The sequence below is a fragment of the Paraburkholderia sp. MM5384-R2 genome, from assembly GCF_014201025.1.
GTDB lineage: Bacteria > Pseudomonadota > Gammaproteobacteria > Burkholderiales > Burkholderiaceae > Paraburkholderia > Paraburkholderia tuberum.
In genome coordinates this window covers 1-57,671 of sequence record NZ_JACHDI010000004.1, presented here as the reverse complement: position 1 = coordinate 57,671, position 57,671 = coordinate 1, and the positions used below count along the sequence as shown (strand labels likewise).

Genomic DNA, 57,671 nt, shown 5'->3' with positions numbered 1-57,671 from the left:
TAAGACCCCTGCCAATCTACGCTGCGACCGTACACCCCACGCCATCATTTCCACTCAATGAACATGCAATCAACGACCTCAGTGAAACAGGTCGCAGACCCCGGTTCCATCGAACGCACGTTCGAGCTGCTGAGACTGCTTGCCACCGCCGGCCGCTATGGGCTTGCGCTCACGCAGATCTCCGAATCGGCCAGCTTGCCCCATTCGACCGTGCATCGACTCCTGCGTCGGCTGATCAAGGAGCGCATGGTGGTCCAGCGTGAATCGAACAAACGCTACATGCTCGGCGCACTCGCGTTCGAACTTGGGCTCGCGGCCTCCCAGATTTATGATCTGCGACAACCGTGCCGTCCGATCCTCATGCAGCTCGCGGAAGAAATCGGCGACACCGTCTACCTCACGGTCCGCAGCGGCAATGAGTCCGTCTGCGAAGACCGATACGAAGGTCCGTCGGTGATTCGCGTCATGACACTGGAGGTCGGTAGCCGTCGCCCGCTCGGGCTCGGCGCGGGCGGCCTGGCCATCCTCGCGGCCATCCCCGCGGAAGAGCGCGAGCAAACCATCGACTACCTCGCTCACCGTTACGGCACGTATAAGTCACTGCATGAAAAAACCCTGCGCAAGGCAGTCGATGTGTGCTGGAAGCAGGGGTTTTCGTTGATTCACAGCCAGGTCACTTTAGGGACGACCGCGGTCGGCGTCGCGATCCTCGACACGCTGGACAATCCGGTTGCGGCGGTCAGTGTGGCTGCCGTGGACAGCCGCATGTCGGAGAGCCGAGTCGCCACCCTGTCCCGTCAACTGCAATCCGCTGCCGCACGGATCAGGAAAGCACTCCATAGCTTCCCGATCGGTGCCTGACGCGGCATGCTGCGTCGAATCGATTTCCATTGTGCGGACAATCGGGACGCAGTTCGCTGTTCACCGACGAGAATGGGCGTGCTGCTGTCAGCAAACGGTCTTTCCAACACCAGAACAGCGATGATCATCGAACACCGTACCTACACCCTGCATCCCGGTAAAACACAGACTTACTTTTCCCACTACATCAACGAGGGGCTCGCGATCCAGCTCGAATACCTGCCGAACCCGATCGGCTATTACCTCACAGAACTCGGCGCGCTGAATCAGATCATTCACATGTGGGGCTACAAGAGTCTCGACGAGCGGGCTCAACGCCGTGCCCGCCTCAAACAGGACGAACGCTGGGTAGGCTATGTCACGAAAATCCTGCCGCTGATCCAGCATCAGGAAAGCAAGATCCTGCTACCTGCAGCGTTCCATACCCCTGTCGTGGCTCAATACAAGTTCTCCTGCGGCTAGCGTTTTTTCACTACCGCGCCGTGCTAGACGATCGTCTGCTGGCTTGCCTCGGAGCTGACGTGAGGCTTGACCGGGATTCGTGAATATCTGAATCTTCAGATAATTACGAATCCCGCCCGACCCTCATCATCATGGTCGCGCGCCGCGGCTACCGGTTGGCCCCGTCTGAGGACGTACCCCCGATATTCGGTACCGTCGCCAGTCCGCGGCCGCTCCCGCGCCGCGTCGGGAATTTCGTCGTTAGAGACGTAGTCGTCGCCAAGGCAGCCGAGGCAATGGTGGAGTCCCAGGTGCTTACACTGACGGGCCTAGGCGGTGTCGGAAAATCGAGCCTTGCACTGACACTCGGAAGAGACGATTTCTCCCGGCATTTCGACGCCGCAACCGCACGCGATGGCAATTGGCACCTCGTCAATCGTGGCGAGGGACGCAAGATCGACAAAGGCCACCCCCGCCGGGCATGACGGCACTATCCGATAGGCGACTTCAAAGCGCTAGCGAATGCGCCTTGGTTGTTGATACTCGATGGCGCGGAGCATGTCATCTCAACTGTTGCACAAATCTTAGAAGCACTGTTGGCAGCAAGCCTGAATATCCAGTTCCTGATTACGAGTCGGGAGCCACTGAGGATTCGAAGCGAGACGGTTTTCAGGGTGGATCCGCTTGGTGTTCCCAAACTCACGGACCGTTGCGACGAGATGCTGAACAGCCCGGCTGTCCAGCTGTTCGTCCACCATGCGCAGCAGATGCACCCGAGAATTGTCCCTCTCATCGCTGAGATGGAGAGCATCGCAAAGATTTGTCAGCGCCTGGATGATATTCCACTTGCAATCGAGTTGGCCGCCGGACGGACGGAATCATTGGGCGTAGAAGGCGTGCAACGCCGCCCGCCGGAGTCGATGTGCCCGATCGTGTATTTTGATGCCCTGCGGCTGAAGGTCCGCGACTAAGGCATGGTCAGGAACAAGGCGATGATCCAGGCGCTGCGCATCCGCGCCGACGGCCGCAAGGAAGTGATGGGCTTGTGGATCGAGCAGTCGTTCCTCGGTGACGTGCTTCAGGTTCAGCCACGCGACCTGCTTGCGACTCAGATTCTTGCCCGAGGGGGCGCGCAACGCTGGCTCAAGAGCGACGGCTGCTGAGATCCGCCAGATAGCAAATCCCCCGGCGGCATAGTAGTTGTCGCCTCTGAATTTCTTTATCAAGAAGAGTCAGAGGTGCAAGTTGAAGGCGAAACAAACGTATTCTGTCGAGTTCAACGAGCAGGCGCTGTCGAAGGTGCTACAGCGCGGCAACCGAACGGTCGGAGCCGTAGCCGACGAATTGAACGTGAACGTTTTAACATTGAGGAAATGGATGAGAGATGCAGCCGCCGCGAACCGGAGTTCGAGCTCCGGACATGCAAAGCGTCTGGAAGACTGGTCGCTGGAAGAACGGCTGATGGCCTTGCAGGAGAGCCACGGGTTGGTCGACGAAGCGTTGAACGGCGGGTGTCGTGAGCGCGGCCTGTTTGCGCATCATCTCGCGCAGTGGCGAGCGGATTTCTGCACCGTCGGTGTAACCGGTAGCCGGCGCGAGAACGCCCAGGAAGTGCGGGATCTGAAGCAGGCCAATGTCCAGCTGCAGCGCGAGTTGAACCGCAAGGAGAAGGCGCTGGCTGAAGCTGCGGCGCTACTGGTGCTGCAAAAAAGTACCGCGCGCTGTTCGAGGGCGAGGCCGAATGACGGCCCCTGAAGAGCGCAAGGCATTGATCGGCCTGATCAGCGAGGCGACCCTGGCCGGGGCTCGCCAGGCACACGCGTGCAACATTCTGGGGCTCAGTGCCCGGACAGTTCAGCGCTGGCAATGCGGCGAACCTGACGTGGTGGACGGGCGCACTTTGCGGCATCATGAACCGCGCCACAAGCTTTCTGCCGACGAACGCGCCGAGCTGCTGGCGGTCGCGAACTCGCCCGAATTCGGTCATCTGCCGTCAAGCCAGATCGTGCCACGACTGGCAGACCAGCAACGATATATCGCCTCGGAATCGACTTCTACCGGGTACTCAAGGCCGAGAAGCAATTCGCCCACCGGCGCAGCGAACGGCCGTCGCGCACACGCAGCAAACCCCGTGCGGTTTGCGCCGACGCGCCGAACCAGTTGTATAGCTGGGACATCACGTACCTGCCGACGACGATCCGTGGAAAGTATTTTTATCTGTATCTGTTGCTGGATGTGTTCAGCCGGAAGATTGTCGGCTGGCAGGTCTATGCCGAGGAAAACAGCGTGCTGGCCAGCGAAGTCCTCAGGGACCTATGCGCGCGCGAAGCGATACAGCCCGACCAGTTGATTCTGCATTCGGATAACGGCGGCCCGATGAAAGGTGCGACGATGCTCGCCACCCTTCAGGCACTGGATGTCATGCCGTCGGAACGTGATATCCTGCGCTTCGTCAATGATTAGCATTACGTAATTGTTCTTCGCGTTATTCGCAAGCGCAATATAGCGCTGTTTGCACAGGTAGATGCCTTCCGCTTTTTTCGGCGGTTTCGTCGGATGGGCGAACTCAAAGTGCGAAGCGAGCAGCAGTTGATGCCAGAATCCCGCCTCGCTTGTCTGACTGTCCGGACGGCGGTTCCACACCACCAGTGGCACCGCGGCGCTCAAGCGCTCTTGCAGCACCTTTTCAACATACCACTGTACGCAGCGCGACTTGCCGAGCCGTGAGGCGCCATAGATGTAGCCGCCCGGTCGTTGTTGGTCGATCCATTCGCCTTGATGGTGTCGGCCGTCCCACCGGAAAGATACAGCGAGACCGCTTCCTTTCTCGCAAAATACAGCGCGCGCCGGCCGCCTTCGAGCGCACCCTCGTCGGGACTGGCCCACTGCGATGTGTCGATAGTTCGCCTGCCCAGCGTCCGGGTGGAGCAGTAATGGCTGTCGTCAACGTCGCGTGCTTCCATGGACGCTCCAAAGCGCCCGCGCGCCGATGGCAAGGAGCGGATGCCTATAAGACCATAGAGCGCTTTCGCAGGAAAGCAAGGCGAAGATTCGGCCGCGGTGTCGAAAAGGATACAAAGCTGCTTGCACTGTCGGCCGAAGGAACAATTTTGCTTGAACTTCTTGCAAGCAATTTTGTTCCCGACGGTCGTGGCAGCCGCCAATTTTCGGCCGGTCAGTGGTAACAAAATTAATTGCACCGACGAGATAAGGCCACTAGTTCCCCGCTTCACTCGTGCTGACGAAAGTCCCGCCATGGGTATCATGTCTCTCGATCATCGCGGGTTGCCCGCTCTTTCGCGCCCACGCGCGGAATGCGCGAGCGGTAGCTCAACAGCACGCCGATGGGCGACATAGACGATGCCACTGGCGTAATGATCGTCTGTTTCCATTGAAGGTCTGCCATTTCCGAAGCAGGCTCAAGCGGATGGGTACGGCTGTCGTTGCACTTCGCTGTACCGGCGTCACCGGTGCTACAACGCGACGCCGACCTAGCCCGCACGCCGCAGCCGCAATATCGCTTGACCATGCACGGCCGCCCGCGGTCCGCCCGGACCGGTGCGGGACTCAGACGCCGTTCGCCGCATCCTTGAACGCCTTACCCGCGGTGAACTTGACCGTCCTCGCCGCCGGAATCTGGATCTCGGCGCCGGTCGCCGGGTTGCGGCCAACACGCGCGGCACGGGCGCCTGTCGAAAACGTGCCGAACCCGATCAGCTGCACGGTGTCTCCCTTCGTAACGGTCGCCGTGACGGTTTATCTCGCAGCGTCGCCATCACAGGCCCCCGCCGGAAACCGTTGGTTCGGCAGTCAATGTCGTCAAATAGCGTGGCATCCCTCCGCTTCCCGCCTGTCTCCGCAGCCGCGAATCGACGATGTGTGCCCTCGCCGGCTTCACGCCTCTGCGAGCTTGGCGGTCCCCGCTCACTCGGGCGCTGCAGGACGCCTGGGGAACGCAGTTCGGATCGCACCCCATGGCAACCATGCAATTTGCCCCGCTTCATCTTTTGATTACTGCTATTACCATAAACTGCAGCCAATGCGCAACTGAGCGTCGGAGCCCCTTTGCGACTGGTGACCGGTGCGCACCGGCCATTCGGTGACACGCCCGAGTTGCGGTTGAGAGAACGCGCTCCGTCCCTCTGCCTTTGCCCATAGCAGCCATCAAGTAGCTGCGCGACGCTGAGCGCTGCGTCCCGTCGCTCGACCCGGTGACCGCCGATCACGGGCACGCCCTCTCGCGGGCGCTTAACGGCGATAAGCCGTATTGCACCGCTAGTTCATGCCGCCCGCGTTATCGCCGCCTGTGCTCCGATCCAACAAGCGACCTCCCGAAGACGCTCACCTATCGCCACGGAAAGGCCACGTGCCGAAGCTCCCGCCTAATGGATTTGACGCAATCGTCAACGAAGCCGGTCGATTCGCAGGACCCGAAGGTGGTGGAGGACCTCGCTGGTTGGAAGAAGACGCCGGCTGGTTTGAATCGTCGATACCGGCGATCTGACCGTCCAGCTACTGTAAGTTTGCCCCAGACACTCAATATTTCTGGCTGGCGCCGGGGCCATGCCATTATCAGCGCATCGGTCACGATATCGGCCGTCATGCGAGGCTTGATCGACCAGCCGACCACTTCCCGGTTGCACAGGTCCATCACGATTGCCAGACACAGCCAGCCCTCGTCGGTCCAGATGTACGTCATATCAGAAGTGAACACCTGATTTGGCGCCGTGGGCGTAAAGTTGCGCTCCAGCGGATTTTCTGCGACCGGCAGCTTGTGCTTCGAGTCCGTCGTTACCTTATAGCGCTTCTTGTCCCGGGCCCGGATACCGTCCTCGCGCATGAGCCGCTCCTTTCGCCGGAAAGCCACGCGCGCGAACCGCCTCAGTCATCCTTGGCGATCCATAGACGCCCTTAACCTCGGCTTGAATATTGCGGATCAGCGACAGCAACTGTTCGTTACTCAGGCGTTTGCGCTCGGACGTGCCGCCGCGCTTCCATGCAACCCCGTTCGTACTGACCGGCAGGACGTCACACAGTGCCGACAGCGGTCGCCCAAGTACCATGTCGTCGACATTGCTACTTCCACCACGGTACCAACGCCGTCTCCAAGCAGCGGGAGCTAGCGGATCAGATCCAGCGTGTGAAACTCCCCACCGTCTCTCGCGGCGTCCTATAAGTGTTCACGCCCGCGGACTCGTCCGCATAGCCCAACGACATGCCGCAAACCAGCATTTCATCGGAACCCGCGCCAATGAACGGCAGGACAATCCTGGCGTAGTTGTTCCACGCCGCCTGGGGGCAGGTGTGCAAACCCAGAGCCCGCGCCGCCAGCATCAGAGTCTGCAGGAACATGCCGTAGTCGATCAGAGAGCCGCGGCCCATGACGCGGTCAATGGTGAACATGAAGCCGATCGGGGCGTCAAAAAAACGGTAATTTCGCTGCGACTGCGCATGCATCTTGTCCTTGTCACCCTTTTCGATTCCGAGGTGCCCGTACAAGGTCCAGCCGTTGTGGCGCCTTCGGTCAATGTAAGGCGAGACCCACTTTGAAGGGTAGTACCCAGCAACCTCCGCGTGATCGGCGGCCAGTGAGGGATCGGCCCGGGCGGCATCGTGCGCAGCACACACTTTCGCCACGAGTGCATCACGACGATCGCCCTGCAGCACATACACCTTCCACGGCTGGGTGTTCGTGCTGGACGCCGCGCAACTCGCAATCCTCAAGATCTCGTCGATCTGCTGGCGCGCGACCGGCACGTCGCGCAAGAACGCACGGCACGAGAAGCGGCTCTCGATGGCCGAGACCACGGTTACCGAATCCTGCACAACTGTCTTGACTTGAGAAATGGTCATTGAAATGCCTCCAATGAATTCGGCACCTCAGACCGTGCCCGCTTGGCGCAGCTCGGCAATCTGCGTGGCCGAGAGCCCAGCTAGTTCGCGCAGGATCTCGTCGGTATGCGCGCCCAGTGCGGGTGCTGGCTTGATTTGCGGCGACGGTGTCTCACTGAACCGCGGCTGCACAGCCGGCATCTTCAGTTCGCCTATTTGCGGGTGCACGACTGTGGCGATGCTGCCCCGTGCCTGGTAATGCGGATCTGCGACGATGTCCTTGATCGAGTAGATCAAGGAAAAGGCGAGGCCTTTTTCTTCGAGGATCCGGCAAGCCTCCAGAACCGGCAGCGACTTGATCCATGCGGCCACGATTTCGTTGACCTCCTGGATGTTCTCGATGCGTTTGGCGTGGCTGGAAAAGCGCTCGTCGCCGACAAGGACAGGAATGGCTTCGCACAAGCGGGCGAACATCCGGTCGTTGGACACGGTGAAGACGATGTAGCGTCCATCGCACGTTTCGAAATGATCACCCGGGGCTGCCGCGAAGTGAATGTTGCCCGTTCGCTCGCGGGGCAGTCCCAGTTTCTCGTAAGCCGTGACCATTACGTCGGTGAACCGGAACACTGTTTCGTATAACGAAAGATCGATTTGCTGACCAGCACCGCCGCGCGCATCGCGGTGGTAGAGCGCCACCATTGTTCCGAAAGCGCCAAGGACTGCTGTTGAATAGTCGGCCATCGCCGTGCCGAGCTTCACCGGAGCGCGGTCCGGATAGCCCGTGGCGTTCAGCGTGCCGCCCATTGCGAGGGCAATGCGGTCGTATCCTGCACGGTTTGCGTACGGTCCGGTCTGGCCATAGCCGGAAACACTGAGCATCACAAGCCTTGGATTCACTTGGCTTAGGTGCTTCCACGACAGGTTCCATTTATCCAGGATGCCGGGGCGGAAGTTCTCCACGAATACATCGGCGTGCTTCACCATCTCCCTCAGAATCCGCTGGCCTTCGGGATGGTGCAGATCGAGCGTCACGGACTTCTTGTTTCGCCCTTCGACATTCCACCAAAGGCTCTCGCCTTCCACCGACGGCCCGATATGGCGCAGCGAGTCTCCCCGGCCAGGCTGCTCGATCTTGATCACGTCCGCACCGAGGTCTGCAAGCAGCGTTGCGGCAACCGGGCCTGCAACCATCGTGCCGATGTCGATCACCCGGATGCCGGCCAACGGCCCTTTGTCTTTCGTTTCCATACATCAATCCTTTAAATCGTCGATATCAGCCGGACTGCCTTAGGTCAGGGCGATCGGCGAACACTGCGCTAATTCAGTCGCCCCTTTGCCCGAACAAGAGAGACAACTCGACCCGCTTCGCCTGCTCCTGACGTAAAAACGGGCCGCGTCAGCGGGGATCCGGGAAGCGGCTCAAACCCTTTAGCGCGCAAGTCGGAGGCGCGACTAGTTGCCCTTGAACTGCGGAGCGCGCTTTTCCTTGAAGGCCGCTAGGCCTTCCACCCGGTCCGCAGAGAAGTGGTGCAAGTTGCTCAAGGCTCGTTCATAGCGTAGTCCGATGGACAGCGGCTGATCCAGCGAATCATTGAGCGCCTGCTTCATGCGACCGAGGACCAGCGGGCTCTTGGTCGCAAGCTTCCTGGCAAGAGTCTCCACGGCGCCGATGAAGCCGTCATCAGCGATCACCTGGTTGACAAGCCCAAGCGCTTTCCATTCGCTGGCCGGATGCATGTCGCCCGTGAACATGAGGAGCTTCGCGTTGTTCAATCCCACCTTCCTCGGCAAGCGCACGGTGGCACCTGCACCCGGAAACAAGGCGTAGTTCGAGTGGGCATCGCCAAGCCGGGCGGACTCGGCGGCGATGACGAGGTCACAGGCGAGCACCAGTTCCAGTCCGCCGGCGACGGCAATCCCGTTGATCGCGGCGATGACCGGCATGGGGCAAGCTTCGATCAACTCCGTCAGCGCCCCAATGGCTTTGACAAACTCAGCGCCGCTTTCCGGGCGGCGCCTGGCGGGATCCTTAAGATCGGCACCGGCGCAGAAGGCGCGGCCCTCGCCAGTCAGAACGATGACGCGGACTTCCGGGTCGCACTGCGCATCTGTGATCGCCGTTGTCAACGCGTCGACAAGCGAAAGCGTCAACGAATTCAAGGCCTGCGGTCGATTCAGCTTCAGCCATAAAACGGCGTCGACCTGCTGTCGTTGAAGTTCTTCAGTGTTGTTGGCTGTTTCCATTTGAGACTCCTATTGGCTTCCGCCTTGGGTGTTGCATGAGATGGCTCACTACCGCAGACCGAGCGACTTCGCGACGATGCCGCGCAGCACTTCTTTGGTCCCGCCGCGAATCGTGCAGGAGGGCGCGTGCAGGACGACGTTGGCCAGCGCCGCGCTGTACGCGTCGGAGGCGCCCGGCTCCGGCTCGGTCTGCAGGACGAGCCGGAGAATCTCGGGAATCTCCTGTTCGAAGCAGCTACCAAGGTCCTTAAGGAGAGCCGCATGCAATGAGGCGTCCTGTTCGTCGGTGATCATCGTGGCGATCGAGCGCGACATCCTCCTTAGCGTCGACAAGTGAGCGACCAGGCGCCCGACCGTCCGGGCGCCCTCAGCCGACGGCTGCTTCTTGAGTACGGCGACGAATTCCTCGACCGCACCCATGTGGGACATGAACCGATCCGGCCCGCTTCGCTCGAACGAAAGCTCGCTTGTGACCTGTTGCCAACCTTGGCCTGCGACGCCAATGAGGGCATCGTCAGCGAGGAAGACGTCCTGGAAGTGGACTTCGTTGAAGTCGGAATCTCCGGCGATGTTAGCGATGGGGCGGCATGTGATGCCGGGCGTCTTCATGTCGACCAGGAACTGGCTCAAGCCGGCCTGCCGCACTTCACTCGCAGGCGCTGTGCGGCACAGCAGAATCATGTAGTGTGAGCGGTGCGCGCTCGAGGTCCAGATCTTGGCACCATTCACACGCCAACCGCCGTCCACCTTTGTGGCGCGCGTGCGCACCGATGCGAGATCCGAGCCCGAGTCAGGCTCGCTCAAGCCGATGCAGAAATAGCACGTTCCGGAGGCGATCCGGGGAAGGACCTCTTCGCGCTGCCGTTCGTTGCCGAAGCGCAGCAACAGCGGCCCGCTCTGGCGCTCGGCCACCGCATGCGCAAAGATCGGTGCACGAACAGCGAGCAGTTCCTCCAGAACGACGAGACGTTCCATCAGGCCGTACCCACCGCCGCCATAACGCTTGGGAAAGCCCATGCCGATCCAGCCACGCTTGCCAAGGGCCTCGCTGAACTCGGGATCAAAGCCGCTGAAAGAAGCGGCGCCGTGCCTGTTGCCTTGCCAACCGTCGACGAACTCGCGCACTTCAGCTCGAAGCCGCTCAGCGATCTCGGACTGACGCGGACGGGGAAATGAAAGGTTGTTCATCGTGCTACTCCTGCTGCTGCGCCACTTGCGGTCGTCGCCATCGGCACCACGGCGCGCCAGAGGGACTGTCCGGGCTCACCGGCCAGAATCCGTTCGCCAAGCTCGCGAGACCAGAACGCCTCGTTGCCGCACTCGTCTCGCCAGGACCAGAGCCGCTTGGTGAATCGGTGCAGTTCGTGTTCCTCCGTGAAGCCGATGGCGCCGAACACCTGGTGCGCGATCGCACAGGCCTGCCCCGCTGCTTCGCCGGTTCGGATCTTCGCGCTGGCGGCGGCAATGCTCTGTGTGAGGGGCTCTCCCACCCCATCCAGCCATTCATCGATCGCTTCGCTGCCAGCTTCGACTGCGGCACGCGCAGCGGCCGCCTGCGTCGCGAGAAAGGCGATGTTCTGCTGCACCGCCTGGAACTTGCCGATTGGTCGGCCGAACTGCACGCGAAGGTTGGCGTACTCAACGGCGAGAGCGAGGGACCGTTCGATCGCTCCGGCCATGAGAGCACTGCGCAGAATGGCTGCAAGCGAGAGCAGCTCACGCGCGTCAAAAGGCGCGGGGACCACCGCCTGCGGCACAACGCCTTCGAGCACCAGCGTATCTCGCGGCTCGCCGGCGAGGTTGCTGCCTGATCTGATGGAGGCGCCCGCCGCATCCCGGGCCAGGACGATCAGTTGAGCAGCTGTGCCGGAACCCACGATGAACGCGACATGCGTGCATGCGTCGCCCCATGGGACGCGGGGGAGCGTGCCATCGACGCGCCAGCCGTCGCGGGCGGAACTCAGCCGGATCTGCCCGGAGTGCGCCGACGACGCAATGGTCGGCAAGGTTGCGCCCTCGACGCCTGCGTGGTCTAAAAGCCAGTGTCCGACCATCGCTTCCGCCAGCGGAGCGGCCGCGGCGTGTTCACCGGCCAGGACCAGAAGCCCGCATGCATCCGCCCAGCTCACGCCGGCGCCATCCTTGCTCTCAGGAAGCAAAGCCTTGTCGAATCCGGACTCTTGCAGGACAGCCCACAGGTCCTCGGGCTTGTCCTCGAATATCCGGAGGGCCGCTTCATGCAGCATGTCACGCGTCTCTTCACTCATCGCTTGCTCCTGGTGGTTGCCTCGGTCCCGTCAAACGGGATCCCAGGTGAAGATGTCGCGCGACTTGTCCAGCGGAAAGAACGAGGGCTTCATCATGGGCAGGGCTACTTCAAGGCAGGTATCGACGGTCCAGCCCTCACTGCGGTGCGCGGTACGAATTGGCCGCGGCTGGGAGAACAGGTAGATTTCGTTACTGCGAACGCCAAAGATCTGGCCCGTCACGCTCCGGGCTTCGTCGGTAAGCAGTGCGCAGGTGAACGGAGCGATTTTGGCCACCTCCATGCGCTGGTTGACCAGCGTGCGGGCCAGACCCTCGGGGGTGTCGGTCGGAATCGAGCTCACCATGCGGGTGAATGCAAATGGCGCAATACAATTCGACCGCACTTTGAAGCGCTCCATGTCGAGCGCGATCGATTTCGACAGGCCGACGATGCCCATCTTCGCGGCGGCGTAGTTGGCCTGCGCGCCATTGCCGATCAGCCCTGAGGTCGAAGTCATGTGCACGATGGCGCCGGACTCCTGGTTCCTGAAGTGCGGCGCAACGGCACGGGCCATGTTGAAGCAGCCCTTCAGGTGCACCTTCACCACCGCGTCGAAATCCTCTTCCGACATCTTGTGGAAATAGCCATCGCGCAGGTTGCCCGCGTTGTTTACCAGGCCGTCGACGCGTCCGTACAGATCGATTGCGTGCTTCACGATTCGTTGTGCCGAATTCCACTCGGCCACGCTGTCGGTGTTGGCGCTGGCCTCGCCACCCGCGGCGCGAATCTGGTCGACAGTCTGCTGTGCCGGTCCGGCGCTACTGGCGCCGTCGCCCTCCATGTTCACACCCAGGTCGTTCACGACAACCTTCGCGCCCTGGCGTGCCGCCTCGAGTGCGATCTCCTTGCCCACGCCGGCGCCTGCGCCGGTCACCACGATCACTTTGCCTTGCAGTCGTTGCGTCATTGCTACCTCCTTTATGCCGTGAGAATGGAGACAACCGCTACCGCGGACTCGTGACCGACCTGGCCGCCCGAGTTTTGCGCCAGAGCGACCTTGGCGGACTTGCGCTGCCGCTCCCCTGCTTCACCGCGCAGCTGCTGGACCAGCTCGGCAATCTGAGCCGCACCGGTGGCGCCGATCGGATGGCCCCTGCTGAGTAGGCCGCCGCTCGGGTTGACGGAGATCCGGCCGCCGATGTCCGTAGCGCCGCTTCGCAGCAGCTCAACGCCCTGTCCCTCGGGACAGAACTGCACGACCTCGTAGTTGATGAGCTCACCGGGAGCCGATGCGTCGTGGACCTCAGCGACGTGGACCTCGTCCGGGCCGATCGAGGCTTCCTTGTAGGCGGCCTTCGCGGCGCTGACCGAAGCGCTCGGCTTGGTGGGGTCAGCCATCCCGGACAAAAGGACGGAGCTTGCAACCCACACAGGCCTGCATCCCGTCAATTGGGCCGCGACGCGGCTCGAGACGAGAACGATCGCGGCCGCGCCGTCCCCGATCGATGAGCACATTGGAAGCGTGAGCGGCTCGCTGATCATGCGAGCGGCCAGGACCTCCTCGACCGTCGTCTCCTTGCGGAACTGTGCGTACGGGTTCATGGCGCCAGCACGCCGGCTCTTGACGGTGATCCGGGCGAAGTCCGCTGGCGTCGTTCCGGTCGCTTTCATGTAGCGCCGCGTGCGTTCCGCGTAGATATCCATGAAGATGGAACCGCTACCGGAACCAATGTGCGACGGCATGACATCTTCCTTGTCCACCGCTCCTCCGAACGCCCCGAACGACACCGCTTTGTCGGGGTGGCTCAGTTTCTCCGCACCGACAGCCATTGCCACGTCCGACTGGCCGCTGGCAACGGAATGCCAGGCGAGGTGGAAAGCCGTGCTGCCGGTCGCGCAGGCGTTCTCGACGCTGACCATCGGCTTTCCCAGCAGGCCGGTATGCCTCAGTGCGGCTTGCGCGCGCACCATCTCCTGGCCCGTGATGAGTCCGGCTGCCGCGTTGCCAAAAAAGACGCGGTCGACGCGCTCGGCTCCGATGCCGGCATCCGCCAAGGCGTTTCGTACAGCCTCTTCCGCGGAAGTCCTGACCGAACGATCAAGAAACTTTCCGAACGATGTCATGCCAATGCCGACGATTGCGACGCGGGTGGTCATAGTCTCTCCAATCCAAGTTATGGAATTTCAAAGCAGGGTGCCGACGATTGCGACGGTGTCAAAGCTGGCGCGATCAGATTGCGCTGGGGTTTTCGTTCTTACGGCGGGCGGGGCCGTCGTATTCGACCTGGTCCAGGGTGATCTGGCGCCAGCCTGGCTCGCGCACCGACTCCTCGAATGCGTGGGCGAACAAGCCCGCCGTGCGCGGAACGACGATGAAGGCGCGAGCCAGCCGCCAGTCGAAACCCATGTCTGAGATGATTGCGCCGACCGCAGCATCGATGTTCGCCAGCAACGGTCGGTTCTTCTTCTTGATAAGCGCTTTTTCCAGCTCGCGCGTCATCCGGACGTGGTCACCTGCAATCCCATACTCTTCAGCCAGAGCGAACAGCACTTTCCCGCGAGGATCACCCTCGGCATGCTGCGGATGACCGAAACCATCCAGCCGCTTGTGGTTGCCCACGTACTCTGTCGCCACGTCCTCATAGCTGCGTCCACTGGAGGCTGCCTCGGACACCAGTTCCTGGATGTAGCGGGAGAACTCTTCACCGGCGCCTCCGTGAACGTCGCCAAACATCATGGCACCGGCTGCGACCGCGCATTGGATCGGCACACCAGCGGCTTGCACGAATCGGGTGACTGTCGAGGACGGCGAAATACCGTGGTCGGCCACCGAAATGAACATCGCATTGATCATCTTCGACTCGTTGCCCTTGGGAAGCTCTCCCTTGTAGAGCAGGTACACCATGGCTCCGAAGTCGATCTTGCCGACGAGATCCGTGAGGACGTCATAGCCCCTCACCAAAGTACCTTCGTGTGGAGTCGGGTCACCGATGGCGGTGCGCCAGTATTTGCGATCAGCGGTCTTGGTCATGCAGTGCTCCATTTCAGTGAGGGTGATGAAGGCTCGAGGCGATCTCGAACCTGTCCGGGCGAATCGTAATTTCCGACGGCGCAGAGCATCGATCGCACCGTCGGTATGTTGCAGCAGTGGTTGCCCACGGGTCTCATGGGTTGACCGTGGCCGAACTCGTGATCCTCAGCGGGCTCGACCGACCAACCGTGCGCCGCATAGTGCAGGCTCTGGAAGACAGAGCCTGTTCAATTCGACTACGTATTAAAACTTATGGCGAATAGCGATACGAGCCGCGAACTGATTCTGGTTCGACGAAACCGTCAGATCGGTGATGCTAGCCCTTGCCGCGACCGTAGCGCCCGCTGCGTTGACAGTGTCGCCCAGAGCATGTTGGTACACGCCGACGACATACACGTCCGTGCGCTTGGACAGAAAGTAGTCCACACCAATCGCGCCCTGGTGGTACTGAGCACGCGAGTTGCCGCTGATTTCCGCGCCGCGCGTGTAGTCATACGCTGCGCCGACCAGCAATGCCGGGGTCAACTGGTACTTGAAGTTCAGTTCTGCGTTGTTGAACGTAGCCGACTGACCCTTGAACGGCGATGCGTACGATGCGCCCAGGTTGGCAAACCGGATGTTCGAGTATGTTGCGCCGATGGTCGCTGCGCCGAACGTGTATGCGCCGCCTGCACCAATGACCTGGTACGTGTTAGCCGATGCGAAGCCAGCGTAGACCGGCGACGTCACTGCTGCGGCCGGTGCAGCAATCGTACCGCTGCTGTTGAATAGACCTCCCGAAGCTGCCGGGGTACGTGCATTCAGGTAACCGACGCCGAGAACGAGAGGACCGTTGTTATAGCCAGCGCCCAACGACCAGATCTGGTTGCCGGTGAAGTCCCCTGCCTTGCCGCCGAGGCTATACGTGCCGCCGAACTTCAGGCCGTTGTAGTCCGCGCTCGTGAACTTGACGGTGTTGTTGGTGCGGTACGAGTTGATGAAGTTGTCGATGTCGCCCGGGTGAGCAACCAGGTAGCCGCCCCATTGGGTACCGGCTGCAAACGGGCCAACATAGTTAACCACGGAGTCATACTGACGACCCAGCGTGACGGTGCCGAACTGACTCGACAGGCCGACGTAAGCTTGACGGCCGAACATCAGGCCGCCTTGACCCAGCTTGCCGTTGTTCACGTCAAAGCCGTTTTCCAACACGAAGATTGCCTTCAGACCGCCGCCCAGGTCTTCCGTGCCGCGCAGGCCGAAACGCGAACCTTGCAGAACCCCGCTGGATAGGTTGTACTGGTGCGTGCCACCTGCGTTGGTGTTGATGTTGAAGCCTTCGTCAATGATGCCGTACAGGGTCACGCTGCTCTGAGCATGAGCGGCGCCTGCGAATGCGCCCAGTGCTGCGAGAGCGAGAAGCGACTTTTTCATCGAATTGTCTCCAAGAATTATTAATGTTTTGTACAACAGTTGAATGTGTATGTAGCGTTAAGCCTTCCTCGGCCCGACTGCGACGCACTTACAGCGAGCGCCGCCGTCATCGGCCACCTTGCGTTGCGGACGAGGGAAGTGACTGTCACCGAAAGTTCGCTTCCAGACGCCCATCCTCCTGACCTCAAGTTGAAGTACGCCAGGCGAAACGTCCGCGGTACTCCATGTTCTATTCAAACTGCAATGCCGACTATCAACAACATGTAGTCGCGGCGTTGTTCACAATGTGCACTCAGGGAAACCAGAGCCGCCTGGAATGCATCCGCCATATGCCTCGAATCACAAACGACATGGAAAACGCGTAGTGCATTTGTGCGGCAGCTCGTTGGTCAAATCACTACGTTGCGGGGGCTTCCCTGAACGAACGCGGATATGTTGTCGAAGAGTTGGTCGGTCAAGCCTTGCACTGCCTCGTCACTGGCCCAAGCGACGTGAGGGGTGATGATGAAATTGGGTTCGTCCTTCAACTGGTGGAAGGGATGGTTTTCACCCGGGGGCTCTTGCGTGGCAACGTCGAAGCCCGCCCCAGCTACCTTTCGGGTTTTAATGGCGGTCACAAGCGCGGACTCGTTCACCAGGCCGCCGCGTGCCGTATTGATGAGCAGCGGACGCTTCTCCATCATGTCGAATTCCGCTGCATCGATAAGGTTGCGCGTCTGAGGAGTCAGCGGGCAGTGCAAAGTGATGATGTCACTTCGACGAAGGACTTCTTCGAATGGCGTGTACAGGGGACCCATGTCGTTGCGGCCTCTGTACGTGGAGAAAAGCGGTTGCATCCCAAGCGCTCGGGCCAAGGCAGCAACCGACTGACCCAGAACCCCATCGCCGATAATGCCCAGCGCCGAGCCATGCAGGTCTTTAATGGGATAGTCGAAGAAACAGAACGTCCCGGCTTCCTGCCAGCGCCCATTCCGCACTGCATCGTGGTACGCCATTAAGCTCCGTCGGAGCGCGAAGATCAGGGCAAATGTGTGTTCCGGCACCGTGTGAACGGCATAGTTCCGGATATTGCAGACAACAATGCCTCGTGCCGCGCACGCCTTGAGGTCAACGTTATCAGTGCCGGTCGCCGCAACGGCAATAAGCTTGAGCTTCGTTGTTGTCTCCAGCACCTGACCGCTGAGCTTCACTTTGTTGGTAATCACCACATCAGCATCAGCGATACGGCTTGCAACGTCCTCCTCGGCCGTCTCAGTGTGGAGAACAAGCTCGTGGGGAAACGGCAGTGCTTTGAGTGTCGTCTGCACGGAGATGGTCGAACGATCCAGGAATACAATCTTCATGGGAATAGTGCCGGAGTACGGTGATTGGATTTCGCCTGAGCGTGTCGCGAGTCGCCAGCATGAAAAAACGAATAATGCGGCATCGCCGCCTGTGTCGCTCCAATTGCAAGACGACGGGCTACTCGTAGCGGAGCGCGATGGACCGACTGATCGCGTGAAGCCGTCTTGCCGCGCTCGCCTTTGTTCGCACCTCGTGGGTACACTTTAATTCTACATCTTGTTGGTCAGATAACAAGTTACTTTTGGACTGATTGCTCATTTTTATGGGACACAGGCGTCACCGTGCCGCGAGCAACAATCGGCGCAGAAGATCTAAAACGGGGAATGCCATGGGCCGCGCACGCGTTTACAAGCGAGCAGGTGTGCCGCCCGCCGGCACGGTACGGCAGAGGTGAACGGAATTCGAGGGAGACACCGCTATAGTCGGAAGATCAGTCCGCTAAAGACGTGTTCGATTGACCACCGTGTGGTTATTCATCGCTTCAGGGCAAAAGGAGCCGCGGCCGATTAGGGCAGAGGTTGCAGCGCGGAGGGATTCAGAAGCTGCTTCGGCAGATACCCGAGATTAGCCGAGCGGGCGCATGCGCGCTTGGTCACGGCAGCGAACCATGTCGAAAGCTGACCAGTAAAGAGGCGCTCTGGGGGTTTGTGTTGGTTATGCACGTCGCGCAAGACATCGTTCATCGACGAGGGTCGCGGGCGCTGTCCGCCGCAAATGCGTGTTCGATCAATTGAACCACCTGATCCGATACTCCATGTATGTTTTCGACCGGACCACGCGAGAGACGCTGTTGCGCCAGTCCCCGCACGGCGCCGACGACGAATTCAGCGCCCAGCGTGGGGTCAACATCAGGCCGCACATCGCCTTGCTCGACGCCTATCCGCAAGTTCTCCACTACCCAGATGAAAATCTCCCGCTGGTACTCGGCTACCACCTGGGCAGTATCGGAGTTCTCCAGCAATGCCTCCGCGTGCAAGAGGAGAATTGCGCGTGCATTCGTCCACTTCCGATCGCTGCGCTCGAAGTACACGCGGACATAGCTGAGCACCGCCTGGAGGCCGGCTGGCACCGGCGGCGCGGCTTGCATGTCTTCCCCAAATGATTGATACAGATGCGAAGTAAGAGCCCGCAGCAGCGCACCTTTATTGCCGAAATAATGCGTAGCCTGTCCCCGGCTATAGCCGGCTGCTTCGCCTACCTCCGCCAAGGTCATACCCACCCAGCCTTTACGCGAGAGTAATTCGATTGCTGCCGCTAGAAGCCGAGCCTCTGCTTCTGAACGACGTTCTTGCTGGGACCGGCGACCCGCCGTGCGTCCGGGCGCCATCGGAGGGATTGTCGCTGCGCTTCCCGGGAAACCAAGATCTGTATAGGGCCTACGGGTGTTTGGATCAACGCCTTCTTGCGATTGCACCCGCGCCGCACCCCGCGTCACTCGTTCTTCCGCCACGGTCGGGCTCCTTCTTGGATATGGGAAACTTCCCTAATACATCGGCATGCTATCACTTACCGAACGACAGACAGTACTTTACGTGCTAGTCGCACAGCAAGTTTACTACCGGGGGGAATTTTAGGTAAATGGCGGTTCAAGTAAAGGAATGCGATGCCGTCCTCGATGCCGAAATCGATCGCTTCATAAGTCATACGCTCACCCTGGAAAAATGGGCAACACTGCCATCCAGCACTTTCACTCTGCGCGATTTGAAACTGTCCGAAAAGACACGTCTGCGGCGTCACGCTCGCCTCGGCAAGCTAACCTCACGGCGCTAGACATTAACCCGCTTCTTTATTGCACTTCGGCTTGAAATCGCCCGGCCAATAAAGCCGTATAACCTCTCGGTCTCGCGCAAATGCATAGCAGCTATCAATTTTCACGTTGGTTTGGCTTGCATCAACCGAGACTTGCCCTTCCCTGCGCAGTCCGTTGATCCCCTGAATAGCCGCCGTCCCTATCGGGATAAGCAACTCTCGCAAATGCGTGCAACATGAAGAGCTCTGCAACCTCTGCTTTATCATCGACGACCATCCGGCAGCAATGCGCTCTCCAATTAAAGGAGACAAAGCAGATTCTGCTTCCGTGCATAGATCAAAAGGCGTCGCGTCAGCGGACGCTTCGATACTTTTAACGACGTAATGTTCGTTGACCGTGACCCGCAGCGAAAGATCGTGCAGTGGCGCTCCCGCGGGCAAAGGCTCTGAGCGGGCGAGGAGCGGAAATGCGAATGGTTTGGTATCGACTAAATGTGCTTCAATGTCGTACAACCCGTCATCGCGAGCATACACCGTCATGTTAATCGAACGGCGATGTATCTCTCGTCGTTGAACTGCTGCGGAAAATGCCATTTTTAACCTCAAGTGCTTACGAGCTTTCGACGAATCTTTTTGCTAGCTGCCAATTTTGCTGGTCGTTGCCATTGGATTGCCCATGTTCGTTCCGACGATCGATTGTCACTCAGAGTGGCGGTGCGTCGCCGAGCCGAAACTCCCGGGTGATCGTGTCCAACTGCTGCAATACCTGCTCGTCCAGTTTTGTTTCTCCGGCGCGCAGCACTTCCGACAACTGAGCCGCACGGCTAGCCCCCAGGATCGCGCAGCTGACGCCAGGTTGAGCAAGCACCCATGTCACCGCCAATCGTTCGGGTGCCAAGCCGGCAAGCTGAGCGACGTTCAGAATGCGGTTCACGGCGTCTAACTCCCTCTCGTGCCAGTACCGCTGTCTGTACGAAGCTGCGGTATTGCCGGCGCCGAAGCGCGTCGCCGCATCGGGCTGAGACTTGTCGCGGTACTTGCCGGTCAGTAAGCCGCCGGCAAGGGGGTTGTAGCAGATCGCCGCGAGGTTCTCCTCCGCGCACATCGGCAACAGGTCCCGCTCAAACTGTCGGAACAACAGGTTGTACCGAGGCTGAACGGTCACGGGCTTGACCAGGCGCAGAGTCTCGCTCCGTCCGACCGCCCGGGCGATGCGCCACGCGCTCCAGTTTGAGACACCCACGTAGTGGGCCCGCCCGCTGCGCACGATGATGTCGAGTGCCTCGAGCGTCTCATCGAGCGGCGTGGACGGGTCGTCCCGGTGCAATTGAAAAAGGTCGACGTAATCGGTACCGAGCCGCGCCAGCGAAGCGTCGATGGCACTGAGGATGTGTTTGCGCGACGTGCCGGCATCCCAAGGAAGCGGCCCCATGGGGCCGCCGGCCTTCGTAGTGATGATGAAACGTTCACGGCGCCCCTTCAGCCACCTTCCGATAATTTGCTCGGTGACTCCTTTGCGCTCGTCCGACGCGTCGCTCGGATATCGATTAGCGGTGTCGATGAAATTGATGCCCGCATCGGCAGCCGCGTCCAGGATCGAGTTGGACTCCGTTTCGTCGGCGTTTGAGCCAAAGGTCATGGTCCCAAGGCATAGGCGCGAGACCTTCAGGCCGGTTTGCCCGAGATGGGTCAGGTTCGAGTTGCTCATAAGCATTGCAGGGCCCCAAAGCATCCGTTGCAACAGTCCACGCGGTGAAGATCCATGCATATCTCCTTCGGCCTTGAGGTTCACCAAGCAAGGTTGTATGTACATACGCGTTGCGTCGTAGCATGTCCCAACTGCGACGTACGCACGACCAACGCCGCCGCCATCTGCCTCGCTGCAGATGGCGAAGTGACTGCCACCGAAACCTCGCTTCTCATAGATTTCACGCAGGCGGTTCGACAAGAGCGTTCAAAGACTCCTGGCCTCCCGCCAAGGTGGGCGACAGCGCACCATTGCGCGCTGAACGCAATTCCGCCTTAACCTGCCTTCTGTCGGCCGCGATGGTCTCTTGGCGACGAATTCGACCGAGTCCAGCACCGCGACCATCAATTTGCACGGGGATGAATGTCTCACGTCGTCCGATGGCTATTTGCATTTCAGTTCTTAGCGGCGGCTACAACTTTTTCCATCAGATTTCGCGCTTGCGCAAATTCGCCACATTCCGCGTCGTCCTGGCATATAGCAGGCCGCCTGCGGCGAATAAGGCGCCGAAGATATAGATCCCGACGCTCATGCTGCCCGTATGGGTTTTCAACCATCCGATCGATGCAGGGCTGACGACTCCACCGAGGAGGCCGATGGTCGCGACTGCCGCGATCGCGTTCGCCACGCCTGGGCCAGGCAGACAAGCCGGCACGCTGGCCCAAAACAGCGGAATGAACGTGAACAGTGCTGCGCCAGCTACAGACAGCAACACGAGTGAAAGCACAAGCGAGTTCGGGACGAGCGGCAGCAGACAAAGTGCTGCGCCACCGACCAACGTCAATGTCACGATGTTTTCGCGCAAACGCCGAGTGCGGTCCGCATGCGCGCCAATCGTGATCATCGCGACGAGTGAGACTACGCTGGGGATCGCAGAGTAGAGGCCGATCAAGGCGATGTCGGTCACGCCGAGCGAGCGAATGATGGTCGGCAACCAGAAGTGGAGCACCGCGATGGCGGACGCGAAAAAGAAATAGACGGCCATCAGCGCATACAGGCGAGGATTACGGAGAGTCTGTGCGAACGTCTGCCCCTCCTTAGCTGGCGCCCCCGCTTCGAGCATTGAGGCGATCATGGTTTTTTCGTTGGGAGACAGCCAGTTGGCAGTTTGGGGCGACTCATCGAGTAGCACCGGAACAAGCAGACCGAGCACGACGCAAGGCAGACCTTCGAGCGGGAACATCCACTGCCAGCCGCTAAGCCCGCCCACGTCATGCATGAACTTGAGGATTACCCCGGATAACGGATAAGCCAGGATTCCGGATATTACGATTCCCGAGGAGAACAGTGCGAGCGGCTTGGAGCGACGCTCCAGCGGATACCAGCGCGACAGGTAGTACACGACGATGGGAGTGAATCCCGCCTCGAACACGCCGAGCAGGAAACGCAGCGTGTAAAACGAAATCGGGGTGCGGACAAACATCGTGAGCGACGAGACGCAACCCCAGCCAACTGTCAATAGCATGATCGTCTTAAGCGCGCCGAGCCGCGTCACCATGTAAGTGTTCGGCAACTCGAACAGCGCGTACGACACGAAAAAGAGGCTGGCGCCCAGACCATAAACGGCATCGGTGAAACCGAGGTCGGATTTCATCTGGAGCTGCGCGATGCTGACGTTGACGCGGTCGATGTTAGACATCAGGTAAAGGATGAATAACAACGGGATCAGACGGCGGGTGATCCTTTTGTACGTTTTGTCGGCATCGAGAAACTGCGCGGCGCTCGCGGCGCTTTCCTCGGGATACTTTGCTAGCGAAATCATGTTGTCTCCGGCTGATTGTTTTGGATAGTCTGTATAAGTCGTCATTCAAGACGAAACAGGGGCGCCCATTCTCGTGACCTCAAGTTGAGGTACGCCCGGCGGGACGTCCGCTGTCCTCCATGTCTATTCAAAGGGCAATGCCGACGATCAACAACATATAGTCGCGGCATTGTTCACAATGTGCACTCGGGAAAACCAGAGTTCCCTGTGGGGCACTCCCCCATGCTTCGAATCGCCAACGTCATGGAAAACGTGTCGTGCATTTGTGGTTCGGATCGGAGAAAAAATCTAGCCGTAAGCCGCTACGGCGGAAGACTAGAACTAACAGTCACCGGGACGAGCCTTACTTTGGAACGAGATCGGCCAGATGCTCGCGCATCATTGAGGCGACGGCCGGTGCACGCGAAAGAGGCAACTCCGAGGCAAGGGCCATCACATTTAGTCCAGCAAGGCCGCACGAGCCTGTCTCGAAGGAGATTCCCACGCCCGCCATCTGGCGCGGATGGACGTACGCGAAGTCGGTCGATCGAGTCTGCTCGATCAAGCCGCACAACCTGCTCTCCGTCATCTGGTGCTTGTGGTATTCGACACGGTGCCGCGAATAGTGCTCGCGGATGTACTGATCTGCGTGACGGGCGAGCAAGGCTACGCCGGAGATACCAATACCGAGCAGGCGCATCATGCCAACATACGACCTAAGCTCGGGCATCTGCGGCTCTGCCGACTCCATGTGCAAGCAATGCGCGTAGTCGCCGGACTGGATGCATAGCAGCACATACCCACCCGACTGTCGCGCGAGCCGCTTCATCATCGGCGCGCAGCGGTCGATCAGCGGCGGCCGCTGCATCGCCGCCATGCCCAACACCATTGTTTCGATGCCGAGCCGGTATTCCTTCTCCGGGCCACGTGACGCCATGCCCGATTCAACCAACGATGACGCAATCCGGTAGGCCGTAGTACGGTCGAGCCCCGTTTTGGCGACGATTGAGGCGAGTGAGATGCCCGAAACCTGATGTTTAGCCAGCAGGCTCAGAACCGCGATTGCTCGTTCGAGCGACTGCACGCCGTGCGAGTGAGTGACAGTTTCCGGCGTCTGGACGCTTACGCCTCCTCGCTCGCTATTGAGTCCACAATGGGCGTTCATCGGATCCACCTGTTAGCTCTGCAACATGACTATCGTTCAACTTCTCAAGCGCTACATTTCCATACCGTCCTGGACTAAAGTCAGGCTCATTGATTCCCAGGACTGTCCCATTTTGTCGATCGGGCTATGGGGCGCCTGGCAGTGATCGACATGGCAGCGCGTCGAAGGTGACTGCAAATCGGTGGCGGCTCTCAGTTGCCCCTTGTTTGTTTTCAGCCTGCCGGGCTTTGCCCCCGCTCCTCTGGGCATTACGACATTGCCAGGATGCTCAAAACGGTCGAGAATCAGAGTCCCTCGAAGCGCGGCGCGCGCTTGTCCTTAAACGCAGCAACGCCTTCCGCGTGGTCCGGCGACGCGCCGAGTTCGCGTTGCAAATCTCGTTCGAGGTTGAGTTGTTGATCGAGCGTGTTGCTGCTGCTCGCACGAATCGCCCTCTTGGTGGCGGCCACCGCGCGCGCAGGCCGTTCTGCGAGTTGCGCCGCAAGTGCGTGGGCGGAGGCATGGACTTCGCTGTCGGCCACTACGCGCCAGACAATGCCCCACTCTTCGGCCTTATCGGCGCTCAGCTTATCGCCGGTCAGCGCGAGACCGAGCGCACGCGCATCGCCGACGCGCCGTGGCAGAAACCAGGTTCCCCCCGAGTCCGGCACTAGTCCGACCTTGATAAAAGCCTGAATGAAATTGGCAGAACGTGCGGCAACGATGAGGTCGCAGGCCATCGCCAGGCTCGCGCCCGCCCCCGCCGCGGTACCGTTCACGGCCGCGATCACCGGAAGCGGCAACGCCTGAAGTCGGCGTATCAACGGATTGAAATGCAGTTCGATGATCTCGCCGAGGTCAGGCGAATTGCCGGGCGTGAAGTCGAGATCGGCCAGATCCTGACCAGCGCAAAAAGCAGGCCCTGCGCCGGTAATGACGAGCGCCCTGACATTACTCCGCTCGACCTGAGCGAGCGCGTGATTCAAGTCTTCGTGCATCTGGCGGGTGAAGCTGTTCAGCTTGTTGGGCCGATTCAGCGTAAGCGTCGCGATGCGCGTATCGCCGTCGATGCCCAACAACACAGATTTTTCAGACATGGTCTCTCCTTCCTACCGGTGGCACGTTTCGGCTCGCGCCTCCTGGCTGCTGCCGCAACCGACTCGCTAACGCAGGATCAGTGGATCATCCAGGTCCGGCACGCGTCATTCGAAATTTTCAGACCGCGCGGGCCTGGTGCTGTCGTTCCTTTCGCTAAAAACTCCCGCAGATGGCGCCCGCGGAACAGATAGCGCATCCAACACCGTGCCTCGCGTGATCCAACCGGCAGTCCTTCACTCTCAACCACGACTCCCTGTGTCGAACCCTTTTTTTCCGGCAATAGGAACCCATAAGAGGCCTTCGCAGACATGCTGGATCGTTTGAAACGCTATAGTCAGACGTCCACCGCACCGGTTGATCGTCATGGCTCCCATGCGAGTGTCGTCGTCCACCGCAATGAAAGATGGGTCTCAGGTGCCGCGCCCATAAATGGGCGCCGTGGCGCAGGCGGGAAGACGCACCAGGAGCCGTCATCATGGCGGAAGAACAGGATCGCCAGTTCGCCTCTTTCTCCGGCGGCTTCCACGCGCACGTACCGGCACAGCTTCCTCCGGGTATCGCTAAAGCGCGTGACGCGGATGTCCCCAGCGCCGTGCGTGCCGAGCCACGATTCGACGACGCGACGCAATGATTTTTGCCGTCCGGCCATCAGTCCACCCTTCAGTTTGCTTTGCCTTGCTTCACTCACGAAGCGTCGACCGCTCAGACGACTTCGGTGAGTTCCGGGACGATCTCGAACAGGTCGCCGACGAGACCGTAGTCGGCCACACTGAAAATGGGCGCCTCTTCGTCCTTGTTAATCGCGACGATCACCTTCGAGTCCTTCATGCCGGCGAGATGCTGGATGGCACCGGAGATACCCACGGCAACGTAGAGTTGCGGTGCGACAATCTTGCCCGTCTGGCCGACCTGAAAGTCGTTTGGAACGTAGCCCGCATCGACTGCCGCGCGCGAGGCGCCGAGTGCGGCGTTGAGCTTGTCGGCAAGCGGCTCGAGAATTTGCATGTAGTTCTCGCCGCTGCCTAGACCCCGGCCACCCGAGACGATGATCTTTGCACTCGTCAATTCCGGACGTTCGAGTTTTGTGATTTCGCGGCTGACTAGATGGGAAACACCTTTATCTGCCGCGGCTTCTATCTTGTGAACCGCTGCGCTGCTACCCTGGGCCGCAACGGCATCGAATCGCGTCGTGCGGACGGTGATAACCTTGATCAGATCTTGCGATTCCACCGTTGCGATTGCGTTGCCTGCGTAAATCGGGCGGTCGAATGTGCCGTCGCTATTGACAGCGATGATGTCACTGATCTGCGCAACATCAAGCCTCGCTGCGATACGTGGCATCACGTTCTTGCCCGCCGCCGTTGCAGGAGCCAAGATGTGCGAATAAGTGTCCGCTGTATTTTGCAAAAATGCGATAACCGTCGCTTCTACGTTCTCCGCGAGACCCTGTTCGAGTTGCGGCGCATCGGCCAGCATCACCTTCGCAACGCCTGCGATTTTTGCTGCCTCATCGGCAGCAGCCTGCGCGTTGTGGCCCGCGACCAGCAAGTGCACTTCGCCGCCTATCTTTCGCGCGGCAGCTACGGTGTTCAGCGTCGCTGGCTTTATCGACTGATTGTCATGTTCAGCAATAACCAGATTCGTCATTTTGCCTCCCTCGTTACATCACTTTGGCTTCCATTTTCAACTTCTCGACCAGCGTCTTCACGTCTTGCACCTTCACGCCTGCGTTGCGCTTGGGGGGCTCAATGACCTTCAGTGTTTTCAGACGCGGCGCGACGTCAACACCAAGGTCCTCGGGCGTCAACGTTTCCAGCGGCTTCTTCTTCGCCTTCATGATGTTGGGCAGCGTGACGTAGCGCGGCTCGTTCAGGCGAAGGTCAGTCGTCACAACAGCCGGGAGCGTCAGCGATAACGTTTCCGCGCCGCCGTCCACTTCGCGCGCGACCGTAGCTGTGCCAGCTTTTATCGTAATCTTCGAAGCGAACGTTGCCTGCGGCAATGAGGCCAAGGCGGCAAGCATTTGGCCGGTTTGATTCGAATCGTCATCGACGGCCTGCTTGCCAAGGATGACCAGTTGCGGTTGTTCCTTGTCGACCAGCGCCTTCAAAAGCTTGGAGACAGCCAGCGGCTGCAACTCTTCATTCGACTCGATAAGGATCGCGCGGTCCGCGCCAATCGCCAGCGCCGTGCGTAGAGTCTCCTGCGCCTGCGCAACGCCCGCGGAGACTGCGACGACTTCGGTCGCCACGCCCGCTTCTTTGAGGCGCACGGCTTCTTCGATCGCGATTTCGTCAAACGGGTTCATCGACATTTTCACATTAGCGACATCGACCCCCGAACCGTCGGCGTTCACGCGCACCTTCACGTTGTAGTCCAACACTCTCTTCACGGAAACTAAAACTTTCATTTTTTAGCCACCAATTAACACCACTGATCAATGGTTTTCACTACACGCCTCGATAAAGATATCGAGGTGGATCACAAGTAGGTATGGTCGAGTGTCATGCATTCGTCCGTTCAAAAATTGCCGCAATCCCCTGGCCGCCACCGATACACATCGTGACGAGCGCATACCGTCCGCCGATGCGCTGCAATTCGTATAGCGCTTTTACTGTGATAAGCGCGCCAGTCGCACCGATCGGATGGCCGAGTGAAATACCCGAGCCGTTTGGATTTACCTTCATGGGATCGAGACCGAGTTCTTTAGTGACTGCGCATGCTTGCGCCGCGAACGCTTCGTTCGCTTCCACTACGTCGAGATCCCTCAGAGTCAAGCCGGCGCGCTGGAGCACGTTTCGTGTGGCTGGCACCGGGCCAATGCCCATATACGCTGGATCCACGCCCGCATATGCATAGGCGACCAGGCGCGCTAGCGGCTTCTGGCCGCGCTTCTCCGCAACGCGGCGGTCCATCAGGACGAGTGCGGCCGCAGCGTCGTTGATTCCAGACGCATTGCCGGCCGTCACGGTGCCGTTTTCTTTTGCGAACACTGGCCTGAGCGTGGCGAAATCCTCGGGCGAAGCATTTAGGCGCACATGCTCGTCGGTATCGAAAACAACATCGCCCTTCTTCGACGGGACCGTGACAGGTAGGATCTGTTCTTTGAAGTAACCGTTGGCTATCGCGTTGGACGCGCGGCGGTGAGATTCAAGCGCAAGGGCGTCCTGCTCTTCCCGCGAGATGTCGAACTTGCGCGCGACGTTCTCTGCGGTCACGCCCATGTGGATGTTATCGAAAGGATCGTTGAGCGCGCCGATCATCATGTCGATGAGACGAGTGTCCCCCATGCGCTGACCGAACCGCGCAGCAGGCATCGCATAGGGAGCACGGCTCATGCTTTCCGCGCCGCCACCAACCGCGATTTCCGCATCACCCAGCAGTATGCACTGCGCCGCCGAGACGATCGCCTGCAAACCGGAGCCACACAGACGGTTAACCGTCAACGCCGGTGTGTGGTGTGCGACGCCGCCGTTAATCCCCGCGACGCGCGCAAGGTACATGTCGCGTGGCTCGGAGTGCACGACGTTGCCGAAAACAACGTGTCCCACTTCGTCGCCCGTCACAGACGCACGCGACAGCGCCTCGCGCACCACGCGGGCGCCGAGTTCGGTCGGTGGAAAGTCCTTCAGGCTGCCACCAAACTCGCCCACAGCAGTCCGCACGCCGCTTACAACCACGACCTCTCTGCTCATTTCAACTCCATCCATGATGAAGGACCTCGCCCCTCGTGGAAGTGCAAAGTAATTTCGGCCCAACTGTGCATCGTCCCGTGACGTCGATCTCCAGAACGTTCAGTAGCGAAATCCCCGCTCGGCTTGATGGCTTAGATCGCATCAACCCAACCAAGCGACTTTCAAACGAGTGTATCACTTGTTGGTCGATTAGTAAGTATAGGGAGTTCCCGTAAGTTGAAGGGTCCGGCCCATCGGAAGGCCTATTCTGCCGTACCCGCGACGCGTAATCGCAGTGATGTTGCGAAAGGCCCATCCTCTGTCAGCCAGTCGTCAATTGCTTCGCGGCCGACTTCCGCCGCGGCGCGCGCCGCCCCCGGCCTGCGTGGCAAGCACGGGGAATGTTTTGCGGGGACCGCCTGGAACTTGCCGATCGACCCGCGGAACTAGACGCGCAGGTTGACGTATCATCCACGGACCAAGCCCAACGTGCGTTCGATGGCCAGCAGCGCACTGTGTGCGATCGCCGCCATCAGCACCAGCGAATTCGCGTCGAATGGCGCGGGCACCGCGACCACGAGACAACTGCGTCAAGCAGGAAGGTATCGCGCGGCTCGCTGGCGAGGTGTAATTTAGCGCGAGTGAGGCGCCTGTTAAGTCGCGAGCCAGAACTATCAACTGAGCGGCTGGACTTGCACCAATGACGCACGCGACGTGCGTGCATGCAGGCCACTACGGAATACGCGGGACCGAGCCGTCGACGCGCAAACCTTCGTCGATGTGGCTGTGCCGGATCGGTTTGGAGTGCGGCGACTGTGAGATCGTCGGCAAGCCCACGATCTCCAGGCCCGCGCGATTCGCGAGCAAGTGCCCAATCATCGCTTTGGCCAGCGCACCGACGCCGGGCGCTCGCCGGCGACCGTTAGACCCCGCGTGCGGCTACCAAGCTCACGCCGGCACTTCCGTTGCTCGCGGACAGCGATGCCTTGTCGCATCCGGCCCGTTGGAAGTCAGCTCAAAGGTCTGAGAGGTTATTCGCAAAGATGCGAAGTGCCGCTTCCTGGAGCATGTCACGCATATCATCGGTCACCGCTTGCCCCCGGGATTTGAGGCCTGCTTGCTGGGTGCCGCGAACGCCTGCTCGATCAATTGCACCACCTGCTCTTTATTTCGGCGTAAGCTCGCCAGCCGACCTTGCGACAGACGCTGCTGCGCCAGTCCTCGCACGGCGCCCACGATAAATTCGGCACCCAGGGCGGGATCGACATCGCGACGTACTTCGCCCTGCAGAATGCCTGCCCGCAGGTTTTCCTCGATCCACTCGAACATCTCACGGTTGCATTCAGTCACAACCTGGACTGTGTCCGAATTTTCCAGCAGGGACTCAGCAAGTAGCAGCAGAAGCGCGCGCGTGTTGGTCCACTGCGCATCGCTGCGTCCGAAGTACACGCGCACGTAGCCGAGCACCGCCTGCAGGCCAGTCGGCGATGGCGGCGCGGCTTGCATTTGTTTCGCAAACGACCGATGCATTTCCGTCGTTAAGGCCCTCAACAATTCGGCTTTGTTGCCGAAGTGATGCGTCGCGAGTCCCCGGCTGTAGCCGGCCGCCTCACCGATCTCTGCCAGCGTCATTCCGACCCAGCCTTTTCGCGAGAGTAATTCAATCGCAGCCGCCAGAAGCCGCGCCTCTGCTTCAGAACGCCGCTCTTCCTGCGACCGGCGCTGCGGCGGTAGCCCGGACGCCTTTAAGGGCGCGGCCCTTGCCCTTACGTTTTCAACAGACCCGGACTCCGTTAAAAGTTCGGCCTTATCTCTGCTCACAGCTTCGCCCAATAGTGCGCGCGTAGCCCCTTGCACCGCTCGTCTTGTCGCCAAGTCCCGCTCCTTGATAATTCAGCAACTGTACCACTTACTGGTCCACCATCAATAAGGTTGCGCCGGCGATTCATAGTTGCTTTGCGATGCATCCCAAACGGTTGTGCTGCCCGATTGTGGTTCGAACGTGATGGCTCACGACCGCGTCGAAATTGCGTCAGGCGGCGTCCCAGGAGAGAATGTCAATCGATGTGTTCGGCGGATAGAACGATGCCTTGTTCATCGGCAACGCCAGGCTTCGTCGGTAAGAAACGCACAAGTGAACGGCGCAATCTCGGCTCAAGTTCTTTTCGCATCGATGTCCATGAAATAGAACCACTGCCAGAACCGACGTGTGACAGCAGTGGTTCCTCCTTGTCCGCCGCGCCGCCAAATGCGGCCGACGAGACGGCTTTGTCTACATTGGTCATGTTTCTCCGCACCGGCTACCAGCACAATATCAGCCTAACCGCTTTCCACGGAATGCCCTGACGAGCTCTCACGAGATGGGCGCGGCTAACAGACCGTCCCAACGAGCGCGACGAATCTTGCGACAAACAGTCCAGTCAAAAGAAACTCGATTAGATGTCACCGTCGTTGCTGAGGAGGGCTGGACCATCGTATTCGACCTGATCCAAGGTGATCTGGCGCCAGCCGGGCTCACTCATAGACGCCTCGAATGCATGGCCGAACAAACCCGCCATGCGGAGGACGACGATAAAGTCGCGCGCCAGCCGCCAGTCAGATCCCATATCTCGGATGATTGGCCCGACGGCAGCGCAATGTTTGCCAGAAGCGGCCAGGCTTTCTTCTTCACCAGCGCCTTTTCCAACTCTAGTGTCATACGGACGTGGTCTCCTGCCAGCCCAAACTCTTCAGCGAGCTTGTGCTCCTGCATCGAAGCGGCGCGTTCCCGTGATATGCCTTGCCTCCGATTTCGCCAAAGGCATCTGGCGACGCAGCAATCCTACCACTTACTTGTCGGATAGCAGGTCACCGCTTGCTTGTCAACGATCACGTTTTTACGTAGCCCGTCTGGCGCCGGTAATATCGCGAGCGCATCGCTCGGAACGGACTTTCTTGGGCCGGGGCGGCGCGCAGATGGGCCCGCTTTCGTGAAGAAAGCACCGGTGTCCGGGCACTAGGCTGAACCGGCGTCCGCAGATCTGGCAGAATTGGATGGCCCGAGACGCTCCGATTTCGTATGCGACGACCGAAAATCAACAATTTGGCGCGCTAAACCGGGGGTGATTGGCAACGTAGCGCTCAAGGAAGGTTAAGAGCTCAGTCGACGTAGGTCGTGTTCCCCAACTGTCGTTGCGATTCAATGAGGCCAGTGCTAACCAGGAGTCGGGGGGGCGCAACTCTTCAATGATTTGAGACGCATCGGCAACGATCAAGCGCCCCGAGGACGTCCGAAAGTCCGCAGATATGTCGTGTTCGCCGACTCGTACGACAGCAAACACAGTGTCAAATTTCATTGTCGCCTTCTCTATGACTTTCAATGACGCAGCGCATATGATCGGTATAACAGATTTCGTTAATCGCCCAGACATCGTCAGAGTCGGATCTTAGCACTTGTTGGTCGCCCAACAACAAAACACGGTGCAGAGTACGTCAAATTTAGCGGTCGAGCGGGAAGACGTCGGATCGATCCGTCATTGCACCTCTTTGTCACCGGCAATTACCGTGTCGCGACTCTGGCGGTCCAAGCGTACCGGCTCGTCGACTCGGCTACATGGGCATGAAGTTATCCAGGGATGACGATCTACATCCGCAATGCGAACGTGAGCGATAGCGAGAATATGAAGAGCAGCGAAAGATACAGCAGCAAAATCCAGAAACTTCGAGAGGCTCGTACGGTGGCTGCCGCGTGCGCGAATGCCGAGGACGCCTCCGTTTGACCTAGGCTTTTTCCGGTGCTTTTGTTCGACCTTCAAGAAAAAAGCCGGATGTTCTTTCGAACCCCCGGCTTCAGTCGGCATACGTTGAGGTTACTGTTTCTCGCTCACGATTCTGCCCGCATCCTCGCCGAGGTCCCACCAAAGGCCAGCCATCAATGCCAGTGACTCACGCGCGACCGAGCCAAGGAAGTGCTCGTTCGGCGCGTGTTGAGAGCATGCCGGGTACGAATGGGGAATCCATACCGTGGGCAGCCCGAGTGTTTGAGCGAAGATGGCGTTCGGAACAGTGCCGCCCAGGTTCGGAATCAGCGCGGGCTTCTTGCCCGTCGACTGCGAGATGGATTTTAGAGCCCAGTCGACCCACGGGTCCTCGAGGTCTAAGCGGCTAGCTGCGACGCCCGACTTAACGATGACTTTGACCAAGTCTGCATAGCCGTGCAGAGCAAGATGCTCTTCCAGGTGCTTTTGAGCGTTCTGCCAATCGGTTCCTACGACGAAGCGAAGCTGGCAGTGCGCGCGCGCCGTTGGCGGTACCGCGTTCGCGACCGCATCCGGGTTTCCCGCCTTGAAGGCGAGCACTTCGACGGCGTTCCAGGCAAGAACGCGCTCAGCCGAGGACAGACCGGGCTGGCCCCAGGTGGGGTCAATGGCGGGAGCGTTTGCATCTGTGGCCAACTCGATGTCCGAGAGCGCCTCTCGAACAGTCGATTGAATCGGCGGAGGCAGTAGCCCTTCCACGAGAATCTTTCCGTCACGGTCAATGAGAGTTCCGATGGCATGAGCGAGCGTAACTGCTGGGTTGCGAAGCACACCACCCCAGTTACCGGAGTGATGACCACCATCGCGCAGGTTGACCTCTAGGTCGAAATTCAGCTCGCCACGGGAGCCCAGAAATACTGTCGGACGTTCGGCGGAAACACGCGGGCCATCCGAAGCCAGGAACAAGTCACCCTTCAGATACTCTTTCTCGGCCGCGCAGACTTGATTCAGACCGGGCGAGTCGATTTCTTCGCCAGTCTCAAAGATGACCTTCACGTTGTAGCCGAGCTTGCCACCACGAGCGCCAATCACTGCCCCGAGGGCAGTGAAGTTCACCGAATGCTGGCCTTTGTTGTCGGCAATACCGCGACCATACCAGCGGTCGCCTCTCACGACGATTTTCCAAGGCTCGAGGCCTTCGTCCCACTGGTTATCGTAACCGCGGACAGCGTCTCCGTGTCCATATGTCACGACCGTCGGAAGGTCATCACCTTCGTGGCGAGTGGCGAGCAGGAAGGGGGCGTCGACTCCGGCGGGATTGGCCACCACCTTCGTAGTGAATCCAAGGCGCTTAAGAGTCGGAACCATTTCCTCGTTGAGGTACGCGTGAAGTTGCGGAGCCTGATGCGACTCCTGACTCTCCGTGCGAAAGCCTATGCGACGGTCCAGGTCCGACAGAAATTTGCCCGAATCGTATTCTGCTACCGCCGCTGCAATAGCGGATTTGCGGCTGCCAGTCGCTTTACTCATTGAATTCTCACTTGCTCGTTAGGTTCTGGCCGCTCGAATGCAGCATCCGGGAAGAGACGAAAAATCAAACGGACTAGAGCGATGGGAGCGCCCAACGCTTTGAAGCTACCTAAGTCGGAACGGCCCGATTCATCTTTCACCAGCAGCTCTGCGACGCCCAGTCGACGCGCGAGTCCCGGCAGGCTGTAAAGGGGTCGAGCCTTCGGCGATGCCGTCCCAAGCAGAAATCCACCGCCGGTTCTCTTCCGCCTTCTCGACGGACCGGACATCTCGCAGGTTAGAGCGCACAGCGCGACTGTTGGCGATAAGCATAGAAACTCCAGAAGCAGGTTGTGAGTAGAAGAGCGGTGGCCGCTCTGACGGTGAAATCTTAAAACCCGACATCCTTACTTTTTGAGCGTATTTGCGGCCTTCATCGCAAATTTGTCTCGACTTTTGGCCCATTACCGAAAGCGGAACGCCTAGCAACGGTTTTCCCCGCTACTACACGCACGTTTGAATCGGCGCGGGATACCGTACTGATTGCTTGAAAGTCCGGTCAGCTCATTGTGTCGCCATTCCAATGGAATAAATCATTCTGGAAAGCGCGGGCCACGTTGCCAACAAGCAGTAGCAGTTGCGTGTGCGAACACAATCGGATCGCGCGATGCACGAATACGGCTTGATGTTAGCATCGACACCGGCGACCAGCTTACCGGGTGTCAATGTGCCGATGTCGTCATCACGCGCGTTACCTCTGTCAACGTGAACGATAGCAACACGACAACCGCAATGAGGCCGAGAAGGTGGCGAAAACGCACGATGGCTGTTCCGTCCAAAAGACCCACGATGGAAAGAAAATCACGTGGACATCACTGAGGTATCCTAGAGAAAAGTCGCGGCCACGAGCCCGTGCGGACAATCGAAAAAAGCGTTACCAGCGAGTACGCTGGCTCATTTGCGATTCTCACCGGGTCAAATCGTCTGTGCATTTGCATACGCGCGTTCAACGATTGTTTACTGGCTGAGATCTAAACGGAACGATCAGTCTCAGTGCGCCGTCGACTGGGCGGGTGTGGCCCGCGGTCGAACGTCCGACTCGCGGCGGCAAAACCCACGCGAACGCCTTCTTCCTGAGTACTCGGCCCCTGACCAGGATTCGGCCAAATTGCTATCATAAGCATTGAGGTTATAAGGATCGAGAATTTTCCGTGGGTTACGGAATAAGGAATTCAGTCGGTAAATGCTTGCCCGAACTGCCGCGCCCGCTTTACATCGTCGGTATGCAAGTAAATTGACGTGGTCGAAATCGATGCGTGACGAAGGTTATCGCGCACGGCGCTCAGTTCGACGCCCCTGGCGATAGCGTGAGTTGCATGCGTGTGCCGTATCCAGTGCGGCGTGGCCTAACGGAGTTTCTCAGCCAGCGCCGGATGGTCGCTTTCAATAATCTGCGCCGTGTGCCGGAAAAACCAGCGCATGACTTCCCGCAGCCGTAGCGGCTTGATGCCGGCATCGCCGTCGTCCAGGCTGCCGATCAACCGCGTGGCGGGGTTCCATCTCGCCCGGCTTACCGCCTTTGCCGGTCACGTGAAGCCAGTGATCGCCGGCGGCGTCGACCTCGATGTTTCGCAGGGTCACATTGGCCAGTTCACTGATCCGCAGTCCCGTCGCGCAACCGAAATCCAGCATGAAACGAAGTCGCTGCGCGGCGGCAGCCTGCCAGCCGTACGACCACTCGAGCCCGTTGGCGATGGTACGCGTGAGCAGCCATTCTGGGGAGCCTCCAATGAACCTTACGTAAGTCGGTTCGCTGTTCCATTGCTCCCCATACGCCTATATAGCGCGTTGCCAATCAGCGTTCAGTGTTCGCAAGTCGGCGGTATGGAGCAGTCCGCCTGGAGGCAGGAGAAGCAGTGCAAGCCGTCGTTTCACGCGTTTGCACGTGGAGCCGTGGAAATCGTCAGCTCCATGATCAAGGCTGGCGGGCAGGAGCTACTATCAAAAACGCGGCCCTCGCGCCCGCCCTGACACTCCTGCGACACCGGTCCATCCATGGCCACTCCAGACGTCGACGAAACGTCTGATCGATCGTGGCCATCCGGACCGCTGTCGCCTCGCCCACGCCGATAACGGTCATCGACTAGAACTTGTGGACAATACCCGCAATTCCAGCCGTAATGTTTTGACCCGCCGCCACAGCGATGCCCGGTCCGCCCGCATTGCTGACGGTAAACGATGCCTTGCTGTGGTTGCGTACTTCCGCAAAACCAAGATAGACACCAGTGCGCTTCGACAGCTGATACTCATAGCGCAAGCCATATGAAGTCGAGTCACCATTACCATTGGATTTGAGAAAGTACTGCCCAAAACTCACCAGAACGGACGACGCCCAGCCGATCTTGTGTATCAACGCATTCACTTCGTAGAAGTCGTGACTCGGCGACGCGTACGATCCGGAGATCGCGGAAGATACGCCGCCGCCATTTCGATGAATCTCATAGAGCACCGCAGGCGTCACATATTCGAAGGTATATTTGGCGGCAAACAGGTAATAGCGTCCCGTCGAAACACCGGTTGCAGCGGTGACTGATGCTGTCGGCGCGAAGCGTTGCTGCAAATAATCGGCATCTGCAGAAAAAGCACCGGTCTTGAAGTTCAATCCCACCGATGCCGTGTCCCCGAGTGTTGGTGGCGCACCGCTCGCACCATTGGTGCCGCGAGCGTACAAGGCACGCAACGTCAGGCCTGCGATCGTGGGCGACACGTATCGCACTGAATTGGCCGTTCGAGCCGCCGGGACGAACACGTAGTTATTGGCGGCGTTGCCCCAGCCCAACGTATTCAGCGAACCCAGCGAGTAGCTCGCGTACGTCGTGAAGAGAGGAGTGTAGTTGTTGCCGAGCTGTATCTGCCCGAACGGTCCACGAATCCCGACCCAAGCTTCCCGATTGAAAAGGGCGCCATTACCAGAAATTGTGCCGTTGTTCAGGTTGAAGCCGTTTTCCAGCTTGAATACCGCCGCATAACCACCGCCGAGATCTTCTGTCCCGATCAAGCCCCAGCGCGTAGGCGCGACCGAACTGGAATCCTGTCGAACCGTCGTCTTTCCGCCCGTGTTAGCATACTGGATTGCTGAATCCAGAATCCCGTACAGCGTTACCGAACTTTGCGCGAACACCGATGGTGCCGCAACGATTCCGAGCGCCGCCAACGGCGCATGCCAGCGTTTCATCTTGTCTCCCTGTCAGCCCTGGTAGGCTGTGTTGTTTTCAAAGTCCGGGCAGTATCTACAGTGCTCCCCGTTATTCACGGCCTCACACCAATTCGCTGATTTCTATATTTAATATGTACTACTATTTAAGATACTTACCTTATCAAACAATACCAGTCTGCTCAGACTGGTTTTTTATCCATCGTGTTTTACCGGCAAGCGCGATTTTGCTTTCCGGTATGGTTCCCTCAGTTCACCCGGGGTATATGTCGCCGTACGACCGAAAGTGCGATGAGCACGATTACCATCACGCCGCCCAGCATGACCAGATACGACGGTGCGCCACCTGCGGTGATGACCGCCGCACCAGCAAACGCGCTGACAATCGATCCGATGCGCCCAAAGGAGAATGCCGACGCCGTGCCGGTCGCGCGCACCCCAGTCGGGTAGACGTGCGCGCAAAGCGCAACCATGGCTACCTGCACGGCATTGACAAACAGCCCGTGTGCGAATAACCCGATCATCGTCATCGTGATGTGCTGCGCGACATTCACGGTAATCAGTAACCACACACTGACGGCAGCACCCACGCAACATAAGATCAGTGGCACACGTGATCCGAAACGGGCAATGATCACCGCGCACGCGAGCGCACCAAGCGCACCGCCAAGGTTATACAACGTCAAACCGTAACCGGCGCGCTGCACTGACAGGCCCTCGTTGGTCAGCATGGTAGGCAGCCAGCTAAAGGCCGCATAGACCGCCAGCAGGCACATGAAAAATGCACACCAGATGGCCACCGTATCCGACGCACGGCCGTCCTTAAAGAGCGCGGTGAATCCCAGATGTCGCTCTGCGCCCTGCTCCCTGATGTCGACAAACGTCGCACCATCGGGTACGTCCCGTGCCATGCGACCCAGGAGCTTCGTCAGTTCACCCCAGCGGTGCCGATGACGCGAAAGAAAGCGCGGCGACTCCGGCAAGGCGAACAACAGCACGACCGCCAGGATAAGCGGCAGGGCTCCTCCGGTGAAGAACAGCACGCGCCAGCCATGCGCACCAAGGATCACACTGGAAAACAAGCCCGCGAACATGCCTCCGAGCGGTATGCAGAGGATTGTGATCGTAATTGCGATCGTCCTGAACCTGAGCGGCGTATACTCCGCGGTCAGCGTCGCAGATGTCGGTACCGCACCACCAATGCCAAGGCCCGCCACGAAGCGAAGCAGTGCGATGACAGTGACGTTCGGGGCGAAGCCGATTGCGCCCGTCGCAATCCCGAATACGAGCACGCTGCCGATCACTGCCCTGCGTCGTCCGAAACGGTCAGCGAACAATCCCGCACAGGCACTCCCAATTCCCATGCCTACGAGTCCTGCCGCTACTATGGGTGCGAATGCATTGCGCGTGATGTGCCATTCCTTGATCAAGACAGGGATGGCAAAACCGATCATCTGGGTGTCACATCCATCAAAGATGACGGCGAGCGCAGCCAGCAGGACGATAACCTTCTGGAATGTGGTGAATGGACCGTCGTCGAGCACGGCCCCGATGTCCACCGCTGTGCTGGTACCGGATCTGTCGATCTCATCATCGCGCCCCGTCGGCACGGTTCCGCCCAAACTGGCGGAAGCTATAGAACCAGCCATCGTGTGTCTCCTCTTCATGCCTCGGTGAGGCATCCCAGATACTCTGTGTTTTTGTTTGGCCTCGCGAACACCGAGGGCCGTTTGAAACGCGCTGCCTGTTGTCAGAACGGGTAATGGCGCGGCGTCGTCTGAACGGTAATCCAGCGAAGATCCGTAAATTCAGCAATGCCGGCACGCCCGCCGAAACGTCCTACGCCACTCTCCTTCACTCCGCCGAACGGCATCTGTGCCTCGTCGTGCACTGTCGGTCCGTTGACATGGCAGATACCCGATTGGATGCGGTTCGCCACCTGCATCGCGCGGGCGACATCGCGACTAAACACTGAGGCGGAAAGACCATAGGCGTTGTCGTTCGCGCAGGCGATCGCCTCCTCGTCACCGTGCACCCGCACGATCGGCTTCACCGGGCCGAAAGACTCCTCATGGAAGATTTTCATTGCCGGCGTCACGTGATCCAGCAGCGTCGCCGGCATCAACGTATCCTTTGCGCGGCCGCCGCAGACAAGCGTCGCCCCTTTTTCGAGCGCGTCGTCGATCAATGCATTGCATCGATGCACGGTCGTCATGTCGGAAACCGACCCCAGCACGACGGGGCCCTTTCGCGGATCGCCCACGGGCAACGACAATGCTTTCTGGCGCAGGCGCTCCACAAACTCGGCCGCAATGGATTCGTCGACGATGATTCTCTCCGTCGACATGCAGACCTGGCCGGAATTGATGAACGCCCCGAACGCTGTGCCCTGGACTGCTGCATCGAGATCCGCGTCGGCGAGGACCAGTAGCGGAGCCTTCCCGCCAAGCTCAAGTACCGCAGGTTTGAGATGGTCCGCACAAAGCCTGGCGATGATCTTGCCGACACGCGTCGAGCCGGTGAAATTCACTCGCCGGATAGCCGGTGCCGCAATCAGCGCCTCCACGATTGCACTGGCATCCTCCGGCGCATTTGTGATGAAGTTCACGACGCCCCTGGGCAGGCCCGCCTCGTTGAGCGCCTCCACGATCAGGCCATGTGTCGCGGGGCACACTTCGGAACCCTTGAAAACGACCGTATTACCGCATGCGAGCGGCGTCGCGATTGCCCTGACGCCCAGAATGACGGGGGCATTCCACGGGGCAATCCCGAGCACGACGCCGGCCGGCTGACGCATGCCGAGAGCGAGACTTCCCGGAATATCCGAAGGAATGACCTCGCCCGTGATCTGGGTCGTCATCGCAGCGGCTTCGCGCAAAGATTCGACAGCCAGGTGTACGTTGAAGCCAGCCCAAACTTGGGAAGCACCGGTCTCCGCCATCATGGCAGCCACCAGCACGCCGGACTTTGCCTCGAGCGAGCGCGCTGCAGCATCCAGAAATTCCCGTCGACGACCCGGACCTACAGCGGCCCAGGTGGGAAAAGCCTGCGCGGCGCTGTGCACCGCTCCCAGCGCGTCCGCAACCGTAGCCGCCGCAGCTTGCGACGCCACCTGTCCATCGAGGGGATTGCGTCGCTCGAACTTCCGTTCCCCTGTGGCCGCAATATGCTCCCCGTCGACAAATAACAGTGTCTCGTTCATCCTCGTCTCCTGACTGATCCTGTTTTTTAAAAGTTCAGAATTTCAGACGCCACCACTTTCAGGCGACGATAATCTCGACAAGGTTCGGTTTATCGTCCGATAGCGCCTCCTTCAGCGCATCAGCAAGATGTTCCGCGCGGTCTACCCTGACACTGCCGCACCCCATGGCTCTCGCCAACCCGACGAAGTCAAGATCCGGAAGCGCCGTCCCTTGCACCACGTCCTCCTTCCCGAAGCCGAAATGAAGCGCGAAATCGCGGAGCGCTTCGTATCGCCCGTTATTCAGGATTACGAAAGTCATCGGCAGTCCCAGCTGCGCTGCGCTCCACAGCGCCTGAATCGAATACATGCTGGAGCCGTCACCGATCAGGCCAATGACCTTCTTGCCAGGGCTTGCCAACGCAACGCCGACGGCTGCGGGCATACCGTAGCCAAGCCCACCGCTGGCCATCGTGATGAAGGTGTTCTTCCGCGTAAAAGGCAGATAGCTCTGCATGGTCCGCCTCGAACTCGGCGCTTCCTCCACGACGATATGGGACGGGTCGCGGACTTCGGCCAGCGTCTGTAGCGCGAATGCCACCGGCATCAGCGGTTCAGGTTCCGCACGCGGTGCGGCAGGGCGCGGCTCGGGCGCCGGACGCTGTGGCCTTTGCGAACGGGCGAGCAGGTCGGCAAGGCCGAGCGCGATGTTTCCCACGACCGAAAATCCGGTTGGGGACAATGCGGCTGACGACGGATCGTCCACAAGCTGATAGAGCGCCGCCCCAGCGGGGATGTGCGGACCGGCCCCCTCGACGTGGTAAGTGAATACCGGCGCCCCCACGACGAAGATAAAGTCGTGACCCGACAACGCCTGCACGATACGCTCACGCATCGGCGGCAAAAACCCGCCAAACAGATGATGGTCTTCCGGAAAGCTGCAGCGTGCGGACATCGGAGCGACGTAGACCCGCGCGTTGTGCCGTTCTGCCAATTGCACGATTTCGTCCCAGGCGCCCGCCTGGTCAATCGCGGCACCGACAACAAATGCCGGCTTTCCGCACTGATCGAGCGCGTCACCGATTCGGTCGATGCCGACCGGGTCCGGCCGCACTCGGTGACTGACTTCGGTTACGGCCACATGCTCGCAAGGCCGATCCCAGTCGTCCACCGGGATCGAAACGAACACCGGCCCGCGAGGTTCCTGCATCGCGACGTGGTAGGCGCGGGCCAGCGCGAGTGGAACATCCTCGGCCCGGGCCGGCTCGATGCTCCATTTCACATAAGGTTTCGGCAACTCGGCCGCCTGCATCGAACCCAGGTAAGGATCAAACGGCAGAATGGATCGGGCCTGCTGCCCTGCCGTAATAATGATCGGGGTGTGATTCTTCCAAGACGTGAAGATGTTGCCCATCGCATTGCCGACGCCGGCAGCAGAATGCAGATTGACGAGCGTCGCATTGCCGGTCGCCTGTGCGTAACCATCTGCCATACCCACGACTACCGCCTCGTGCAATCCCAGGACATAGCTGAAGTCCGAAGGATAATCCCGAAGCATTGGCAACTCGGTCGAGCCCGGATTTCCAAAAATCTTCGTGATGCCGAGGCGTCTCATGAGATCAATAGTGGCCTCACGTACGGTAACCACTTCATTGGAGGCTGCAGGATTCTCATTGGCGGTTGATGTCTGGGTATTCATGAACTGCGTCTCGCGGTATTTGCCAGTCAAAATTGGAGTTCACTCGCCAGTTGGCGTGAGGACGAAGTCGAACGGCGATCGCCAAAGCGTCTCACCGTTGTCAACGCGCTCGAACGGTGCCACCAGTGTCGCTTTCACACCAAACACGGCGTCGGAGGTGATGTAATGATCGTCGCCAACGAAGGTATGAGTCACCATCTTCTGGAAACCGTCAGCCGTCACAATGAAGTGCATATGTGCTGGCCGATAGGGATGCCGGCCCAGCGCCTCAAGCATCCTGCCGACGGGACCATCGTGTGGAATCGGATAGGACACGGGCTTTATGCCCACGAAGCTGTACTTTCCATCCACGCCGGTGGTAAAGATCCCGCGGTTGTTCCATTTCGGCTGAATGCCAGGCTGCTGCACATCGTAGTAGCCGTCGGCGTTGTCCGACCAGACATCGATACGTGCATCGGCAACCGGATTGCCATGCAGATCCGTCACGCACCCCTCGAAGAGACAGCTTTCGCCCTTGCGGTCGAATGAGATGTGCTCGCCCATCTCCCGCTCCGGGGCGCCGGCAACATGGAACGGACCGAGCACCGTGTTTTCCGTCGCGCCGATCGAACGCCGGTTGTTGATCGCGTCCACCAGCATCGAAACGCCAAGCGTGTCGCTCAACAGAATGAATTCCTGTCGTTCATTGCTGCAGATCTGGCCGGTCCGCGTGAGGAAATCAATGGCCACTTCCCATTCGTGCTGGGTGAGATGCACATCCTTGACGAACGCATGCAGATGCCTGACCAGCGACGTCATGACTTCTTTCAGGCGCGGATTGATATCCGGCCCTATCCTGGCATTGACCGCATTGACCGAATCGGCCTCGGTAAAGAATCTGGACATCTTCTCTGTTCCTTTCGTCACTCGGGCCTGGTACCCGCCCAGGCGCGCTGGAGCAGCGCGCGCACGGCTTCCCGTTCGACGGGACGCGGATTCCAGTACGGATTTTTCACCGCCAGATCGGCGGCGTCGTCGAGCTGGGGTTCCTTGAGACCCAGATCCTTCAGGGCCAGTGGGGCACCGAGCGATCTGGCAAAGTCGTAGAGCCCTCCGCCGATCGAGCCGCCAAAGAGGTCCGCCAGCGGCTGCAGTTCCTGAGCCGCAGCCTCGGCGTTGTACGCAGCCGAGTGCGGCAACACGATCGCGTGCGTTTCCGCATGGGGCAGATCGAAACTTCCGCCCAGCGTGTGGCACAGCTTGTGATGCAGAGCCATGCCGACCGTTCCAAGCACCGAACCGCAGAGCCAGGAGCCATATAGCGCGTTGGTTCGGGCCGGCAGATTGTGCGGTTGCCCGACGATGACACGCAGCGCATCGCGCAAGGCACGCACGCCTTCGAACGCCATCAATGAGGACACCGGGTTACGGTCGCGCGCATAGACGGCCTCGACTGCATGCGCCATGGCGTTAAGACCGCTCGTCACGCTCATCGACACCGGCAGCCCGGTCGTCAAGGTCGGGTCGTAGATCACCACTTCGGGGAGGATCCTGGGATCGCGGACCGTCGTCTTGATGCCGTCTTCCGTCTGCCCGAGAATAGGCGTGACTTCCGAGCCGGCATACGTCGTGGCGATCACGATCTGCGGTGCGTCGTTGCGCCATGCGATGGCCTTGCCCAGACCGATGGTCGAACCACCGCCGAGCGACACCACGCAATCCGCCCTGGCCGCCTCGAACGCCGCCAGCGCCTTGAGCGTCACCGGCACCGGCGTATGCATGGCGGCCTCGCTGAATATGCCGGCCACCAGAGGACCCAGGCACCCGGCCAGTTGCTCGGCGTGCGCTCGCTGGATCGGCGTCGACAGGATCAGCGCACGCTGCGCGCCTATCCGCTCGATCTCGCCAGCGACGGCGTCAAACGTTCCCGCGCCGAACAGGATCCGGCCGGGGCTAATGTCATAGGAAAAACCAGAAATCATTGCGTCCTCGGGTCAGGCCGTTATATCGGCAGGAACGGCAAGACCGTCCTTCCGTTCGTCGCCCTGATGCCCCAGCAGCCGGCTCACGATATCCATGGCCCCTGTACTCGAGCTGCCACGCCATGCGACGATCTGGTCCGGACGAATCAGGGCAAGAGGCGCTTCGTACAGTGCGAGTATCTCGGGATCGGCAATTCGCGCGACACGCAGATCCACATCGAACCGGTTCATCGCTTCGCTGAAGGCGGCGGTATCCGTCGTCGTTGCCCCCAGCACCAGAAGCGTCCAGTCGAATCCGAACCTGTCGAAGATCGACGAACCGTCATCGAGCCATGCATGGGGCGGCCGACCACCCGGACAAGCCGTGGGCGTATAGACATTCGCCGCGTCCTCCGGCGGATGCGATCCATCGGACACGATGGCCGGGGAGCCATCGTAGCGGCCGCCGAACGTGATGCCGGGGATGTTGAATTCGAAACGGCCGTGGTGTCCCAGATACTTTCCCGCTTCGATTCGGGCAGCCTCGCCTCGCGGGCTGTCCTCCTCGATTTCGTCGACCGGGGTAAACAGTCCAAGGGAGTCTGCGAATCCCTTGGCGTAGCCCGTATTCCTGATCGCCAGCGGACGACGTTCAAGCTCATAGGTATCAAGCAGACTGGTTCCAGCACGCCCCTTCAGCACCGCAGCCAGCTTCCAGCCCAGATTCACGGCGTCTTCCACCGCCGTGTTATATCCAAGACCGCCCGTCGGCGTAAAAAGATGAACCGCGTCGCCGCCGAGGAACACGCGCCCTCTCTGGAAGTGATCGGCGACCAGAGAATGGCCGGCCGTCCAACCGCCCTTGGAGAGCACTTCCGCATCGAGATCGATGCCGACCGCCGCCCTGAACAGGTCACGTGCATCGTCGTCGGTGATCGCTTCTTCCTTCTCGTGCGCGCGTAACTGGGTATGAAAAGCAAACTCGCCCTTGCCGTCCACCGCCGCCATAAATGCGCGACGATCGCGGTTGAAAGTCACGTTCATCCAGGCAGGCGCATGCGGAACGTGCTTGTAGAAGTCCGGGCACCGCAAATAAACCGCGAACATGCGACCGCCCATGAAATCGCGAGTAACGCCGGTCTCGCCGGTATACCGGTAACCCAGCCGATCGCGAACGAAGCTTCTGGGGCCATCCGCGCCGACCAGATACCGGCTCTCGAACACAAAGGATTCTCCGCTGCTGCGGCTCTCGATCGTGGTCCGCACGCCATCGGCACGCTCTTCAAAGTCGGTCACCCGGCGCCCATACCGGATCGTGACACCCGGCAGCGTCTCGGCCTGCCGACGGAGCTCAGCCTCCACGTACTTCTGCGAAACCCGGTGCGGTAATTCGGCGGCACTCCACGATCCCTTCAGCTCCCGGGCCTTCTGCCGGGCCTCCTGCGCGGAAGGCAGCTTGAAACGGGCAAGCTCGTGCCCGGCGTAGCGGGTGAAATAAGCAATATCCGTGGCAAAATCGGCCGGCAACCCTTGGGCGCGAATCTCGTCGACAAAACCCAGCCGGCGGAAGTGCTCCATCGTGCGAGCCTGCGTGGCATTCGCCTGAGGATTGAACGCGGTGCTCTCCTTTTCGTCCGCCAGAAATACCGAAATTCCGCGGCGGCCCAGTTCATTGGCGAGCATGAGGCCGCACGGCCCTCCGCCACAGATCATCACGTCAACTTCAATCGATTCCATATTTGCGTTTGCTGTCAAAATTGATTTGCGGCAAAGCCTAGCGATGTGCTTTATGGTAAGGCTGCCTGACTGTATTTATAGTAAGCCTGCCTGACCATACCAACAAGTCAGGGTTTTCACGCATGCTGCGACGCGGCGATATACTTCCTTACGACCGACGTCCTAATGACGTTCAGCCGACACTGAGTCTCGAAAGCAACCAACATGGCAGCGACACCCAACTCCGCTGGTACCCTGAAGAAGATGACGACGCAGATCGAAGCGTTTGATGATGTTGCGATGCCCGGGAAAAGCGACGCATGGCGCACGTCCAACATCGGGAGACTGCTCAACGAAGCAGTGCATAGATTTGAGAAAAGCGTGCTGGAGAAGATGGCCGCCGCCGGTCACGGTGAGTGCACGCTCAGCCACATTAATGTGACTCGCAACCTGGATGTTGAAGGCACCCGGGCCGTCGAGCTTGCTCGCCGCGCTTCGATGACGAAGCAATCACTGGGCGAACTGGTGACGCAGCTGGAGGCGCTTGGAATTGTGACGCGAGTGCCGGACCCGACTGATGGACGAGCCAAAGTCGTCCTGTTCACCGAGAAGGGCCGGGACTGGCTCGAAAACTTCCATGCAGCGCTCGAGCAGACTGAGGAAGAACTGGAGAGTGAGCTGGGCACTACGCTTTACAAGGCCGTAAAGCGCGGGCTTGCCAGGTATGCGCACGGCGCAGATTGAGCCCGGCTACCGGCTGTTCGACCGCGACCGGCCCGCGACGGTCGCGGCGGCAGTGCCTGTACGTCCAAACGGACGCTGTTTCAAGTCGTGGATTTGATGGCTCCTCGCCGGCCGTTCCCACGGAGAGCCCTCGTCATTCAGATGTAGTCCACCTGGTGGCGACTGATGCGGACACCAGCAAGTTCGTCCCGCACGCGCAAATGTTCGGGATGCGTAGCATAGGCCGCCAGAGACTCCGCGCTGTCGAACTCCGAATACAGAACGACGTCGCAGGCATAGTCAATATGGCTGACATCGCTACCGATTTCGAGTTTGAGCAATCCCGGGATTTTCCCGTTCAGGCCTTCAAATGCGCGCTTGATCAGATCTGCCGATTCCGACTTTTGTTCGGGGGTTCCTCCTCGAACGTTCCACATTACGATGTGCTTGACCATGATGCTCCCTGATTGGTTAGACGGCGAGTCCAAGGCTCACATCCGCAAAGCTGACCGGCCAGCGGGCGAACTCGCCGGGCATGGTCAATGTATGCTGGCCATGCCCGGCATATCCAGATCGCTATCCTTGGGAGAAGTTTCCATCGTATGCAGTCTTCCGGCATCCAGGCAGCGAAAAGTGGTTTTGCTTGCCAGTAAGGGTATCGCGTTCGAAGCTTGGTCCCAGCGGCGAAGAAGAAGTCGAGATCATCGACGTAAAGGCACGCGCGGAACGCGTTGGCGCGCTGCGCAAGCGGCCAGGATTTTTGCCGGCCTACCACATGAACAAAGAACATTGGGTCACAGCCGTTCTCGACGGATCGGTTCACGAGGATGAAATATTCGAGGTGATTGACGACAGCTTCGCATTGACCAAGCAAGCGTAAGCAAGATCGAATCGGCCGATTGAAGAGAGAGGGGCAGCGGCTCCCTAACGCTCCAATGTAATGGCTTTGCCAAAACAGTTAGCGATCGTCTGGGCCCAGCAGTGCGCCGAAAGCCGCGCCGTCCGCTACTTTCTTGCCTGAAAGACGGCATAACGGTATTGCTCAGGACCGTATACACCCGCGCGCACAACTTCAGACTTGCGGCCGGCTGGCCGATGGGGTCGTAACTCCTTGAGCAGCGCTCGACTTGATCCCAATGATGTCGTTCAGCGCTGCCGGGATTCGCCAATTTTTGGTGCGGGCATCACGAGCTGTGTCGCCTACGGCGGCTATTGCTGCGCCGAACTCGTACAACAAGCCGCGTAGTCGATCAATCTGCATACGCCGCTGAATCTTGATGAATTGCTGGCGCACGCGGTGCAGCGTGAGCACGCTTTGCTGTAGCTCGTTTTTCGCGGTCGCAAGCGCATTTCAGGGCGCTGCTGAGCCTTCCAGGTCGCTGCGCGAGGCAACCCCTTCCTTGTTGCGCTTCACGAACGGCCGGACGAATGACGGGCAATCAGCCTGGCCTGATTATCGAAGCGTTATGGCGCATGTTGGATGCCGCCATCGCGATTGCGAGCACGGCGTCCAGAAGCTCAGTCAGGCTATCGACTGTCGCGCCAGTCCGATTGGCGCTGGAGCACGGAGTCCGCGGTCTCGCCGACTAGTTGCTCATAAGTTCCAGGTGCCGTCGCGCCCTCGGTATTGATCAGTAAGACCCGGGAAGATACATCAAGGCCCACTTTCGTCGCCAGTTGCTCATCCTGCAACAACACGATGAGACCAGCGAGACCTGCCGCACCAGACTCGCCCGCCACGATGGGTACATCGTCATCACAGCCGGCAGCCAGGATACGCATAGCGTTCACCGCATCGTCATCGCTGATCGTCATGAAATCGTCGACGCCGGGCTGCAGAAATTTCCACGCGAGCGGCGACGTTTCACCGCAAGCGAGGCCGGCCATCACAGAATCCACTGAACCGGTTGCACGGGTCGCGCGCCCAGACAATGCACTCTGATAAAGACAGTCGGCCTGTTGTGGCTCCGCGACAATAAATCGCGGACGGTGCTCACCGTGGAATTCCCACAGATAGCTGGCGACTCCCGCTGCGAGGCCACCGACTCCGCCCTGAAGCAGAACGTGCGTATAGGCCGGCCTATCTGGCTGGCTATCGCTTTGGTCGACGACCTCTGCTGCAATGGTGCCGTAGCCTTGCATCACATCACGCGGGATATCTTGATAGCCGTCGTACGACGTGTCGGACACGACCTGCCAGCCGTTCAAGGAAGCAAGCCGCGCTGCTTCTTCGACCGATGCATCGTAATTTCCCGTGATGCGGACAATCTCGGCACCGTATGTCGCAATTGCATTCTCGCGCTCGACGCTGACATTGCCATGCAGCACGATCACGCAACGGCAGCCGAGTGTCTGCGCCGCAGCAGCCAGTCCTTTGCCATGGTTGCCATCCGTCGCGCTGACTACGGTAAAGTGCGTCAACAGTTCGCGATAGTTCCCTTCGAAGAGGCCACGGGCATCGAGATGATGATCCGGCCACAGCCGCTGGATGAGGCGCACCAGTGCTATGGGCGCACCCAGCGCCTTGAAGCTGCCGAGTACCGAACGTGCCGACTCGTCTTTGGCACTGACGCTGCCGACCTTGAGCCTGGCGGCGAGTCCGGGCAGCTGATACAGCGGCGTCGCCTCGCGCGATATCTTGTCCCACGAGAAAAGCCACTCCCGGCTCTCCAGGGCTTTTTCAATGCTGAGAACTTTCTTCAGCTCAGCGGGATACGGCGCGCGCGTTGCGCGTGGATTTGCTGCCAGCATGACGGTGACACTCCATTGATGGACAATTTGAATTGATGGGAAACCTGGCTTACTTCGCGGCGAGAGGTTTGAGCACGACATCGAACAGGACGTTTGCGCCGTCGATCAGCTGATCGTCGTCCGCATACTCGGGCGAGGTTGTGGCTAATGCCACCGCGGCTCTGCACGAAGATCATCGCAGTCAGCGCGATACGGGCAACCATCTGCGCGCCGTATCCGGCTCCCGACGTCATCGGGCGATGCGTGAAGTCCAAATGCGCGGCCGAGGCTTCGACTGCATCGGCGAGTTCTGCATCGAACACGACCGGCCCGGAACGGACTAGGCGTTCCGTCGTGATCTCCACGCCTTCCTTTCCGGCAATCTCCTTGACAAATTCCGCTAGGCGCCGCTCGGCGCCCCGAAGGCGTTGCTCGTCCGGATCGCGCAAATCCACCGTGAACATTGCCTTGCGCGGAATCACATTGATGACGTTCGGCTCGATACGCAGCATGCCGATCGTCGCGAGAGTCGTGCCGGTGAAACCGGCGAGCTCGCGCGGGAAGGTTGAAACTGCAGCGGCCACCCAATCGGCGTAATGGCGCAGTCGCGCTGGCGTTGTACCCGCATGATTCGCATTGCCATGCACGGTGACCCGTTGCCACGAGATGCCCTGAAGGTTCTCGACAACACCAATGCGGCTGTTCTCTGCGTTCAGAATCGGACTCTGCTCGATATGCAGTTGGAGAAATTCATGCGGAACGATGGCGCGGGGCTCCAGCTCGCCCGCATAGCAAATGTGCGCGAGCTCGTCGTCGACGCGGGTGCCGCCGATGCGAATCGTATCTAGCGCTGCATCAACGCACAGGCCGCCAGCATAGACCAGCGAACCCGTCATGTCCGGCTGATACCGAACGCCTTCCTCGTTGGTGAAGGCGCCAACCGCGATGGAATGCTGCGGCTTGACGGCTGCCCGCCGAAATGCCCTCACGACCGCAAGGCTAGCCAACAGACCGTAGCAACCGTCGGGCTCACCGGATCTCCTTACGGAGTCGATGTGCGAACCTACCATCAGCGGTCGCTGGCTGGCGTCATCTGAATCCAACCGTAACCTGCCGAGAATGTTGCCGATCTGATCCGCGCAAATATCGAGGTGGAGCTCGCGCATCCGTTCGACGAGGAGCTCACGACCAGAGCGCTCGTCGTCAGTCAGCGCAACGCAGGTCCGCCCGCCGGCTTCATCATTGGCGCCCAGTTCGCCGAGCTGGGGGAATCGCTCGATCAGGTGTGCACCGTCGAGTGCAGACGGATTCATTTTTCCCTCTAAACTTGGATGGGGCAGCAGCATCCCGATTAGCCCGCCGGCAACTCGAGCCGGACAATTTCGGCGAAGTACTGCGCTCCCGTCAGAAGGATGTCGTCGTTGAAATCGTAGGTGGCGTTGTGCAAAGGCGTGCCGCCCTTTTCAGCCGACTCGCCGTTGCCGATGAAGATGAAGTTGCCAGGAACAGCTTGCAGGAACGCACCAAAGTCTTCGGAAATCATCATCGGCTGGACGTTGGCGTCGACACTATCTGCTCCCGCTACATTGCCCGCCGCCCTCACTGCGACGTCCACGAACTCAGCGGAATTGACCGTGGGCGCGAACTCGTGCGTGTACTCGAACCTGCAATCGGCGCCGTGCGTCCGGCAGATTCCTTCACATACTTCGCGCATGCGGGTTTCAAGCAGCGCTTGGACCTCGCGCGAATAGCTTCGCGTATCGCCCTTGATGATCACATTCGACGGGATCACGTTTCTGATGCCATCGGTGATGAACTCGGTGCACGAAATCACTGCCGGCAGACTGGGGTCGAGAGTGCGCGAAACGACCGTCTGCAATGCCAACACGATCTGCGATGCAATTACGATCGGATCAACCCCCATATGCGGGCGGGCAGCGTGCGTGCCGCGCCCCTTGATGTGAATGACAAAGTTATCCTCACTAGCCATGATGCCGCCCGGTCGTGTCGCGAACGTTCCCGCACGCATGCCCGGCATGTTGTGCGCGCCAAAAATGGCGGCGACCGGAAACCGCTCGAACAACCCATCGGCCATCATCGCTTTAGCGCCCCGGCCATGTTCTTCCGCAGGCTGGAAGATGAAGCGCACGGTACCGTTGAAGTCGCGCCGCTCAGCAAGGAGTCGAGCCGCTCCGAGAATCATGGACATGTGCCCGTCATGCCCGCATGCGTGCATTTTTCCAGCTGTGCGCGAAGCATACTCACGACTGGGCGCCTGCTCTGCAATGTTCAGCGCATCCATATCAGCGCGCAGACCGATGGCCCGTTTCCCGTCTCCCACCGTGAGGTTCGCAACGAGGCCCGTCCGGCCGATGCCGCGATGAACCTCCATTCCCAGCGTCCTGAGGATATTGGCCACATAGTCGGACGTATTGACTTCCTCAAAGCCGGTTTCGGGACGTTGATGCAAAAACCGGCGCCAGGTTTTCAACTGGTCCTGCAGTGCTCTTTCCATTGTCGGATGCCCTTGGTCGATGAACTTAACTGGTCTGACGGAAACAATGCACGTCGCTGATTGGAATCATATTCAGTATAGTGGTGGAAAAAATCGCAAAATACACCCTTGCTATGCAAAAATATCCCTCTTTCCCCCGTGCGACCGCAAATCATGACCATTAACCTGGATGACTTCGACCTGAAGCTTTTGATGGAAGTCCAACGCGACGCGCAGACGCCGCAGAACGAACTAGGCGCGCGCGTGAATCTGTCTACGGCCGCTGTCAATCGCAGATTGCGTCGCATGTCGGACGATGGAGTCATTCGCAATTACGCCGCCATCGTCGCACCGGAGAAGGTGGGCTACCCGCTGACCATCATCGCGACAGTCGAAGTCGAGAGCGAGCAGATCGACCTGCTCGACTCGATGAAACGCACCTTCGAAAAGACCTCGCAAATTCAGCAGTGCTACTACGTCGCGGGTGAATGGGACTTTGTGCTCATACTGACCGTTCGGAATATGGACGAATACACCGCCCTGACTCGAGAGCTGTTCTTCTCGAACAACAACGTCAAGCGCTTCAAAACGCTGGTAAGCATGAGCAACGTGAAGGTAGGGCTCGGTGTACCCGTGGCTCCGGGGGGTATATGACGATGTCAATGCACCACTGACTTCTCGATCCAGTCACCTTTGTCAAATTGACGAACGGTGATCGCACCGTTACGAATATCGCCCTTGTCGTCAAACTCAATGGCGCCCGTCACTCCGGCGAGCTTCGAAGCGCGCAGTTTAGGAAGGTACACCTTGGGGTCTGTAGATCCCGCAGCCTGCATAGCACCGGCCATCGCGAGCACCGCGTCATAGGCGTAAGGCGCATAGAGCTCTACGGGGACACCGAAGCGCTGCTGATAGCGCTTGAAGAATTCGGGGCCTTGCGGCATCTTCGCGGGCGGCACACCTGCAAGCGTGCAATACACATCCTTGTCCATCGAGGAACCGGCAAGTTTGATGAACTGGGGGGTACATGCTTCATCGCCGGCAATGAACTTGACTTTCAATCCAAGCTTTTGCGCCTGTTGCACGAATGCAGCGGCTTGGGTGTCGCCGCCTGTGAAGGCGATACCTTCTGGTTGACGGCTCTTGATGGTTGTGAGAACAGCCATCCAGTTCGTTGTCTTGTCGGTGCCAAACTCGCGGGTGACCACATTTCCTCCGGCGGCCTTAACTGATTTTTCGATTTCATCCGCAAGACCTTGACCGTACGCAGTACGGTCGTCGACGATGGCGACCTTGCGCGCGCCAAGGTCGCGGACCAGATATGAGCCGATGACCGAGCCCTGTCGCACGTCGTTCGCAACCATACGAAACACGTTCGTGAACCCTTGCTGCGTGAGTTTCGGATTGGTTGCCGATTCGGTGATCATCGGGACACCTGCATCCGAGTAGATTTTGGAAGCAGGTATCGATGTCCCGGAATTCGCATGTCCAACGACGCCCGCCACGCCATCGTCCACCAGCTTCTGCGCGACGGTCACCGCCGTCTTCGGATCGGCCGCATCATCCTGCGAATCGAGCACAAACGTAACGTTCTGGCCGCCAATGCGAACCTTTCTGCGGTTCAAATCTTCAATCGCGAGACGCACACCGTTTTCATCGTCCTTTCCAATGTGGGAGAGTTCGCCAGTCAGAGGCGAAACCTGCCCGATCTTTACCATAAGATCCGCGTGAGCCGCGAGAGGGTGCAGGGCAAGCGTCAGGGACGCTAGAGATATCAATTGCCGGAATGATTGCATGGTCTACTCACAGAAGCTTGGCTGGGGGATCGGATCGACAGGAACCACGACCCGTTGGGCGTGGCACACTGCACTCGCCCTGTGACCATCGTAATGGCCTGGCACAGTAACCAAAATCAGCCGCGAGAGCATTTCTGCAAACTTCAATCTAAAAGCTGGCCGTCTTTGATAATTTTTCTTACTGCCGCTCGCAGCACACCGCCGGTATGTGCAAGTCAATAAACCTACTGTCAGATCGACAAAAAGGATGGAGTTGGTGTCGGCTACTCGGCGGATCGAGATATGATGCTTGGCGGGCGGGAGGAAGACCCTCTCCTCCCGGGGGTGTCAGGATTTCCGTGTTCAATGCGGATTGACAATTACACGGACGGTGGAACGAATCGCAGCTCATAAAGAAGGGGAACTGGTTCATGACGGGCCTCCAATCGTGAGCGGCGCGTCCCAAGTCGGTAGTGATGTTGTTGGCGCCCACAATTGACGCTAGCAGTGTTCACAGAAGCGCCAGCAAGTTCTGCAACGCCGCCAGGGTATCCGTCCGCTTCTGGGAAATCGAGGAACTCGATAGCGCGATATCGCCTGTAGCGCCGCACCGAAGTTGGCGGCTGTTCCGAACATCGATGCAGGGACGGTTTCCAGCATGCTTTGATGCGTTGCGCAGTATTCAACTTCACGATTGAACCATTCTCTCTTCCACGTGAGGCCGACACGTCGTCATCGTTGAGCACGAGACATCTGAAACAATAAACAACGTAACGGTGATCGGCCATCCTCGGGTGGCGTCTGGATGGCATTGTCAAGTTGAAGGCGGCGCTGGGTAGAATGGTTGGATGAAGAAGAATCCATCGCCGTATCACGGCTTCCGTTTTCCAGCTGCAGTCATTAGTTGCGCGGTACGCTGGTACTACAGATTCAATCTGAGCCTGCGTGACATCGAAGAATTGCTGTTCGAACGCGGCGTCGTGGTCAGCTACGAGTCGGTGCGCAACTGGTGTGACCGGTTTGGCGCGATGTTTGCCTACCAGATGAAAGCGGTCCGGCCGCGGACGGGCGCGACGTGGCATCTCGATGAGCTGTTCATGAAACTTCGAGGTGAGCCTTATGTCTTATGGCGCGCGGTGGATGAGCACGGCGTCGAACTCGACGTGCTGCTGCAAAAACACCGCGACAAGGCCGCGGCAAAGCGCTTCTTTAGAAAGATGCTGCGCTCGTACCCGGTACCGCGCAGGATTGTCACCGACCAGTTGCGCAACTATCTATAAGGAGCTCCTGTTTCTTGCAAGCTGGGTTTAATAGGGCATACGTCGAATCCTGTGTTGTCAGCGCGTGCACGGAAGCATGAGGGCAGACGAGGCAGACTGCAAACCTATAAACGGCCTGTTTGGGCGCTGTGATTGCTGCGCCCGGGCCCGGATAGTAACCGCACAGCGGGACTCCATTCCGGCGAGGGCGAATACAAGAACTGTAGCGCCTGATAGCTGCCCGAGTTCGCCCGCTGTCGGTCTGACCTGTCGCTATCCCTGCGTGATGCGTGCTGCGCTTGGAAGTCAATTCATGGTGGCATTGCACTTTCTGTTCTGTAGTTCATGCGTGCGCCGCCGCCATTGCATCGCGGGCGGGCGCATGGGATGGATCGAAGCGTTGGTCCCTGGCCAATACGGCCCAGAGGATGCGGGCGTGCTTGTTGGCAACCGCGACCAGCGTCTTATAGTAGCCAATACGCGCATGCAGCTGGACGATCCAGCGCGAGAGCCGGTCATCGCGTCGGTGCGCTGTGAGAATGGCCGATCGCGCGCCCTGGAACAGGAGCGTGCGCAGGTACTCGCTGCCCTGTTTGGTGATCCGGCCGAGCCGCTGTTTGCCGCCGCTGCTGTTCTGTTCGGGAACGAGGCCGATCCAGGCGGCCATCTGCCGGCCGTTTCTGAACTGACGGGCGTTGACCACGGTCGCTACGACGGCAGATGCGGTGATTCGGCCCACGCCACATACGGCCATACAGCGCTGCGTCTGTGGATCGTGACTGGCGTGTTCCCGTACGCCTTCGAGTCCCATCGACGCGCGCTTATCCCGGCTCTGTGTCCGGTACGCGGGGTTCTCGTTGGCGTTCCCTCCGGTTACACCCCTTCCCTCCATCACCTCCGCTGGCTCATCCCCTTTGTTCTGCAACTTCCTCGGTACTATGGGCGTATCCGACTTCTCACCGGCGTCGATGGCTGGATTACGGTCATTGACCTTCCCAGCCCCGTCCGGCCCAACTATGCCGGACACCGATGAGATCTCGCTGCTTCCGTATGAAAGACTTCCCAACATGCACAGGGTCTCCGACCGCGCGGGATCAGTACACGACTTGCGATTGACATCGTGCACCGTATTGCCTTCCGCTTCGCTTAACAGCGTCGGCATCCCGGAGTAATTATTACGCGGCTCAATGGCTGGCCTGTCGGTTTCCCCTGTCAACGCTTCGACCTGCACCTCACGGTGCATGCCGCATGACTCGGGGCCAGAGTGATTCGCCACTTCTTCTCCGTATTGAACTTTCATCAACTATCTTTCATCGGCTTTGCAGCCGCACTAAGCGCACGATCTCGCACACCTAGATTCCGTGGTTGAGAAGGCTCACGATTGCATCCGCAACCCTACTTTGCGGACACAATCCATGACAGAAGATGACCTGAGCTTTTTGCCCTTGCGTGTGACGCGTGTTGGTGTCGGCGGCAAGCGAAGCTTTGACCCGATGGACAAGCGACGACTGGTCGAAGCCTGTCTGCGGCCAGGCGCCTCGCTATCGGGCCTCGCCCTTAAGGTTGGCGTGAACGCCAATCAGCTGCATAAATGGGTCCAGACGCGTGAACAGGGCCGGCCCCCAGTCAGGCACGACGTGCCGGTCGCATCATCAGCGTTTGTGCCGATTGCCCCGATCGACGAGCCAACAGCGCTCATGGCGCCCGCGTCGCACCGCGCCACCCGAGCAGAATCATCCTGCGTTTCGCCACGCTCAACACGAGTGGCACGGCTGACGGCTCACCTGCCCAACGGCGTGAAGCTCGAACTCGAATGTTCAGCAGGCGACGTTGCAGTCATCAATGCCGTGGTCGTTGCATTGGGAGCACGCTGATGTTCCGCTTCGAGGCGGACCTGGCGGTCTTCCTGCATCGCGAACCGATTGACTTCCGCGCCGGCATCAATAGTCTCGTGATGCTCGTCGAGCAGTCCATGCAGCTCGATCCGTTTGGTCGCGCCGTCTTTGCCTTCCACAACCGCAAAGGCAACCGGGTCAAACTGCTGTTCTACGATCGCAACGGTTTCTGGATGATGTTGAGGCGCCTCGAGGAAGACCACTTCGTATGGCCACGCCGGCAGCAGAGCGTCGTCAAGCCGACGAGCGAGCAGTTGCACTGGCTGCTGGAGGGCAGGAAAGAAGAAGCTCCTCTATGATGCCGTTATGTCTGCCTGCGACAAACTGGACGGCGTCGCGGATGGAATCATCAGCGACGTCCGGGCGTGCCACTTCAATCCTCGATCACTGCGCTGTCCCGCTGGAGCGGACACCGGTGACACCTGTCTCTCAGATGCGCAGATCGAAGCCTTTAACGTGTATAACACTGCGATCGCCTTCAGACAGCCACTGGGAAGCGGCGAGACCCAGTATCCGGCCTATAACGTCTATGCCGGTGCCGATACTTCAACTGGGCACCGCGCGGCCAGCTCCGGTCGCTTCTCCCCCTAGCGTTCTCGACGTTTTGACCATGCCGTTCCCCTATATATTTTGGGATGAGTGGATAAAGTACTTTGTCACGCGGGATCCTTCATTCAACACGCTCTCGTTCGATCCCGCCAATCCTGGTTCATTTCGGCAACGGATTGCGTACCTGTCTCGTATTCAGGATATAAACAGCACGGATCTGTCGGCATTCGCCAGGCGAGGGGGCAAACTGCTCATCGCGCACGGCGCGGCCGATGGGATCGCAAGCACGCGATCCACCGAAGACTACTATGGTCGACTTGTTCGTCGATACGGCGAGAAGAAGACGCGAAACTTCGCGAGATGCTATGAGGTCCCCGGTTTCGGTCATACAAGTGGAGCATTCTCACCTGCCTGGGATTCGCTCACCGCCCTCGAAAACTGGATGGAACATGGAGTCACTCCTACCAATCAGATCATCAGCGACATCAACCCCGCCACGCTGGGACGGACCCGCCCTCTTTGTGAGTATCCGACGTGGCCGCGCTACACCGGGAAAGGAGATCCAAACGTAGCTGCCAGTTTCACATGTGTTACGTCCCGGTCTAAATTAGGTTTGTCATCGCGAGCTATGTGGCGTGAGATTGCGAGGGGCGTCGCGCACTAAACGAGGAATGGAATGGGCC

General features: G+C 59.4%; 48 protein-coding genes and 9 pseudogenes. 17 read left to right on the top strand and 40 right to left on the bottom strand.

Going from position 1 to position 57,671, the window contains the following annotated elements:
* Positions 1-81 precede the first annotated feature (81 nt).
* The 6 genes and pseudogenes from HDG37_RS08600 (at position 82) to HDG37_RS08575 (ending at position 4,487) form a co-directional block, all read left to right on the top strand.
* Positions 82-861: an IclR family transcriptional regulator gene (locus HDG37_RS08600; protein WP_184046099.1), complete on the top strand. Its 780-nt coding sequence runs from the start codon at positions 82-84 to the stop codon at positions 859-861.
* 72 nt (positions 862-933) lie between these two features.
* Entirely contained in the window at positions 934-1,323 is a 390-nt protein-coding gene (locus tag HDG37_RS08595; RefSeq protein WP_260332805.1) for an NIPSNAP family protein, read from the top strand.
* Between the two features lie 905 nt (positions 1,324-2,228).
* A pseudogene (locus HDG37_RS08590) lies at positions 2,229-2,363 on the top strand (transposase); the annotation flags it as partial.
* Between the two features lie 139 nt (positions 2,364-2,502).
* Complete coding sequence (locus HDG37_RS08585) at positions 2,503-3,057, top strand: transposase (protein ID WP_260332804.1); 555 nt, start codon at positions 2,503-2,505, stop codon at positions 3,055-3,057.
* Between the two features lie 405 nt (positions 3,058-3,462).
* On the top strand, positions 3,463-3,765 hold the full coding sequence (locus HDG37_RS08580) for a DDE-type integrase/transposase/recombinase (protein ID WP_184046097.1): 303 nt from the start codon (positions 3,463-3,465) through the stop codon (positions 3,763-3,765).
* A gap of 470 nt (positions 3,766-4,235) precedes the next feature.
* Positions 4,236-4,487, top strand: a complete 252-nt coding sequence (locus HDG37_RS08575) for a hypothetical protein (protein WP_184046095.1) — start codon at positions 4,236-4,238, stop codon at positions 4,485-4,487.
* A gap of 382 nt (positions 4,488-4,869) precedes the next feature.
* Here the strand turns inward: HDG37_RS08575 and HDG37_RS08570 are convergent.
* From HDG37_RS08570 to HDG37_RS08525, 10 genes and pseudogenes are all read right to left on the bottom strand, one after another.
* Positions 4,870-5,055: pseudogene (locus HDG37_RS08570) on the bottom strand (HU family DNA-binding protein); the annotation flags it as partial.
* Between the two features lie 793 nt (positions 5,056-5,848).
* Positions 5,849-6,353, bottom strand: a pseudogene (locus tag HDG37_RS08565) (DDE-type integrase/transposase/recombinase); the annotation flags it as partial.
* A gap of 76 nt (positions 6,354-6,429) precedes the next feature.
* Positions 6,430-7,155: a nitroreductase gene (locus HDG37_RS08560; protein WP_184046093.1), complete on the bottom strand. Its 726-nt coding sequence runs from the start codon at positions 7,153-7,155 to the stop codon at positions 6,430-6,432.
* 27 nt (positions 7,156-7,182) lie between these two features.
* Positions 7,183-8,382, bottom strand: a complete 1,200-nt coding sequence (locus HDG37_RS08555; RefSeq protein ID WP_184046091.1) for a CaiB/BaiF CoA-transferase family protein — start codon at positions 8,380-8,382, stop codon at positions 7,183-7,185.
* A gap of 204 nt (positions 8,383-8,586) precedes the next feature.
* Positions 8,587-9,378, bottom strand: coding sequence for an enoyl-CoA hydratase/isomerase family protein (locus tag HDG37_RS08550; protein WP_184046089.1), 792 nt, complete (start codon positions 9,376-9,378; stop codon positions 8,587-8,589).
* A gap of 48 nt (positions 9,379-9,426) precedes the next feature.
* On the bottom strand, positions 9,427-10,566 hold the full coding sequence (locus tag HDG37_RS08545; protein WP_184046087.1) for an acyl-CoA dehydrogenase family protein: 1,140 nt from the start codon (positions 10,564-10,566) through the stop codon (positions 9,427-9,429).
* Positions 10,563-11,645, bottom strand: a complete 1,083-nt coding sequence (locus HDG37_RS08540) for an acyl-CoA dehydrogenase family protein (RefSeq protein WP_184046085.1) — start codon at positions 11,643-11,645, stop codon at positions 10,563-10,565. Before HDG37_RS08540 ends, HDG37_RS08545 begins: the two co-directional genes overlap by 4 nt.
* A gap of 30 nt (positions 11,646-11,675) precedes the next feature.
* Positions 11,676-12,593 carry an SDR family NAD(P)-dependent oxidoreductase gene (locus HDG37_RS08535; protein ID WP_184046083.1) on the bottom strand — a complete coding sequence of 306 codons (918 nt, stop codon included), beginning with the start codon at positions 12,591-12,593 and terminating at the stop codon, positions 11,676-11,678.
* 11 nt (positions 12,594-12,604) lie between these two features.
* Complete coding sequence (locus tag HDG37_RS08530) at positions 12,605-13,783, bottom strand: thiolase family protein (RefSeq protein ID WP_184046081.1); 1,179 nt, start codon at positions 13,781-13,783, stop codon at positions 12,605-12,607.
* A 73-nt stretch (positions 13,784-13,856) separates the two neighbouring features.
* Positions 13,857-14,657 carry a citryl-CoA lyase gene (locus tag HDG37_RS08525; protein ID WP_260332800.1) on the bottom strand — a complete coding sequence of 267 codons (801 nt, stop codon included), beginning with the start codon at positions 14,655-14,657 and terminating at the stop codon, positions 13,857-13,859.
* A gap of 116 nt (positions 14,658-14,773) precedes the next feature.
* Here HDG37_RS08525 and HDG37_RS40270 point away from each other — a divergent pair, with 116 nt between their 5' ends.
* Entirely contained in the window at positions 14,774-14,920 is a 147-nt protein-coding gene (locus HDG37_RS40270; RefSeq protein ID WP_409259988.1) for a helix-turn-helix domain-containing protein, read from the top strand.
* On the opposite strand, the gene HDG37_RS08515 is transcribed toward HDG37_RS40270, so the two are convergent.
* The 8 genes from HDG37_RS08515 to paaG all read right to left on the bottom strand — a co-directional run bounded on the left by HDG37_RS08515 (position 14,901) and on the right by paaG (position 24,892).
* Complete coding sequence (locus HDG37_RS08515; protein ID WP_184046716.1) at positions 14,901-16,070, bottom strand: porin; 1,170 nt, start codon at positions 16,068-16,070, stop codon at positions 14,901-14,903. The two genes, HDG37_RS40270 and HDG37_RS08515, sit on opposite strands and share 20 nt — an antisense overlap.
* Positions 16,071-16,459: 389 nt before the next feature.
* Positions 16,460-17,413, bottom strand: coding sequence for a D-2-hydroxyacid dehydrogenase (locus HDG37_RS08510; protein WP_184046077.1), 954 nt, complete (start codon positions 17,411-17,413; stop codon positions 16,460-16,462).
* A gap of 680 nt (positions 17,414-18,093) precedes the next feature.
* Positions 18,094-18,741: a TetR/AcrR family transcriptional regulator gene (locus HDG37_RS08505; protein ID WP_260334383.1), complete on the bottom strand. Its 648-nt coding sequence runs from the start codon at positions 18,739-18,741 to the stop codon at positions 18,094-18,096.
* Between the two features lie 446 nt (positions 18,742-19,187).
* Positions 19,188-19,757 (bottom strand): DUF2889 domain-containing protein, encoded by a 570-nt coding sequence (locus HDG37_RS08500; RefSeq protein WP_184046073.1) that lies wholly within the window; start codon positions 19,755-19,757, stop codon positions 19,188-19,190.
* A gap of 109 nt (positions 19,758-19,866) precedes the next feature.
* Entirely contained in the window at positions 19,867-20,871 is a 1,005-nt protein-coding gene (locus tag HDG37_RS08495; RefSeq protein WP_221311938.1) for an aldo/keto reductase, read from the bottom strand.
* A 466-nt stretch (positions 20,872-21,337) separates the two neighbouring features.
* The gene (locus HDG37_RS08490; protein ID WP_184046069.1) at positions 21,338-22,672 is read right to left on the bottom strand and encodes an MFS transporter; all 1,335 of its coding nucleotides are present in this window, start codon (positions 22,670-22,672) and stop codon (positions 21,338-21,340) included.
* 343 nt (positions 22,673-23,015) lie between these two features.
* Complete coding sequence (locus HDG37_RS08485; RefSeq protein WP_260334364.1) at positions 23,016-23,816, bottom strand: IclR family transcriptional regulator; 801 nt, start codon at positions 23,814-23,816, stop codon at positions 23,016-23,018.
* Between the two features lie 284 nt (positions 23,817-24,100).
* Entirely contained in the window at positions 24,101-24,892 is a 792-nt protein-coding gene (gene paaG / locus HDG37_RS08480; protein WP_184046065.1) for a 2-(1,2-epoxy-1,2-dihydrophenyl)acetyl-CoA isomerase PaaG, read from the bottom strand.
* A gap of 476 nt (positions 24,893-25,368) precedes the next feature.
* Here paaG and HDG37_RS40010 point away from each other — a divergent pair, with 476 nt between their 5' ends.
* A complete protein-coding gene (locus HDG37_RS40010) occupies positions 25,369-25,524 on the top strand; it encodes a hypothetical protein (protein WP_184046063.1) in 156 nt (51 codons plus the stop codon).
* 71 nt (positions 25,525-25,595) lie between these two features.
* Here HDG37_RS40010 and HDG37_RS08470 read toward each other — a convergent pair whose 3' ends face one another.
* The 6 genes from HDG37_RS08470 to HDG37_RS08445 form a co-directional block, all read right to left on the bottom strand.
* Positions 25,596-26,540, bottom strand: a complete 945-nt coding sequence (locus HDG37_RS08470; protein ID WP_184046061.1) for an electron transfer flavoprotein subunit alpha/FixB family protein — start codon at positions 26,538-26,540, stop codon at positions 25,596-25,598.
* Between the two features lie 13 nt (positions 26,541-26,553).
* On the bottom strand, positions 26,554-27,303 hold the full coding sequence (locus HDG37_RS08465; protein ID WP_184046059.1) for an electron transfer flavoprotein subunit beta/FixA family protein: 750 nt from the start codon (positions 27,301-27,303) through the stop codon (positions 26,554-26,556).
* Between the two features lie 94 nt (positions 27,304-27,397).
* The gene (gene bktB / locus HDG37_RS08460; RefSeq protein WP_184046057.1) at positions 27,398-28,588 is read right to left on the bottom strand and encodes a beta-ketothiolase BktB; all 1,191 of its coding nucleotides are present in this window, start codon (positions 28,586-28,588) and stop codon (positions 27,398-27,400) included.
* 1,065 nt (positions 28,589-29,653) lie between these two features.
* A complete protein-coding gene (locus HDG37_RS08455; RefSeq protein ID WP_311541208.1) occupies positions 29,654-30,388 on the bottom strand; it encodes a TetR/AcrR family transcriptional regulator in 735 nt (244 codons plus the stop codon).
* Positions 30,389-30,624: 236 nt separating this feature from the next.
* Positions 30,625-30,852 carry a hypothetical protein gene (locus tag HDG37_RS08450; protein ID WP_184046053.1) on the bottom strand — a complete coding sequence of 76 codons (228 nt, stop codon included), beginning with the start codon at positions 30,850-30,852 and terminating at the stop codon, positions 30,625-30,627.
* Between the two features lie 150 nt (positions 30,853-31,002).
* On the bottom strand, positions 31,003-31,173 hold the full coding sequence (locus HDG37_RS08445; RefSeq protein WP_184046051.1) for a hypothetical protein: 171 nt from the start codon (positions 31,171-31,173) through the stop codon (positions 31,003-31,005).
* A 1,008-nt stretch (positions 31,174-32,181) separates the two neighbouring features.
* Between HDG37_RS08445 and HDG37_RS08440 the strand changes: the two genes are divergently transcribed.
* Complete coding sequence (locus HDG37_RS08440) at positions 32,182-32,325, top strand: hypothetical protein (protein ID WP_184046049.1); 144 nt, start codon at positions 32,182-32,184, stop codon at positions 32,323-32,325.
* Positions 32,326-32,415: 90 nt separating this feature from the next.
* On the opposite strand, the gene HDG37_RS08435 is transcribed toward HDG37_RS08440, so the two are convergent.
* From HDG37_RS08435 to HDG37_RS08395, 9 genes and pseudogenes are all read right to left on the bottom strand, one after another.
* Complete coding sequence (locus tag HDG37_RS08435) at positions 32,416-33,834, bottom strand: M20 family metallopeptidase (RefSeq protein ID WP_184046047.1); 1,419 nt, start codon at positions 33,832-33,834, stop codon at positions 32,416-32,418.
* A gap of 1,211 nt (positions 33,835-35,045) precedes the next feature.
* Positions 35,046-35,589, bottom strand: a pseudogene (locus HDG37_RS08430) (tyrosine-type recombinase/integrase); the annotation flags it as partial.
* 367 nt (positions 35,590-35,956) lie between these two features.
* Complete coding sequence (locus HDG37_RS08425) at positions 35,957-37,048, bottom strand: porin (protein WP_184046045.1); 1,092 nt, start codon at positions 37,046-37,048, stop codon at positions 35,957-35,959.
* A gap of 227 nt (positions 37,049-37,275) precedes the next feature.
* Positions 37,276-38,676 carry an MFS transporter gene (locus tag HDG37_RS08420; RefSeq protein ID WP_184046043.1) on the bottom strand — a complete coding sequence of 467 codons (1,401 nt, stop codon included), beginning with the start codon at positions 38,674-38,676 and terminating at the stop codon, positions 37,276-37,278.
* 101 nt (positions 38,677-38,777) lie between these two features.
* Entirely contained in the window at positions 38,778-40,229 is a 1,452-nt protein-coding gene (locus HDG37_RS08415; RefSeq protein ID WP_184046041.1) for an aldehyde dehydrogenase, read from the bottom strand.
* 58 nt (positions 40,230-40,287) lie between these two features.
* Complete coding sequence (mdlC, locus tag HDG37_RS08410) at positions 40,288-41,907, bottom strand: benzoylformate decarboxylase (protein WP_184046039.1); 1,620 nt, start codon at positions 41,905-41,907, stop codon at positions 40,288-40,290.
* Positions 41,908-41,946: 39 nt separating this feature from the next.
* Positions 41,947-42,792, bottom strand: a complete 846-nt coding sequence (locus tag HDG37_RS08405) for a dioxygenase (protein ID WP_184046037.1) — start codon at positions 42,790-42,792, stop codon at positions 41,947-41,949.
* Positions 42,793-42,809: 17 nt separating this feature from the next.
* Complete coding sequence (locus HDG37_RS08400) at positions 42,810-43,868, bottom strand: maleylacetate reductase (RefSeq protein WP_184046035.1); 1,059 nt, start codon at positions 43,866-43,868, stop codon at positions 42,810-42,812.
* A gap of 12 nt (positions 43,869-43,880) precedes the next feature.
* A complete protein-coding gene (locus HDG37_RS08395; protein ID WP_184046033.1) occupies positions 43,881-45,584 on the bottom strand; it encodes an FAD-dependent oxidoreductase in 1,704 nt (567 codons plus the stop codon).
* Between the two features lie 204 nt (positions 45,585-45,788).
* On the opposite strand from HDG37_RS08395, the gene HDG37_RS08390 reads away from it, so the two are divergent.
* Positions 45,789-46,307 carry a MarR family winged helix-turn-helix transcriptional regulator gene (locus HDG37_RS08390; RefSeq protein WP_260332799.1) on the top strand — a complete coding sequence of 173 codons (519 nt, stop codon included), beginning with the start codon at positions 45,789-45,791 and terminating at the stop codon, positions 46,305-46,307.
* A gap of 137 nt (positions 46,308-46,444) precedes the next feature.
* Here HDG37_RS08390 and HDG37_RS08385 read toward each other — a convergent pair whose 3' ends face one another.
* Complete coding sequence (locus HDG37_RS08385) at positions 46,445-46,741, bottom strand: Dabb family protein (protein WP_184046031.1); 297 nt, start codon at positions 46,739-46,741, stop codon at positions 46,445-46,447.
* An 80-nt stretch (positions 46,742-46,821) separates the two neighbouring features.
* Between HDG37_RS08385 and HDG37_RS08380 the strand changes: the two genes are divergently transcribed.
* On the top strand, positions 46,822-47,166 hold the full coding sequence (locus HDG37_RS08380) for an MmcQ/YjbR family DNA-binding protein (RefSeq protein ID WP_184046029.1): 345 nt from the start codon (positions 46,822-46,824) through the stop codon (positions 47,164-47,166).
* 336 nt (positions 47,167-47,502) lie between these two features.
* Here HDG37_RS08380 and HDG37_RS40265 read toward each other — a convergent pair.
* From HDG37_RS40265 to HDG37_RS08360, 4 genes and pseudogenes are all read right to left on the bottom strand, one after another.
* Positions 47,503-47,715 (bottom strand): annotated as a pseudogene (locus tag HDG37_RS40265) (IS110 family transposase); the annotation flags it as partial.
* A 98-nt stretch (positions 47,716-47,813) separates the two neighbouring features.
* Positions 47,814-49,037, bottom strand: coding sequence for a diaminopropionate ammonia-lyase (locus HDG37_RS08370; protein WP_184046025.1), 1,224 nt, complete (start codon positions 49,035-49,037; stop codon positions 47,814-47,816).
* A gap of 49 nt (positions 49,038-49,086) precedes the next feature.
* Positions 49,087-50,329: pseudogene (locus tag HDG37_RS08365) on the bottom strand (Zn-dependent hydrolase).
* 38 nt (positions 50,330-50,367) lie between these two features.
* Positions 50,368-51,531, bottom strand: a complete 1,164-nt coding sequence (locus HDG37_RS08360) for a M20 aminoacylase family protein (protein WP_184046023.1) — start codon at positions 51,529-51,531, stop codon at positions 50,368-50,370.
* A 153-nt stretch (positions 51,532-51,684) separates the two neighbouring features.
* Here HDG37_RS08360 and HDG37_RS08355 point away from each other — a divergent pair, with 153 nt between their 5' ends.
* Entirely contained in the window at positions 51,685-52,164 is a 480-nt protein-coding gene (locus HDG37_RS08355) for an Lrp/AsnC family transcriptional regulator (protein ID WP_184046021.1), read from the top strand.
* Positions 52,165-52,169: 5 nt separating this feature from the next.
* Here HDG37_RS08355 and HDG37_RS08350 read toward each other — a convergent pair whose 3' ends face one another.
* Positions 52,170-53,306 (bottom strand): branched-chain amino acid ABC transporter substrate-binding protein, encoded by a 1,137-nt coding sequence (locus HDG37_RS08350; RefSeq protein WP_184046019.1) that lies wholly within the window; start codon positions 53,304-53,306, stop codon positions 52,170-52,172.
* 827 nt (positions 53,307-54,133) lie between these two features.
* On the opposite strand from HDG37_RS08350, the pseudogene HDG37_RS08345 reads away from it, so the two are divergent.
* Positions 54,134-54,559: pseudogene (locus HDG37_RS08345) on the top strand (IS6 family transposase); the annotation flags it as partial.
* Between the two features lie 328 nt (positions 54,560-54,887).
* Here HDG37_RS08345 and HDG37_RS40260 read toward each other — a convergent pair.
* Positions 54,888-55,280 (bottom strand): annotated as a pseudogene (locus tag HDG37_RS40260) (transposase); the annotation flags it as partial.
* Positions 55,281-55,959: 679 nt separating this feature from the next.
* On the opposite strand from HDG37_RS40260, the gene tnpA reads away from it, so the two are divergent.
* From tnpA to HDG37_RS08315, 4 genes and pseudogenes are all read left to right on the top strand, one after another.
* Positions 55,960-56,418 carry an IS66-like element accessory protein TnpA gene (gene tnpA / locus HDG37_RS08330; protein WP_184046017.1) on the top strand — a complete coding sequence of 153 codons (459 nt, stop codon included), beginning with the start codon at positions 55,960-55,962 and terminating at the stop codon, positions 56,416-56,418.
* Entirely contained in the window at positions 56,418-56,738 is a 321-nt protein-coding gene (gene tnpB / locus HDG37_RS08325) for an IS66 family insertion sequence element accessory protein TnpB (protein WP_184046015.1), read from the top strand. The genes tnpA and tnpB overlap by 1 nt, the downstream gene beginning before the upstream one ends.
* A 4-nt stretch (positions 56,739-56,742) precedes the next feature.
* Positions 56,743-57,030, top strand: a pseudogene (locus HDG37_RS08320) (tannase/feruloyl esterase family alpha/beta hydrolase); the annotation flags it as partial.
* Entirely contained in the window at positions 56,969-57,652 is a 684-nt protein-coding gene (locus tag HDG37_RS08315; RefSeq protein ID WP_311541191.1) for a tannase/feruloyl esterase family alpha/beta hydrolase, read from the top strand. The pseudogene HDG37_RS08320 and the gene HDG37_RS08315, both read left to right, overlap by 62 nt.
* Positions 57,653-57,671 lie beyond the last annotated feature (19 nt).

Coding starts and splice junctions, on each gene's coding strand:
- HDG37_RS08425 (WP_184046045.1), bottom strand. CDS start 37,048: ATGAAACGCTGGCATGCGCCGTTGGCGGCGCTCGGAATCGTTGCGGCA.
- HDG37_RS08560 (WP_184046093.1), bottom strand. CDS start 7,155: ATGACCATTTCTCAAGTCAAGACAGTTGTGCAGGATTCGGTAACCGTG.
- HDG37_RS08470 (WP_184046061.1), bottom strand. CDS start 26,540: ATGACGAATCTGGTTATTGCTGAACATGACAATCAGTCGATAAAGCCA.
- paaG (WP_184046065.1), bottom strand. CDS start 24,892: ATGTCTGAAAAATCTGTGTTGTTGGGCATCGACGGCGATACGCGCATC.
- HDG37_RS08435 (WP_184046047.1), bottom strand. CDS start 33,834: ATGAGTAAAGCGACTGGCAGCCGCAAATCCGCTATTGCAGCGGCGGTA.
- bktB (WP_184046057.1), bottom strand. CDS start 28,588: ATGAGCAGAGAGGTCGTGGTTGTAAGCGGCGTGCGGACTGCTGTGGGC.
- HDG37_RS08545 (WP_184046087.1), bottom strand. CDS start 10,566: ATGAACAACCTTTCATTTCCCCGTCCGCGTCAGTCCGAGATCGCTGAG.
- HDG37_RS08405 (WP_184046037.1), bottom strand. CDS start 42,792: ATGTCCAGATTCTTTACCGAGGCCGATTCGGTCAATGCGGTCAATGCC.
- HDG37_RS08415 (WP_184046041.1), bottom strand. CDS start 40,229: ATGAACGAGACACTGTTATTTGTCGACGGGGAGCATATTGCGGCCACA.
- HDG37_RS08595 (WP_260332805.1), top strand. CDS start 934: ATGGGCGTGCTGCTGTCAGCAAACGGTCTTTCCAACACCAGAACAGCG.
- HDG37_RS08500 (WP_184046073.1), bottom strand. CDS start 19,757: ATGGCATTTTCCGCAGCAGTTCAACGACGAGAGATACATCGCCGTTCG.
- HDG37_RS08575 (WP_184046095.1), top strand. CDS start 4,236: ATGGCTGTCGTCAACGTCGCGTGCTTCCATGGACGCTCCAAAGCGCCC.
- HDG37_RS08385 (WP_184046031.1), bottom strand. CDS start 46,741: ATGGTCAAGCACATCGTAATGTGGAACGTTCGAGGAGGAACCCCCGAA.
- HDG37_RS08485 (WP_260334364.1), bottom strand. CDS start 23,816: ATGAACGCCCATTGTGGACTCAATAGCGAGCGAGGAGGCGTAAGCGTC.
- HDG37_RS08315 (WP_311541191.1), top strand. CDS start 56,969: ATGCCGGTGCCGATACTTCAACTGGGCACCGCGCGGCCAGCTCCGGTC.
- HDG37_RS08350 (WP_184046019.1), bottom strand. CDS start 53,306: ATGCAATCATTCCGGCAATTGATATCTCTAGCGTCCCTGACGCTTGCC.
- HDG37_RS08510 (WP_184046077.1), bottom strand. CDS start 17,413: ATGAAGATTGTATTCCTGGATCGTTCGACCATCTCCGTGCAGACGACA.
- HDG37_RS08550 (WP_184046089.1), bottom strand. CDS start 9,378: ATGGAAACAGCCAACAACACTGAAGAACTTCAACGACAGCAGGTCGAC.
- HDG37_RS08535 (WP_184046083.1), bottom strand. CDS start 12,593: ATGACGCAACGACTGCAAGGCAAAGTGATCGTGGTGACCGGCGCAGGC.
- HDG37_RS08505 (WP_260334383.1), bottom strand. CDS start 18,741: ATGGCGCCCGGACGCACGGCGGGTCGCCGGTCCCAGCAAGAACGTCGT.
- HDG37_RS08490 (WP_184046069.1), bottom strand. CDS start 22,672: ATGATTTCGCTAGCAAAGTATCCCGAGGAAAGCGCCGCGAGCGCCGCG.
- HDG37_RS08525 (WP_260332800.1), bottom strand. CDS start 14,657: ATGACCAAGACCGCTGATCGCAAATACTGGCGCACCGCCATCGGTGAC.
- HDG37_RS08445 (WP_184046051.1), bottom strand. CDS start 31,173: ATGGGATCTGACTGGCGGCTGGCGCGCGACTTTATCGTCGTCCTCCGC.
- HDG37_RS08360 (WP_184046023.1), bottom strand. CDS start 51,531: ATGGAAAGAGCACTGCAGGACCAGTTGAAAACCTGGCGCCGGTTTTTG.
- HDG37_RS08450 (WP_184046053.1), bottom strand. CDS start 30,852: ATGACCAATGTAGACAAAGCCGTCTCGTCGGCCGCATTTGGCGGCGCG.
- HDG37_RS08530 (WP_184046081.1), bottom strand. CDS start 13,783: ATGACCACCCGCGTCGCAATCGTCGGCATTGGCATGACATCGTTCGGA.
- HDG37_RS08370 (WP_184046025.1), bottom strand. CDS start 49,037: ATGCTGGCAGCAAATCCACGCGCAACGCGCGCGCCGTATCCCGCTGAG.
- HDG37_RS08465 (WP_184046059.1), bottom strand. CDS start 27,303: ATGAAAGTTTTAGTTTCCGTGAAGAGAGTGTTGGACTACAACGTGAAG.
- tnpB (WP_184046015.1), top strand. CDS start 56,418: ATGTTCCGCTTCGAGGCGGACCTGGCGGTCTTCCTGCATCGCGAACCG.
- HDG37_RS08355 (WP_184046021.1), top strand. CDS start 51,685: ATGACCATTAACCTGGATGACTTCGACCTGAAGCTTTTGATGGAAGTC.
- HDG37_RS08400 (WP_184046035.1), bottom strand. CDS start 43,868: ATGATTTCTGGTTTTTCCTATGACATTAGCCCCGGCCGGATCCTGTTC.
- HDG37_RS08395 (WP_184046033.1), bottom strand. CDS start 45,584: ATGGAATCGATTGAAGTTGACGTGATGATCTGTGGCGGAGGGCCGTGC.
- HDG37_RS08555 (WP_184046091.1), bottom strand. CDS start 8,382: ATGGAAACGAAAGACAAAGGGCCGTTGGCCGGCATCCGGGTGATCGAC.
- HDG37_RS40010 (WP_184046063.1), top strand. CDS start 25,369: ATGGCGGAAGAACAGGATCGCCAGTTCGCCTCTTTCTCCGGCGGCTTC.
- HDG37_RS08420 (WP_184046043.1), bottom strand. CDS start 38,676: ATGGCTGGTTCTATAGCTTCCGCCAGTTTGGGCGGAACCGTGCCGACG.
- HDG37_RS08440 (WP_184046049.1), top strand. CDS start 32,182: ATGACGATCTACATCCGCAATGCGAACGTGAGCGATAGCGAGAATATG.
- HDG37_RS08390 (WP_260332799.1), top strand. CDS start 45,789: ATGGCAGCGACACCCAACTCCGCTGGTACCCTGAAGAAGATGACGACG.
- HDG37_RS08515 (WP_184046716.1), bottom strand. CDS start 16,070: ATGAAAAAGTCGCTTCTCGCTCTCGCAGCACTGGGCGCATTCGCAGGC.
- HDG37_RS08540 (WP_184046085.1), bottom strand. CDS start 11,645: ATGAGTGAAGAGACGCGTGACATGCTGCATGAAGCGGCCCTCCGGATA.
- HDG37_RS08495 (WP_221311938.1), bottom strand. CDS start 20,871: ATGAGCAACTCGAACCTGACCCATCTCGGGCAAACCGGCCTGAAGGTC.
- tnpA (WP_184046017.1), top strand. CDS start 55,960: ATGACAGAAGATGACCTGAGCTTTTTGCCCTTGCGTGTGACGCGTGTT.
- HDG37_RS08380 (WP_184046029.1), top strand. CDS start 46,822: ATGGTCAATGTATGCTGGCCATGCCCGGCATATCCAGATCGCTATCCT.
- mdlC (WP_184046039.1), bottom strand. CDS start 41,907: ATGAATACCCAGACATCAACCGCCAATGAGAATCCTGCAGCCTCCAAT.